Genomic DNA, 56,052 nt, shown 5'->3' on the forward strand with positions numbered 1-56,052 from the left:
GCGGCACGCCCTTCAGGGCGAGCAGCGGATAACCCGCGTCGAGCAGCACGCAGGGGATGGCGCTTGACACGTTCATGACCAGCGGCCGGCCGATGATCTCGGGAATGAGCCTTTCGACCGTCTTGGCGATCTCGCAATGAATGCCGGCGACGCCGAGTTCGCGGGCGATCGCCAGCAGCCGCTCGGCACGCGGGTCATGCCCCTTGTGGAGAGGATGGCCGTAGCCGGGCACGGGTTTCTTCTGTTCCTTGAAGCCGCGCAGCAGCTTTTCGGCGGCCGCCTCGACTGAGCTGCCGCTCACCTCCGCTTCTTCGCGGATATCGCGAAAGAAGGCACCTGACGTCTCGGAGGCTCCGAGAATGACCGAACCGCAGCCGAGAAGCCCGGCCGCGACAGCGCCCTGAACCGCTTCCGGGGAGGCGGCGAGCGTCATCCGCGCCGCCTGCACGCTCGGCACCAGTCCATGTTCGGCAATCGCCACCAGCGTCGCGTCGAGCATGCGGCGCTGTTTTTCGTTCGGGAGAGATCCGGCGACCAGCAGCCAAGTATATTCGGTGAAGGAAATCGAGCCGATGAGATTGTCCACGAGGTCGTGGCCCCGCACGATGATCGTCTCCGGATTCGAGGTGCAGATCGCCTGGTAGGGTGCGGATTGCTTGCCGATTTTCATGCTGATGTCCTTGGAGAATGGTTAGGCTGCAGCGTTCGCCTTGTCGGCGAAGCGGCTGGCCCATCGATCGAACTGATCCATGAACTGCTGCAGGAAGAGACGGGTTTCTTCATTGGTCACTTCGCCTTCCGGGGTGATAAGGCCGGGCGGGACATGGATGAAGGCTTCCGGCAGCCCCATCACGGCAACGTCGAGGCAGCCGAGAATGGTGCGCAGGTGCTGCTGCGCCGCCGCCGTGCCGATACGGCCATAAGAAGCGCCGGTAATCGCTGCCGGCTTGCCGGCCCAGACGCTGCTGTCCCTCGGCCTCGATCCCCAATCGATGGCATTCTTCAGCATGGCCGAGATTGAGCGGTTGTGCTCCGGCGTCACGAAAAGCAGCGCATCGGCGCGTCCGATCTCGGCTTTCAGCCGGTCGACCTGCGGGGGAGTGCCTGCATCCAGAATTTCCTGGTCGAATATCGGCAGATCACGGATCGCCACCCATTCGAATTCCATGTCGGCCTTCGCGAGCTTCGTCAGAGCAAGGGCCAGCAGCCTGTTCAGCGACGCCTGCCGTGCGCTGCCGACGATGACGGCGACTTTCAATCGCGCCATGAAATACCTCCCATGCCAGTCTCAAAATTATTCGCTTGGCGAATTTATATTCGTATAATGAATTTCGATGACGCGAAGTGTCAAGCCCTGTCGCGGAGCCTTGCGAAAATTTAGGAAGGCGACGTGGATCAGCGGGTGGCGGGGTTCGCCGGCGCCAGTGAATGTACGAGGGCGGGGAAACGGCTGAACAGCTGCGAGAGCCGGTTGGCCGCAAGCCGCAGTTCCGGAAGGCGCTGCTCGACCAGTTCCTGAGGCGTCAGCCGTGGCGTGTAGCCGGAGCTGTTGATCGCACAGACGACCCGTCCGGTATTGTCCTTGACCGGGACGGCAAGTGCCGTAATGCCGTAATCGAGCTGGTCGACGGTGATCGAATAGCCCTTGGCGCGGGTCTCGACCAGGATTTCGCGGAGTTCCGATTCGTCGGTCACCGTGTAATCGGTCAGCTTTACGGGCGTATAGGCCTGGAAAAACCGATCCATCTCCTCTTCCGCAAGAGCCGCCATCAGCACCCGACCCATCGACGTCGCGTAGGCGGGATAGGTGACGCCGAGGCTTGCATTGCGCCGCACGCCGCGGCTTTCCGAAAGATGCGCGATGTAGAGTACGTTGGTCCCGTCGAGCACGGCCATGTTGGCGGCGTCGCCGAACAGCGAGGTGATCCGGTGCAATTCCGGAGTGACCGCTTCTTCGACATTGAAGGCGTTCAGGTAGGCGGACCCCAGCGTGAGGATGCGGGGCGCGAGGAGAAAATGCTTGTTGTGCCGGCGGATGAAGCCGAGCGCCTCGAGCGTCAGGATATTGCGCCGCACGGTGGCGATCGACATGCCGACCTTGCGGGAAAGCTCGGCAAGCGTCATTTCCGGGTCCTTGGCGTCAAAGGCCTCCAGAACCGACAATCCCCGTGCCAGCGCCTCGACGAATTCGGGCGAATTGCTGTCAATCATCGGAATTTCTCCTGCTGCTCGGCATTTCGTTCGCACACGGGATTGACAAGCGCAAGACCTGCCGCCTATCGTTATGCGAATATTTATTCGTCTAGCGAATTTTCTTGGGAGGGAAAAGCTATGAAGACAAGGCGTCAGTTTCACAAGCTCGTGGCCGCCACGGCTGCGGGTCTTGCCGCTCCTGCAATCCTGGGGAGCAAGGTTTTTGCGCAGGACAAGCCGATCCGGGTCGGCGCCAGCGTATCGCTCACCGGCCCGCTTGCCAGCACCAAGAACGGCCTGATCGGTTACGAACTCTGGCGCGACGATGTGAACGCGGCAGGCGGTCTTCTCGGCCGCAAGGTCGAACTGGTCATGTACGATGACCAGAGCAGTGCCGCCAACGTGCCGGCGATCTATTCGAAGCTCGTTGACGTCGACGCCTGCGACGTCCTGTTTTCACCCTACGGCGCCAATCTTTCGGCGCCCGTCATGCCCTTCATCAAGCAGCGAGACCTGTTCATGATCGGCATGTTCGGCCTTGCCGGCAACGATGTCGCCAAGCACGACAAGTTCTTCCACAGCGGCCCCTGGGGGCCGAATTCCGGCCGCGACTGGGCCCGCGGTTTCTTCGACCTCGCCAAGGCGCAAGGGGTCAAGAAGATCGCCATCATCAACGCGGACCTGGAATTCTCCAAGAACGCAGCGAAGGGCGGTGCGGAAGTCGCCAAGGAATACGGCATGGAGATCGTGTTCAACCAGAGCTACCCGCCGAACACCTCCGACTTCTCCTCGATGATCCGCAACATCAATGCCGGCGATCCGGAAGCGATCTTCATCGCCTCCTACCCGGCCGACAGCACCGCGATCATCCGCGGCGTCAAGGAAATCGGCATTTCCGACAAGGTGAAGATTTTTGGCGGCGCCATGATCGGCCCGCAATACGGCGCACTTTTGAGCTCGCTCGGCCCGGAACTCAACGGCCTCGTCAACTCGCATACCTTCGTTCCCGAGCCTTCCATGCAGACCCCGGCGATCAAGGGCTTCTTCGACCGCTATACGCCGATCGCCGTCAAGCAGGGCGTCGATCCGCTCGGTTATTACATTCCGCCCTTCTATTATGTCGCCGGCCAGCTGGCGGCGGCTGCGATCATCGGTTCGAAATCGGTCGATCCGGCCAAGATGGCGGCCTTCCTGCATGCCAACAGCGTCGATACGATCGCCGGCAAGATCGCCTTCAACGAGATCGGCGACTGGAAGGAACGCCGGGTCCTGATGGTGCAGTTGCGCGGCATCAAAGGCAACGATCTCGAACAGTTCCGCAATCCGGGCCACCAGGTCATCCTCGACCCGCCATCCCTGAAGACAGGCGATCTCGCCGGACCCTATAACAAGGCGCGCGCCAGCTAATCCCTCAACCGATCCAGAGAGCCGGCGAGATGCCGGCTCAAGGACCCTGTACATGCTATCGATCGACATTCTGCTGAACGCCATCGTGACGGGCATTCTGCTGGGCAGCGTCTATGCATCGCTCGCCCTCGGGCTCGGGATCACCTTCGGCATTCTCCATATCCCCAATATCGCCCACCCGACGCTCGTCGTCGCCGGCGCCTTCTTCGTCTACACGCTTGCCCAATGGGGCTTCGACCCGATCATCGCGGCGGTGATCGGCCTCGTCCCCTTCTATCTTCTCGGGGTCGCGCTCTACGCCTTCTACTCGACCGTCTTCGAGCGCAAGGGCGGTGCCAATGTGCTGCAGAGCCTGACGTTGTTCTTCGGCCTGTCGCTGGTAATCGAGATCCTGTTGTCGCTCGGCTTTGGCTCCGAGCTCAAGTCCGTCAGCGTTTCCTATATCGGCTCGAGCCTCAAGCTCGGTGTTCTCACCGTTCCCTACCGGCTGCTGATCCCGGCACTTCTCGCCCCCGTGACGATCGCTGCCGTGTGGCTCTACTTGAGCCGTACCAATTCCGGCACCGCGATCCGTGCGGTCGCGCACGAGGAGCGGGCGCTGTCGATCGCCGGCCTCAACCCGGCCTCCGTCAAGCGTCACGCTTTCGGCATCGCCACCGCGACCGCCGTCATCGCCGGAGCCGCCCTGATCATGGTCGGCCCAATCGAACCTTTTGCCGGGCGCTACCAGATCGGCCGCGTCTTCGCGATCGTGGTTCTCGCCGGCATGGGGTCCATTCCCGGCAGCCTGGTGATCGCTATCATCATCGGCATCGCCGAGGCGCTCGTCTCCAGCTACCTCAATCCCTCCTGGTCTCCCGGTGTCGCCTTCGCAATCCTGCTGCTGGGCCTAGCATTGCGCCCGCAGGGCCTGTTCGGAGCTGCGCGATGAAAAAGAGTTCCCTTCTCTTCCTGGCGGGCGTCATCATCGTCCTTGCGCTCGGCTTCCTGATGCCGTGGCTGCTCAGGAATCCGTTCTATTTCTTCGCCGGCTATGTGGTCCTTCAATATGTGACGATCGCCACCGGCTGGAACATCCTCGGCGGTTATGCCGGCTATATCAATTTCGGCGCGGCCGGCTTTTTCGGCGCCGGCGTCTATCTATCGGCATTCCTGTTCACCACATTCGGCCTGCCGCTGCCGCTCTGTATCCTCGCCTCGGGGGTCTTTGGCGCCATTCTCGGCGTGCTGATGGGATATCTGACATTGCGCATCCAGGGCGTCTATTTCGCCATCGCGACGCTCGGTCTGGTCGTCGTTCTCGAAACCATCGTGCACAATATCTCCGGGCTCGGCGGAGCGAGCGGCATGGCTGTCTACGGTCCTCGGCCTCCCGCTTGGAGTCCGGGGCCATCGCAATTCAATTTCACCGTCATGCTGGTGATCGCGGTCGCCAGCGTTGCGCTCGCCCGCTGGGTGGAAATCTCCTGGATCGGCCGTGGCCTAAGGGCCGTGCGGGCAAGCGAGGACGCCGCTGAATGTTCCGGCGTGCCGACGCTTCGGCTCAAGCTGGTCGCGTGCGCCCTGAGCGGCGCGGTGCTTGCCGCAGCCGGCGCGCCCTATCCGTTCTATACGTCCTTCGTCGAACCGGTCACGGCCTTCAGCCTGGTCATCGGTCTGAACGCAATCGCCATGCCGCTGATCGGCGGCACCCGAACCTGGGTCGGGCCGGTAATCGGCGCTCTTCTGCTCGCTTCGGTGCAGCAGATCGCCACCGTCACCATATCCTCCGAGCTCAACATTCTCTTCGTCGGCGCGGTGCTGATCGCCTTCGTGGCCTTTGCTCCGGGCGGGATTTCCGATCTCTTCGGCCGCAATAAAGGGAGGGCCAGATCGTGACGGAACCGGTTCTCTCCCTCAAGGGCGTCGAAAAACTGTTCGGATCGTTCCGCGCGCTCGGTCCCGTCGATCTTGCTGTCGGCGCCGGCGAACGGCTCGGCATCATCGGTCCGAACGGTTCCGGCAAGACGACGCTGATCAACTGCATCACCGGCGTCTACCAGCCGGATAAGGGATCGGTCCATTTCGAGGGCCGGGACATTTCGCATCTTCAAGCCCACAAGCGCGCCCGGATGGGCATTGCGCGCAGTTTCCAGATCCCGCGGCCATTCACCGGCATGACCGTGCTCGAGAACCTCCTCGTTCCACTGGATTATTGCGCCGTCGAGGGAAGCAAGGACGAGCGGGCGAGGTCGGTGCTTGCGAGCGTAGGGCTGTCGGCCCGCATCTCCGATCCGTCCGAAAAGCTGACCCAGCTCGAATTGCGCAAGCTGGAGCTGGCGCGCGCTCTCGTCGGAAATCCTAAGGTCCTGATCGCGGACGAGGCGATGGCGGGCTTGTCAGAAGAGGAGATCGACGAGGTCCTGGCGATCCTTTTCGCGCTCAACCGGTCAGGCGTCGCGGTGATCATGATCGAACACATCATGCATGCGGTGATGCGCTTCTCGGAACGGGTTGTCTGCTTCGAGACCGGCCGGCTGATCGCATCCGGCTCGTCGTCCGAGATCGCCGAAAATCCGCTCGTTCAGAAGGTGTATTTCGGTGAATAGGCTGATTATTGAAAACCTGTCGGCCGGTTACGGCGCCGTCTCGGTCCTGCGAAAGGTCTCGCTGGAACTGAACGAAAGCGAGATGGTCGCGCTGCTCGGCATGAACGGCAACGGCAAGAGCACGCTGCTCAACTGCATCCTTGGTTTCGTGCGGGCAAGCGCGGGTCGGATCGTGCTCGAATGGAACGGCAAGAACACCGACCTCACGAAACTTCAACCGCACGAGATCGTTCGCCTCGGCCTGTCGATCGTCCCGGAAGGCCGCCGCCTCGTGCCGAACATCTCGGTCGAAGACAATCTCAAGCTCGCGGGCAGCAATCCCCTGGTCCGCGACCGAATGAAGCAGAACCTTGCCTACTGTTTCGAAACCTTTCCGCTCCTTCTGGAGCGCCGCCGCCAGATCGCTTCGACCATGAGCGGCGGCCAGCAGCAACTGCTGGCGATCGCCCGTTCGCTGATGACGGCGCCGAAGATCATCATCATCGACGAACCGTCGGTGGGCCTGGCGCCGATCGTCGTGCGCGACGTGCTGAATGCCATCACCCAACTGCGCGAGAAGAGCAACATGACGATCCTGATGGCGGAGCAGAGCTTCTTCCAGGCGATCGACGTGTCGTCGCGCGCTTATGTGCTGGCCCATGGCAGCATTCAACGGGAGTTCAAGCGTTCGGACGGCGAGATCGCTCATGACGAGATCCGCCGCGCCATGCTCGGCGCACATTAGGGGGCACGACGGAACCGCTGAGATCAGGGGTCGGAGCGGTTCAGGCGAATGCGCGCTAGGGTTTCGGTCGGACGATCGCCTTTGCGATTGCGGGGCCACCGAGCATGAAGCTTCTGACGCCGTCGCGGACGATGTCGTCCAGCGATTCCGGGGTGGGCGTCGCATATACGAACCGGCGGATCGCCAGATAGAAGATGCGGCCGTGGAGACCCCAGAACAATTCGGTCTCCCGCTCGGAAAGCGGCGCCTCGTCAAGGCCGGGCAGGCCCAGTTCGTGGCGGAGTTCCAGGCAGGCAGGCTCGACGATCTGCCGGCGGACGATGTCGAGATAACGCGTCGTGATGTCGAAGGTCTTCAGGCCGGAGAAGACGAAGATCCGGACCCAGTCGTAGTGGAAGACACGCTCCACATATCGCAAATAGAATTCCGTCAGCCGGCTTTCCAGCGATCGGCCCCGATCGACGATGAGGTCAGCCCAGCTATCGTCCCAGCGGCTGAGATAGACATGTTCGTAGACCCGCTCGATCAAGGCTTCCTTACTGGGAAAATGCCGGTAGATCGCTGAATGGGTGATGCCGATGCGCTTGGCGAGTTCGCGGGTCTGGCCCTCGAAGCCGTGCTCGGCGAAGAAGCGGACGGCTTCTTGCAGGATGAACTGTTCGCGCTCGTTCGCCCGCATGTATTGCTTGGGACGCCGCGGTTTTTCTCCGCCACCTTCGCGCTCAAGGCTCTTCTGCTGATCCGTCATGCCTGCCCTGATCTGTCATGCCTGTCACCGAGTCACCGGCAACCCATTTCGCATAGCGATACCGCGACCGGCGTTTGAGACCAAGTGGTAATTTTATTTGAGACCAGTTGGTTATTTTCCTTGACCATCGGATTAAGCTGCGAAATATTGTAACCAAGTGGTCACAAAACCGGAGGGCCACGTTGGGAGGAGCCGGTGAAGGCGAGAGCTTTCGATTACATGCGCCCAAAATGCGTGCAGGAAGCATTGGAAGCTTTCGTGAGCGCGGATGGTGATGCGAGCTATATTGCGGGAGGGCAGAGCCTCGTCCCGGCGCTCGCGCTTCGGCTGCAAGCCCCCGGCCTTCTCATCGATATCGCTCGGCTGGACGAACTGCGCGGCCTTTCCATCGCCGACGGTCATCTGCGCATCGGCGCAACCACCCGCCACTGCGAAATTCTCGGCTCAGATCTCGTGCGGGAACATGCGCCGTTGCTTGCGAAGGCGGCTCCCTTCGTGGCGCACCCGGCGATCCGCAACAAGGGCACATTCGGCGGCAGTCTGGCACTTGCCGATCCCGCATCGGAATTTCCCGCCATGACGCTTGCGCTTGATGCGATCATTGAAATTGCCTCCGTTGAAGGCAGCCGCCGCGTCGGCGCCGGGGATTTCTTCATCGATCTCTATGAAACGGCGCTTCAACCCGGCGAGCTCATCACCGCGGTATACGTATCCCTGGCTACCGCGAAGACCCGGACAGCCTTCGACGAATTGGCCCGCAGGCGCGGCGATTATGCGATCGTCGGCGCAGGCATCGATGCGGAGATGCAGGGCGATTTTGTCGAACGCATGCGGATCGCGTTCCTTTCGGTTGGCTCGACGCCGGTCAGGGTGGGTGCGGTCGAAGCCGCGCTGACCGGGCGGCAGTTGACGCCCCAGGCGATCCGGCAGGCACAGGATGTACTCGGCACGGAGCTTGATCCGGTCGGTGACGAGCACACGCCTCCAGAGATGCGCAGGCATCTTGCAAGGGTGCTGCTCGGAAGGCTGCTCGGTCGACTGGAGGCGAACGTATGAGCGGCAAGGTGGCGATTTCGCTGGCCGTGAACGGCGAGACAATCGAGGCGCTGGTTGCACCGCGCACCACGCTCGCCGATTTCCTGCGGCAGGATATCCAGCTCACCGGCACTCATACGGGTTGCGAAATGGGTGTCTGCGGCGCCTGCCTGGTCTTGCTGGACGACCGGCCGGTGCATGCCTGCCTGATGTTTGCGGTGCAGGCCGATGGCTGCGCCGTCGAGACGGTCGAAGGCCTGACTCATCGCCGAGCGATCGACGACCTTCAGAAGGCGTTTCATGAGCGCAATGCATTGCAATGTGGTTTCTGCACTCCGGGCATGCTGGTGAGCGCCTACGGGATTCTGGCTTCTGGGGATGAGCCCGATCGCGACGGCATCCGTGACGCGCTCTCCGGAAACTACTGTCGCTGTACCGGTTACGAATCGATTGTCGATGCAATCGAAACGACGGCGAGACAGCGCCGGCAGCAGATGGCGGAGGACAAGGCATGAACGCGTTCGCCGGCTCCATCGACAGGCCTAGCTCCTATATCGGCCGCTCGGTATCGCGACCGAATGCAAAGCGTCTACTCGAAGGCAGGGGGCGGTACGTGACCGATCTCGTGCTGCCGCGCATGCTGCATGCGGCTTTCGTCCGCAGCCCTTATGCGCATGGAAAAATTGTTTCGATCGATATCGAGGAGGCAAAGGCCCTCTCCGGTGTTTGCGCGGTCTTCACGGGTGAGGACCTGGCATCGATCTGCGCGCCGTGGACCGGAACACTCGGACATTTCAGCAATATGAAGTCTCTGCCGCAAGTGCCGCTACCTCTTGGGAAGGTGATGTGGTCAGGGCAGCCGGTCGTTCTCATCGTCGCCGACAGCAGGGCAATCGCCGAGGATGCCGCCGAGCTGGTGATCGTCGATATCGAGGAGCTTCCGGCGCTGGCGGACCCGGTCCAGGCCATGTCTGCCGCGGCGATGTCGCAAGAACTCGGCGACAATATCTGCTTTGCCACGAAACTCGACAGCGGCGGCGTCGAGGAGGCGCTCGATGCAGCGGACACGACGGTCGAGCAGAGCTTCGTTTTCGGCCGGCACACGGCAGTGACACTCGAACCGCGCGCGATCGTTGCCGACTACGATCCGAGCGAGAACCGGCTGACTGCCCACCACGCGACCCAGACACCCTATCAGTTCCAGGATATCTATTCCCGCCACTACGACATTCCGGAAGCCAATGTCCGCGTCATCGCGCCGGATATCGGCGGTTCGTTCGGAATGAAGCTGCATGTCTATCATGAGGAGATGGCGGTCGTCGGCGCGTCGATCCTGCTCGGTCGCCCCATCAAATACGTCGCCGACCGGATGGAATCCTTCGTTTCGGATATTCATGCCCGCGACCACCGGGTAACCGGGCGTCTTGCCCTCGACCGGGACGGCCGCATCACCGCTATGGACGTGGACGACGTAACCGCGATCGGCGCCTTTTCGAGCTACCCGCGCACCAGCGCGGTCGAGGGAAACCAGGTCATCCGCCTGATGGGCGCCCCTTATGACTTCTCTTCCTATCGCGCCAATCTTTCGGTCGTGTTCCAGAACAAGGTGCAGACCAGCCAGTATCGCGCCGTCGGGCACCCGATTGCCTGCGCGGTGACGGAATGCCTGGTCGATGCCGCGGCGCGCGAGCTCAGCCTCGATCCGTTTGAAATCCGCGAACGCAATCTCATTCCGGACAGCAGCTATCCCCGCACATCGCCGACCGGGTACCAGTTCGAAAAGCTCTCCCACCAGGTCTGTCTCGCGCGGCTGAAGTCGATTATGAATTATGACGCTCTTCGTGCGGAGCAGGCAGGTCTGCGGCAGAAAGGTATCCTGCGCGGCATCGGTATCGCCCTTTTCGTGGAGATCACCAACCCGAGCCCGGCTTTTTATGGTGTGGGCGGCGCGCGGATTTCCGCGCAGGACGGAGCCATCCTCAAGCTCACGCCGTCCGGTGAGGTGCATTGCTCGATTTCCGTGACCGAACAGGGGCAGGGGACGGAGACCATCATCGGTCAGATCGTCGCGGACCAGCTCGGCATCGATCGTGAAAAAGTGCGGGTGATGACCGGCGACACGGATACGACACCCCACGGCGGCGCCACCTGGGCCTGCCGTGGGGCGGGCATCGGCGGCGAAACGGCGCTGCAGGCGGCACGCAAGCTGAAGGCAAATCTGCTCGCCGTTGCAGGCCTCATCCTGCAGGCGCAACCGGGCGAGCTTGATATCCGCGCGGATTGGATCGTCGAGACGGTTACGGGCCAGCAGCGCATCAGCTTGGCGGAGGTCGCGCGCATTGCCTTCTTCCGATCGGACACGCTGCCGCCCGAAACTCAGGCGCAGCTTTCCGTCGTGCATCACTATGCGCCGCAGGGTTATCCGTTCGCGTTCACGAACGGGGCCCAGGGTTGCCTGGTGGAAGTGGATGCGGAGACCGGTTTCGTGAAGATCCTCAAGCATTGGGTGGTCGAGGATTGCGGCCGCATCATCAATCCGCTGCTGGTGGACGAACAGGTGCGAGGCGGCGTGGTGCAGGGACTGGGCGCGGCCTTTTTCGAGGAATGCCTCTACAACGAGGAAGGCCAGCTTACCAACGGTTCGCTAGCCGACTACCTCGTGCCGATGGCCTGCGAGATGCCCGATATAGAGATTTCCCACGTCGAAACGCCGACCCGGGACACCGAACTCGGTGCAAAGGGCTGCGGCGAAGCAGGGACGGCGGCGGCTTCCGCTGCCGCGATGAATGCCGTCAACGATGCGCTTGCGGGTCACGGCGCGGTGCTGACGCAGATACCGATGACGCCGACGCGCATATTGAAGGCGCTCGGCACGATCTGAACGCAGGAACGATCCGATGTCAGGAGGAGGACAGGATGACAAACGGAATTGAGACGCTGGCTTCAAGGCCGATCGGCCGCCGTGCAGCCCTTATCGGGTTGGCCGGTGTGGCCGGAACACTTTCGATGCCATGGATAGCGCGGGCGCAGGCGGAAACCATCCGCATCGGCTTTCCGACGCCTTTGACCGGCCCGTTCGCAGCCGAGGCCAACGACCAGGTGCGGAGCGCCCAGCTTGCCGTAAAGCTCGCCAACGACAAGGGCGGGATCGCCGGCCGCAAGGTCGAGCTCCTGGTGCGCGATGACAAGCTGAATGCCGGCGAAGCCGCCACCCGCACGCTCGAACTGATCGAAAAGGACAAGGTCCATGCCGTGGTCGGCGCACTTTCGAGCGCCGTGCAGCTTGCGGTCAACGAGGTGACCCGTGCCCGCAGCATGCTGTATATCTCGATCAGCCAGTCGGACACCATCAACGAGATCAAGGATTTCAGCCCCTACACGTTCCATGAGGCGCTGAATCCGACGATGACGACCGCGGTTGTCGCCAGGCACAGTTTCAAGAAGGGTTCGAAGGTCGCCTATCTTGTCGCCGACTATGCCTACGGTCACGAGATGCTGCGCGGTTTCAAGCGGGCGGCCAAGGAAATCGGTGCGCAAACAGTCAGCGAAATCCTGCACCCGTTCGGCGCGGCGGACTATTCGACCTTCATCCCGACCATCCTGTCGTCGGGCGCTGACATTCTCTGCATCTGCAATTTCGGCCGCGACCAGGCCAATTCCATCAAGCAGGCGGTGGATTTCGGCGTGAAGGACCAGATGAAGATCGTCGTGCCGGTGCTGCTGCACAACCAGCGGCTTGCGGTCGATCCCGAAGTCTTCGAAGGTGTCACCGGCGGCGCGAACTATTACTGGGGCCTGGAAGAAACGATGCCTTCCGCAAAGGCGTTCAACGACGCCTTCAGAGCCATGTACAAGGGCACGATCCCGACCGACTATGGAGCCTACGGCTATACCGGCGTCGCTTCCCTGTTGATAGCCATCGAAAAGGCGGGCGGGACGGAGCCACAGAAGGTCATCGCGGCTCTGGAAGCGCTGAAATATGATATCGCCAAGGGAGAGCAGTCCTACCGCAAGTGCGACCACCAGTCGATGCAGTCGGTACTCGTCCTGGAATCAAAGGCGAAAAAGGCGATGAAATCGGATGCCGATCTCTTCAAGATCGTCGCCGCGGAACCTGCGTCGGAGAGCGTGTTGCGAACCTGCTCCGAACTCGGCTTCAAGAGCTGATACCTGGGACGGATGAGGTCATGACTGTCCAATTGATTGCAATGCAGCTGTTTTCGGGTCTTGCGCTCGGCGCGGTCCTGATCATGGTTGCGCTCGGCCTGTCGATCATCTTCGGCATGCTCGGCATCGTGAACTTTGCGCATGGTGCGTTGTTCATGGTGGGAGCCTATGCGGGGCTCTACGTGGCCGGCCTGACGGGGAGCTTCTGGTGGGCTCTCCTGATCGCGCCGGTCATGATCGGCCTGTTCGGCATGCTGATCGAGCGTTTCCTCATCCGTCCACTCTATGGCCGCTCGCCGGATGATCCGCTGCTTCTGACCTTCGGCCTCGGTTACGTGCTGGTCGAGGCGGTGCGCATCCTTTTCGGCACCGACGGCATTCCGTTCTCGACGCCGGCAGCCCTTCGCGGCGTGGTGAACCTCGGTATCGGCTTTTTTCCGCTCTACCGGCTTTTCGTCATCGGCGTGGTTGTCGCCGTCCTGCTGCTGCTGTGGATCGGCCTCGAAAAGACGAAATTCGGCCTGATCGTCAGGGCAGGTTCCGCCGATCCGCTGATCATGCGCGTGCTGGGTGTCGATATCAGCAGATTGTGGCTGGTCGTGTTCGGTATCGGGGTCGGCATCACGGCACTCGGCGGTGTGCTTGCTGCGCCGATGCGCAATGTCAGCCCGGAAATGGGCACGCTCGTGTTGGCCGAAGCCTTCGTGGTGACGGTCATCGGTGGCATGGGCTCGCTTCCCGGGGCCGTCATCGCCGGCCTCATCGTCGGCGTCTCGGTCAGCATGACATCGCTCTTCGCACCGGAAATGGCGACGATCGTCATGTTCGCGCTGATGGCGCTCATTCTACTGGTGCGTCCGAACGGCCTTTATGGCCGCGCCGCACCTGGACTCTAGGGAGACCGCCATGTCCGTCATCAGAAATGCGGAACTTGTCCCGGCGCCCGCCCGCCGTAGCTTCGCGGCACTGTTTTCCAATGTCAGCCGCTGGCGGGTGCCGCTTTCAATCCTGGCGCTCTGCATCCTGCCCTGGGTGCTGCCCTCGCAGGCGCTGGCCGTCAACGTCTTGATCTACGGCCTCGTCGCGGTGGGCTACAACCTGCTCTTCGGTTACACCGGCCTGCTTTCCTTCGGTCATGCGGCCTTCTTCGGGGCCGGAGCCTATGCGACGGGTATCGCGATCGGTGCTTTCGGCGTCCACTGGTTCATCGCGATGCTGATCGGCGTGCTGGTTTCGGGCCTGCTTGCGACGGTCATGGGGATGCTCGCCATCCGCACACGTGGCATCTACTTCTCGATGGTGACGCTCGCGCTGGCACAGCTCGTCTACTATGCGGCGCTGCAAGCCTCCTCCTGGACCGGCGGCGAAAACGGTCTGCGCGGCTTTACGGTCAGTACGCTGCACCTTCCCGGCTTCTCGGTAAATTTCCTCGATCCCCTCGTGAAATATTACGCGATCATGATCGTGGTCGCGGGGGCGCTCTGGTTCGTGTCGAGGGTACTGAATTCGCCTTTCGGCGCAGTGATCGAAGCGATCCGCGAAAACGAGACGCGGGCGCGCGCCTGCGGCTATGATGTCGAGCGAACCAAACTGTTGTCCTTCATCCTTTCAGGCATTCTCTGCGGGCTCGCAGGCACGTTGTCGGCGATGCATCTTTCGATCGTGCCCCTGGATTCGCTCCATTACCATACGTCTGGTCTGATCGTGATGATGACGCTGCTCGGCGGCGCCGGCAGCTTCTTCGGTCCCTTTATCGGCGCCTTGGCGTTTCTTTCGATGGAAGACATCTTCTCGCTCTGGACATCCAACTGGCAGCTCATTGTCGGCGTGATCTTCATCCTCTTTGTCCTCTATCTGCCGAAGGGCATCTGGGGCACCTTGATATCCTGGGGCAAAAGCCGATGAGCGCACCCATCATGAGCGTCACCAATATCGGCAAGCAGTTCGGCGGACTGGTCGCACTCAAGGACGTGACGGCCGATTTCCGGGAAGGCCAGATCACCGCCATCATTGGGCCGAACGGTGCCGGCAAGAGCACGTTCTTCAACATCCTGTCCGGCGCCCTGAAGCCCTCGAGCGGGACACTTAGGTTTCGCGGCGCGGATATGGCGGGCGTGCCACAGCACGACTATGTGCACCGTGGCATCGCCCGCTCCTACCAGATCACCAACATCTTCCCCAACCTTTCCGTCCTTGAGAACGTCCGGGTCGCGGCACAGGCTTTCCGGTCCCGCATGAACATCTGGGCAGATCGCAGTGCCGACAGGGATAGCGAGGACCGGGCCTCGGCAATGCTCGCATCGGTCGGGTTGTCGGCGCGGGCGGCGACACCGGCTAAATTCCTGGCACACGGCCAGCAGCGTGCGCTGGAAATCGCTATCGCCCTCGTGGCTGATCCGGCGCTTCTTCTGCTCGATGAGCCGACTGCCGGGATGGGGCCGGAAGAGACGCGCGAGATGGTCGCTCTGATAGAGAAGCTGGCGGCCCAACGCACGATCCTGCTCGTCGAGCACAAGATGAAGATGATCCTCGGCCTCAGCGACCGCGTGCTCGTACTTCACCATGGCCAGATGCTCGCCGACGGGACACCAAAGGAAATCCAGGCGAACTCTGAAGTCCGCCGCGTCTACCTGGGACAAAATGATGGCTATGCTTGAAATCGAAGGCCTGAACGGCTGGTATGGCGCGAGCCATGTGCTTCACGGAGTATCGTTCGCGGTGGAACCGGGCGAGATCGTCGCGCTCGTCGGCCGCAACGGCGCGGGCAAGACGAGCATCATCCGTTCGATCATGGGGCTCATGCCGCGCACCACCGGCGCCATCCGGTTCGACGGCGAAGACATATCCCGGCTAAAGGCTCACGACCGCTATGTCCGCGGCCTCGCCTATGTTCCGGAAGAACGTCGTATCGTGCGTGGGCTGACGGTGCTGGAAAACCTGCAGCTGGGGCTCGTCGCCGACCGCAAGCGGATCGACGAGGCGGCTGCGATCGACGAGATCGCCCGCAGCTTCCCGCGCTTGAAGGAGCGGTTGCATCAGGAAGGTGTGACGATGTCGGGCGGCGAGCAGCAGATGTTGGCGATAGCCCGCGCCATGATCGCCCGGCCGAAGATGATCCTGCTCGACGAGCCGTCGGAAGGCATCATGCCCGTGCTGGTCGAGGAGATGGGCGCACTGTTCAGGCGGCTGCGGGAGGAGGGCACGACGCTGCTCCTCGTCGAGCAGAATGTCGAATGGGCGCTGAAGCTTGCGGACCGGGCGGTCATCGTCGACCAGGGCGAGATCGTCTATCGCAGCGACGCGGCAACACTTCTGGCGGACAAGGACATTCAGGAGCGATACTGCGCGGTCTGAACCCGCTGTCCGTTGATCCAACATCATCATCATCATCGAACACAGGGCTCGTTGCTCACACGGCGAAGAGCGATATCCTTATGGAAATCACTGGAGAGTACCGGCTGGAAGAGCCACGTGACGACGTGTGGGCGAGGCTCTTCGATCCCGATGTCCTGCGCCGTTGCATTCCGGGGTGCAAGGAACTGACGCAGACGGCCGAGAACAGTTTCGACGCGAAGGTCGTGCTCAAGATAGGCCCGATTTCCGCAACCTTTGCGGCTACTGTCGAGATCTGCGATATCGCGGCCCCGGAGAGTTGCCGCATCATCGGCAAGGGAAACGGCGGCATCGCCGGTTTCGCCAAAGGAGACTGCGTTGTCAGGCTTGCGCAGGATGGTGATGCCACCCTCCTGACCTATAGCGCCGATGCGGACATCGGCGGAAAGATCGCAGCACTGGGCAGCAGATTGGTACAGGCGACATCGAAAAAGCTGGCCGACCAGTTCTTTCTTTCATTCTCGTCGCGCGAAGATTAACGCGGGCTGATGCGGCTTGAAACGGAGATCCCCCTCACTTGAAGTGGGGGTTATCCTCCCGTTCCAGCGCTGCCCTCACGGCCGCCCGCTCGAGCATCTGGTTCTGATGCCTTGTGAAACTCTTCAAGCTGTCCATGGGCAGTCCGTTGCTCCTTCCCCAGCCGTAGAAGACGAGGGCGTAGGGATCCACCACCGTGTACCGGTCGCCCATGATCCACTCGTTGCCGGCGATCAGTCCGTCTATCTCCTGCATGCTCTCCCAATAGGAAGACGCCGCCTTGCTGCGAACGTCGTCATAAGTTTCTTTTCTTTCGACGAATCTGTAAGGCCTGAACTTCGCTCTCTGGAAGATATGAGGTGTATTCGAGAACCAGGCCATCTGGGAGATGCAGAGCGTCTGGCCGAGGGTGTCGGCCGGGAACAGGCCGGCGTCCGGGTTGGTCAAGGCGACGAACGTCAATATGGCGGTGTTCTCGGTGATCACCCTGCCATCCGGCGCGATGAGTGCCGGCACTCTGCCACGAGGATTGATTGCGAGGTATTCCGGAGTGAGGTGCTGGTTTTCCGAGAGCAGCGTCTTCACCGGCCTAAACGGCTTGCCGGTTTCCTCCAGGGCGATGTGCGATGCCAGCGCACAGGATCCGGGACTGTAAAACAATGTCAATTCGCCTGTCGGGTTCGATACTCCGCCAGGAGCTACAGATTGATCCGTCATTCTCAACTATCCTTCTCATTCGGCGCGAGCAGAAGCTCTCCCGGAAGCGCGATCCAAAAGTCGATGCCCCATCCGAACTCGGCCGTGCCTGCCGTCTCGTCATGCCATCAGGGCCTTCATGATCCGATCGCGGGTCATCGGCATATCGTGGATGCGCGTACCCAGCGCATGGGCGACCGCATTGCCGATGGCGGCGGCCGTTGGACCACCTGCGCATTCACCGACGCCGAGCGGCGGGTATTCGCCGGCCTCGACAAGCTCGACGCGAATCTCTGGTATTTCCGAAAAGCGGATGACCGGATAGCTTTCCCAGTCGAGTGTCGCGATACCCTGCGGGCCGAAGCGGACCTCCTCGATCAGCGTCCAGCTGATGGCCTGGACGATATTGCCTTCGATCTGGTTGAGAATTCCGTCGGGATTGATGGCGAGCCCGGCATCGACGGCGCACCAGACATCCGTGACCCGCACTGCCTCGTCCACCTCGACGGCAGCGACGACCGCCGCATAGGCCGAAGAATTCTTGTACCGGGCCAGGCCGATACCCAGCCCGCTTCCGGCGCCTCCGGCCTCACGGGATGACCAGTTCGCCATCGCCGCCGCTTTCTCGAGGACGCGCCGGGCGCGAGGGTCGGAAAGGATGGCCAGCCGGTATGCAACCGGATCTTCGCCGATGCGCCCGGCCAGATCATCGAGAAGGCCTTCGATGGCGAAGACGTTCAATGTCGCGCCCAGGCCACGCAGTGACGAGGTCCGTACCGGCACGTCGTGGATCAGATGCAACTCGATCCGCTTCGGGCCAATGTCGTAAAGGGGAATGCCGTTGCGGGCAGCTCCGCCGCCGCGTTCAAGCGGAATGTCGAAGGGCTTGCGGTCAGGTGGCGGCGTCTTCATGGCGTGGGCGGCAAGCAGGCTGGCGCCGCCGACACCGGGCCGCTGGCCATGGGTGGCACTCCAGATTTCCGTGGTCCAGTCGATGGGCCGGCCGGCCCCGTCCAGTCCCGCATGGACGGTGACGGCCATGGCCGAGGAGAGGGGCTCGTAACCGAATTCCTCTTCGCGCCGCCACATGAGGCGGATCGGCTGGTCGGGCAATGCGAGTGCCACGAGGGCAGCGTCCAGGGCGGCGTCGTCGGCACCGTTGTGGCCATAACAGCCGGCTCCCTGGACATGATGGCAGGCAACCGCGTCGAGAGAAAGTCCGACCGTCCTTGCGATATTCTCCCGCAGCGGGTGCATGCCTTGTGCATGGGACCAGACGGTAAGGACACCGTCGCGGTAGAGCGCGATCGCGCAGGAGGGCGCAATGGAGCCGTGCGAAAGGAACGGGCGAGTGAAGCGCGCGCAGATACGATCCGTCGCCAACTCCGGCGGAGGATCGCCCATGAGACGATCGTCCGAGGGCTGGGAAGCGATCCAGTCTGGCGTCGCCTGTTCGGGTGAGAGACTGAGGGCATTATCCCAGACGGCGCATTCTGTTGCAGCGACGGCGGCAGCGCGGACCGCGGTCTCGTCGGTACCGACGAATGCCACGAAATTGTTGAGGCGAACGATGCGAACACCGCCTCCCGCTCTGCGCTGGATGATCTTCTCATCCAGTTGTAGAAGCGCCGCGCCCGGCCCGGGCTGGCGCAAAGTCCGCGCGTGGAGCATTCGCGGAAGCACCATGTCCTGAATGAAGCCGGCCCCGGTGAGTTTTGTGGGCAAGTCGAGCCGTGGGACAGATCTGCCGACGAGGCGGTGAGCGCTTTGGGGTTTTGGCGCAGCCGCGCCCGTAGCCTCGGCGGAAAGGTCGAGTTCTCCAGCAATGCTCCAATAGTCGATGCCGCTCGGCGAACCGTTTTTCAAGAAAGCGCCATCCGCGACGGTCAACTCGTCGGGTGCGGCGTTCAAACGCAGCGCTGCCCGCGCCAAGGCAAGTGCACGGACTTCCGCCGCCACGAGCCGGATCGCGGCACCGGAATGCTCGATGGACCAGCTAGAAGCGGTATAACCTTCGCCTGGGCCCTCGACGCTGTTGCCGGACATCATCCGCACCTGGTCAATCCGAAGATCCAGTTCCTCCGCCGCGATCTGTGCAAGTGCCGTCAGCACGCCCTGGCCGAGTTCCACCTTGCCGGTGCCGATCCGCACCGTGTGGTCGTCCTGAAAGCGGAGCCAGCGGTCGAGCCGCGGATTGTCCTTGAGACTGAAGGTAAGCGCGGTCATCAGGCCATCTTCCCACGCATGTCGGCCGCCGCCTTGAGCACAGCGCGCAAAATGCGGGGGTGCGAACCGCAGCGGCAGAGATTTGCGTCGAGTGCTGCGGCGATTTCGGCCCGTGTCGGGTCGGGATTGCGATCGAGGAAAGCCTTGGCCACGATGAGAATGCCCGACAGGCAATAACCGCATTGTCCCGCCTGCTCGTCGAGGAATGCCTGCTGCAGCGGATGCAATGCCTCCGCGGACCGCAAGCCTTCAACCGTCGTGATGGTGCGGCCGGAAAGCGTGCCGATCTCCCGGCTGCAGGAATAGGCGGCAACGCCGTCGATCAGGACCATGCAGGCGCCGCATTGCTCCAAGCCACAGCCGTACCGGCTGCCTTTCAGCCCCAGGTGATTGCGCAGCACGTCCAGCAGCGGCGCTGTCGAAGGCACGTCCAGCTCATGCACATGCCCATTGACAGTCAGAGTGTGGCATTCGTTCATCCAGTTCAATCCATCCTTGTAGCAGTATCTCCAAGTCCCACCGAACGCTTGGAAGATGTCATCCCTTCATCCACCAGTCTCGCTGCGATCCAACTCGTCGGGGCGGTGATCCGCCGGTCGACTCTTATGCCCCGCCAAACGGGCTCCAAAGGGCGTCGCGGCCAAGTGATTGCGGCCGCGGCCCCCATAAGACCTATTGAACCTGCGACCGAGCAGCTCAGGTCGGCTCGACAAGCCCAGCCTTGACCAGCGGCTCGATCGAGCGGATCTCGCGTTCGATCGAGCCAGCCATTTCGTCGGGCGAGTTGACGACGGGTGTCAGTCCGAGCGATGCAAATTTCTTCTGTGCTGCCGGCGTATCGCTCCACTCCTTGATGGCGGTATGAATCTTGGCGACGATCTCCTTGGGCATCCCCTTCGGGCCGACAGCACCGAACCAGAGGGTTTGCTCGTAGCCGTTGAGACCCTGTTCTGCGACGGTCTGCACCTCGGGCAGTTCCGGAATTCGCTTGGCCGAGGTCACCGCAAGCCCGCGGATTTTTCCCTCGCGGATATGGGGAAGATAGTTGGACGGCGCGTCGAGCGCGAAGTGGATGTGTCCGCCCAGCAGGTCGGCCAGCAGCGGCGGCGAGCCCTTGTAGGGGATATGGTTGATTTGTACGCCGGCCATCTGGCCTATGATGGCAGCGGCGATGTGCCCCTTGGTCCCCGCGCCGGGATTTCCGATATTCACCTTCCCAGGGTTTGCCCTTGCATAGGCTATAAGTTCCTGGACCGATTTCGCGGGGGCCGAAGCGCTCGCGCTGAGCAGCGCCGGGCTTTCAGCGACAATCGAGATCGGCGTGAAGTCCACCTGCGGATCGTATGCAAGGTTCTTTTGCACCACCTTGTTGGCCGCAATTGGCGCACTGCCGCTGATCATGATCGTGTAGCCGTCGGGCGCTGCGCGCGCGAGCCTGCCGCCGGCCAAGGCCCCAGCTGCGCCAGCGTGGTTTTCGATGACGAATTGCTGGCCGTATTTGGCCGTCAAGGCGTCGGCGACCAGCCGGGCAATAATGTCACTGGTGCCACCCGGGGGATAGGCCGAGATCACCACGACCGGTTTGCTCGGCCAACTGTCGGCTAGCGCAATTCCCCTGGACGCCAGCATGGCGGCTGTCCCGCCCAATACGATAAATTCCCGCCTGTTCATTATACGTCTCCTCCCACCCGTTGAATCGGGTTCCATAGGCGCAACACTATCGTGCCGCATTGTGTCCGCGAACCTCTGACTGAGACCATTCCGCTGCTTGGAATGGTCCGTTCAATCGCAAGGCCGGCCATCAGTCCTTGCCGGCAAGCCAGCGCTCCTCGCCTTCGTGAAAAGCGCTGAGTTGGTCCGGCTGGTCGTCGCCCAGCAGATCGGATCTTACCGCCACCCCGCGCGTGTGCTGGATATAAGCCAGGAACTTGTAGGAAGGCCGCATCGTCGACAGGACGGTCCAGTCGATAGGAAGTGCCTCCGACGGGTTGACGGGCTTGACGATGTCCCTCTCGAACAGGACCTCGAAGGTGAGGAGCTTCCAGGCGCCGCCCTCCCGCACGGCGCGGGAGAAGAACCGGCAGAAGACGTGAAGGTCGATTTCGACGCCGTCAGGCCTCGCACGGTTGAAGATCATCGCCGGGCTTTCCACCGTTGCCCGGTCCCTCGTCACTTGTGCGAAGGCGGGAAAGACCCAGTGTTTGCTGTTGCCGGTCGCCTTCATCCACTCGCGCGTAGCGTCCACATAGGCCTGACCGCCGCGTCCCTCGTACCAGCTTGTTCGGACATAGGCTTCGCGGTGGAAGCATGCGCTCATCACGTCAAAACGGCGCTGGTCACGTGCAAAGCGTTCGCGGCGCACGAGATCGAAGAGTTCTTCGCGGTCTAGAAGGGCCTTTAGGCGCGTGCCGTCGTCCAGTTGCATAAGGATTTCCTCAAAGTGGTGCATATATGGATCCGTGCCTGGTTCCGCCGGCAGGATGTGGGCGTCCGACGCGGTGCCGATCAGTCGACTTCCTGCAGCCCTTCCTCGCGCACTTTGCGAAAGCGCGGCGACACGATCGAGAGGAGTAGCAGGGCGGCGACCACCAGTGTTCCAAGACTAAGGGGGCTGGTGAAGAAGACGCTTGCATCTCCGTGGGAGATCAGCAGCGTCCGGCGCAGATATTCTTCCGCCATGGGACCAAGGATCATGGCCAGGATGAGCGGCGCAGGCTCTGCTCCCATCCGCTTGAAGAAATATCCGAGCACGCCGAACAGCGCCATCATGTACACGTCGAAAACGCTGTTGTTGATGCTGTAGACGCCGATTGCCATGAACACGCAGATCATCGGGAACAGGAAATGGTACGGCACCGAAATCAGCTTGGCCCACATGCCCACGAGCGGCAGGTTCAGGAAGAGCAACATCAGGTTGCCAATCCACATCGAGACGACCAGGCCCCAGAACAGGGCAGGCTGCTGGGACAGGATTTCCGGCCCGGGCTGGACACCCTGCACGACCAGCGCTCCAATCATCAGGGCCATGGTCGCGGTTCCCGGCAGGCCGAGCGTCAGCATCGGTATGAAGCAGGTTTGCGCAGCGGCGTTGTTCGCGGCCTCCGGTGCCGCTACCCCCTCGATCGCACCCTTGCCGAATTCCTCGGGGCGCTTCGATATCTTCTTCTCCAGAGCATATGCCGAGAAGGACGCGAGCAGGACGCCCGCGCCGGGCAATACGCCCAGCAGGACCCCGATGCCGGTGCCGCGCAGGATCGGCGCAGTCATCCGACGCCAGTCCTCGGCCGTCGGGAACAGGCTGCTGACAGGCGCGACCCCGACCACCCGTAGACGCTCGTTTTCGAGGTTGATAAGGACGTCACCCAGGCCGAATATGCCCGTGGCGACGACGACGAAGTCCAGACCGTCGAGCAGGTAGGGCGAGCCGAACGTATATCGCGCGGCCCCTGTATTGATGTCGGTTCCGATCATCCCGAGGATGATGCCGAACAGCGCCATGCCGAAGGCTGTCAGCAGCGATCCGCTGGTCAGCACCATGGACGTGATGAGGCCGAGCATGATCAGCGAGAAATATTCCGCAGGCCCGAAGGTGAGGGCAAGGCTTGCCAGCAGTGGCGCCGCTATCACGATGAAAAGCGTTCCCACCGTGCCGGCGAAGAAGCTGCCGATTGCGGCCGCAGCCAGCGCGCGACCGGCCTTGCCCTGTTTTGCCATCTGGTGCCCGTCGAGCGTGGTGACGACGGATGATGCCTCTCCTGGAAGGTTCATCAGAATCGCAGTCGTTGAGCCTCCGTATTGCGATCCGTAGAAGATGCCCGCCAGCATGATCAGCGCTGTATCGACCGGCAGCCCGAACGTGAACGGCAAGAGTATGGAAATGGTCGCGATCGGTCCGAGGCCGGGCAGGACACCGACCGCGGTGCCTAGAAGCACCCCCGCAAAACAATAGGCGAAATTGGACAGCGTCGTTGCCGTCGAAAACCCCAGGAGAAGTCCGTCGAAAATGTCCATGTCAATCCTGCAAAACGGTTAGAAACCGAGAACTCGCAGCCAGCTCCCCACCATGGGGATGGGCAGGCCGAGGAGTTCGATGAAGATGACGGAGCAGAGCGCAGCAAAGGCGAGAGACCCTGCGACGGCCTTCCATCCGATGTGGAATTTGATGCTCGTCGCCGCGCTTAAGATCGTCAGCAGGAGAATGGCCAGCGGCAACCCGAGTGTCTCGACCGCCAGCCCGAAAATCACGACCGCACCGGGGATCAACAAGAGCGGCTTCCATCGAATGGCGGGCAGTATTTCCGGTTGGACCAACTGCGCGCGAAAGAGGACGAGGAGGCCCGTCAACACCAGCAAACTCGAAATGATGACGGGAAAGTATCCGGGTCCCATCCGACCTGAAGTGCCGAATGGATAACTCATCGCAATTGAAACGGACACGACACCGAAAACAACGAAAAAGAGTCCCAGTAGAACATCTTGGCTCAGCTTCATCCGAGGCTCCCATTCTCAAATTTGTTCATGCAACCTGCGATTATGCGTGCTGGTTTGTCTGTTCTACAGCCGAACCAATACCTTTCACCGCGTCGCAGTCATTCACAATACAAAGCCGGCTCACGCTGGCAATGTCACAGGCAATCTGTTTCGCCAGACGATCGGCCGGTGATGCGGAAGCAGCGAGAAGGCCGCGACCGAGGTCGCCGCCGCCTCTCAGATATCCGCGGCTTCACCGGCTAGAGATGGCGACCTTCGTCGACCGGTATGACGATCCCTGTCGAACTCGTGAGGTTGACGATGCAGGCTGTCACGGCCCGCGCGACATCGTCGGGAGCGGTGATTCTGGCGAGAGGAAGTCGTTCTGCGACTTTTTGCAGCTGATCCCGGGTACGGTGAGGAACGAAATCCGTATCCACCCCGGCGGGCGAAACGGAGAAAACCCGAACTTTGGGCGCCAGCACCTTGGCCAGCGCAATTGTGAGCGCATCCAATCCGCCCTTCGCCGCAATATAGGCCAAGCTGCTTCCCACACCGGTTCGGGCCGCAATGGAGGAGATATTGACGACGGCCGCGTTATCGCCTCGCTCCAGCATCGGGCGGAATGCACGAACCATCGCGAAGGGGCCTCTGAGATTTATTGCTACCGCGCGATCGAATATCTCGTCGGTCAGCGCGTCGAGGTCGCTTGCCGCGACTGGGGTTGTCGCACCCCCGCAGTTGACCAGGGCATCGAGACCACCGAATTTTTCACCGAATTCGACGGCTGCCTCGGTAACGGATGCCGGATCATCGATCGAGATGCGCATGGCGCAGTGGCCGCTGCCGTGAAGGCTTTTGACGACGTCATCCGCCATCTCCCGGCGGCTGTTGTAGCCGACCACGACGGTCGTGCCCATCCTGGCGAGCCGCGCCGCGACCGCGCGCCCGATACCGCTGTTCCCACCGGTGACGAGCGCAACTTTTGGAACTGCCAGTTCCGGAACTTCGATCAGTGGCATTTTTCCTCCCGAAAATCTTGCCGATAATAAATTCAGGCCGAGTATTCCTTGAGGGCGGCGGCGGCGGCCGATCGGATGAAGCCATGATCGCTCGACACCAACATCGCACTCGCGCCGAGTTCGGCCGCAAAATTGAAGTCGGCCTTGCTGGTCGGCAACATCATGAGCGGAATATCGGCCTCCCCTGCCGCCGCCGCGATCCGCCTGCTTGTTTCCGCCACCTTGGCGCCGGCCTGCGGATCGCCTCGGTATGCTGCCGTCAGATCTCCCCGACCGATGAATAAAGCGTCTATACCATCTACCCTGGCGATATCGCCCGTCCGGTCAACGGCTTCGAAATCTTCGATCATGGCGATGCAGGCGACCCGGCTGTCCTGCAGCGACATATGATCTACCGCGCCAATACTTCCCCAATTGCTGGCGCGTGTCAGTCCGGCAAAACCTCGGCTGCCTCCCGTATACCGGCAGCTGCGTGCAATGGCCTGCGCCTTTTCGACCGTGCTTACATGCGGGACCATGATCCCCATCGCGCCCGAATCGAGCGCCGACAAGATGTTTGCTTCGCTGAATTCGGCGATGCGCACGACTGGCGCGATATTCGATGCACGCGCGGCAAAGATCATCAGGTCGGTTATGTCGCGCCCGAGCGCGGCATGCTCCTGGTCGATGACCACGAAATCGTAGCCGATCGCTCCCAATATCTCGACCACCTGCGTCGTGGGAAGCTTGAGAAATGTGCCGAACATCCGTTGGCGCGTCAGCAGTCGTTCACGGAATGCGGTAAAATCGGGACGCTGTTGTGTCATCTGGCCACCTTTCGATACCGATCCCTAGCCATTTCATTGCCAGGAGCGAAGGCAATTGCGGTCTCGTTTCTCCCTGCGAAACATTCCCCACCCGGCTGGCATTTCTTCTCGCGAAACGGGCGGCGATAATGATTGTGATCCGCAGCTTCGGGTGCGAGCCAGTATCTCAGGACAGTGCGACTTCATTCGCGCGTGACGCTCAACGAGGAACACAGAAGCCTTGGCCAATCCAACCATCATAAGCTGCGCCGTCACAGGCAATATCACGACAGTCGATCAGACGCCCTATCTGCCGGTCACTCCGGAGCAGATCGCTGCTGCCTGCATCGATGCTGCACGGGCAGGCGCCGCGATCGTTCATATCCATGTGAGGCATCCGGACGGCAGGCCAAGCATGGAGTTGCAGCACTATCGCGAGGTTGTCGAGCGCCTGCGGGCAGCTGACGAGGACGTGATCATCAACCTCACGACCGGGCCGGGCGGGCGTTTCGTCCCCAGCGAAGACGAACCACGCATCGCGGCGCCCGGGACCACGCTGATGCGGCCGGAGCAGCGGGTCGAACATGTCGCTTCCTTGCGGCCCGAGATCTGCAGTCTCGATTTCAACACGATGTATTCCGGCTCTTCGGTCGTCATCAATACGCCCCGCAATCTCGCGGCCATGGCGGACATCATCCGGAATGCGGGTGTACTGCCGGAGATCGAGGTATTCGATACGGGAGACATCCAGCTCGCCAATCAGTTCCTTCAGGAGGGCAGGCTGGCGGAGCCCGCGCTGTTTCAGATCGTCCTCGGAGTGCGTTACGGGGCAATCGCCACGCCGGAAACGCTCATGTACATGAAGTCGCTTCTGCCGGCGGGCGCTCATTGGGCGGCCTTTGGCGTAGGGCGCTGGGAGTTTCCGATGCTGGCGCAGGCCTGGCTTCTTGGCGGCCACGTTCGGGTCGGCCTGGAGGACAACATCTATCTGGAAAAAGGCGTCCTTGCCACGAGCAACACCGTGCTCGTGGAGAAGGCGGTGCGCATTTTAAGAGCGCTGGGAGGCACCATCGCGACCGCCGGCGAGGCGCGGGAGATTCTGGGGCTCAGGAAGCAGCTTCCGAAGCCGCGCTAGATCCTGTCGGTGGTGCATGTCGCTCGGCCGGTTTCCCGGGAACGCGCGGCTCAGCCCTGCCTCAAGACAATCCGGTTCCCTGGCGCAAGCCAGGCGATTTCGACGACGGCCAACAATTCTGGCAGAAAAGCGGAGATGCCAATGTACGTTCAAAGTGATCCACGATCCAATCTGTCCAATGCTGCAAAACCTAACGGCACGAAGGTGCACGACAGCTATTTCGGCTCGCAGCTTGCCCTATTCTACGAAACCGTGCCCCAGATCGCCGACGCCAACGGCGACACGTGGATCAGTCGTGGACAGAACTTCGTCGTCGCATACAGCAACGCCAAAGAAGGCGGCCTCTTCTCACGGCGGTCGCAGCCCGACGAATATGCCTTGATAATTCCCGACAAGGAGACTTCGGTCGAAATCACGACCGCAGAGGGAACCGCCGTTGTTCCGGGATATTCCATCGCTTTCGTGCCGCCGGGCGATAGCTCTATCCGGGTATCGACGGGCGGCAGCATCGTGCGCCTTTTTACACCGAAGTCCGAGGACCTCGCTAGCATCGCCTCGAACGCGGATGCCTTCCTTGGGGCGCATCCCAATGTCCCCCCCTTCGAAGCCTGGCCGGAGCCGCCCGGCGGGCTGAAGTTGAAGTGGTACACGCTGGAGGTTCCGGACGATCCGTCCCGGTTCGGGCGGATCTACCGTTGCACGACATTCATGATCAACTACCTGTCGCCGCGCATCGGGCCTCGCGAGCGGGACAAGGTGTCCCCGCACCATCACGACGATTTCGAGCAATGCTCGCTGGCGTTAAGCGGTTCCTTTACGCACCATCTGCGCTGGCCCTGGACCACGAACATGAACATCTGGCGGGAGGACGAGCATCTCTACTGCGAATCGCCGTCAATCTGCGTTATCCCGCCGCCCTCGATCCACACGACAACCGCTGAATCGGCCGGCGTAAATCAACTGGTGGACATCTTCGCGCCGCCGCGGATGGATTTTTCGCAAAAGCCGGGCTGGGTCCTCAATGCAGACGATTACCCGATGCCGCAGGTCTGACGACCGATCGGCTCGCCGTCGGCCCCGGATCTCAGGTGTCGGCGGCGGTTATGGAACGGTGTGGGCAAGCGCCGGGTCGACGGCAAGGACAACTTTGCCGATCTGGCGGTTTTCGTCCAGGATGCGATGAGCCTCCCGCACTTGCCCGAACGGGACGACCTGATGGATGCGGGTGACAATGCGGCCATCCTCGAGCAGCGGCCAAACGTGATCGACCAGGTCTTTTGCAAGCCGCCCCTTGTAGGAGGGTGGCCTTGGTCTCAGCGTCGATCCGGCAATCGTCAGTCGTCGGCGAACCAGTGTGCGGATGTTCACCTGCGCCATGCTGCCTTGATGGCTGGCGATGAAGACCAGCCGGCCGTCGTCCTTCAGGAGGTCTATCTGGCGCTGCGTCTGATCTCCGGCTTGCCCGTCCAGGATGACATCGACCCCTTCGCCGCCGGTCAGGTCGCGGATGTGTTCATCCCAGGCATCGCGATAGTCGACCGCGGCTTGCGCGCCAACGATCCTGCAGACCGCTCGCTTCTTGGCGGTGCCGGCGGTCGCAAAGACGGTTGCGCCTCGAAGCCGCGTGGCGATCTGGATGCCGGCCATTCCGACCCCGCTGGTGCCGCCCTGGATCAACAGGGTCTCCCCATATTCCAGCCGCGCCAGCCAGATCAGGTTGTTCCAGGCCGTGAAGAAGACTTCCGGAAGCGAAGCAGCCTCGATAAAGCTCAGGCCTTTCGGGATCGGCATGCATTGCACGGCCGGCGCCACGCAGAACTCAGCGTAACCGCCGCCGTTGACGAGGGCGCAGACCAGGTCTCCTGCCCGAAGCCCCTCAACGCCTTCACCGGCGTCATCGATGACCCCGGCAACGTCGAGACCTGGAATTTCGGATGCGCCTGGCGGCGGTGGATAGAGACCGCGCCGCTGCTGGACATCCGGCCGATTGACCCCGGCTGCGACGACACGGATCAGCACTTCTCCGGCCTGCGGCCGCGGCCGCGGGCGTTCAACGATCCGCAGAACTTCAGGCCCGCCCGGACGTTCGATCTCGATGACTTGCATGTGGCTGGGTCAGCGGAATGGAGTGGTCATGTCGGCAATCCCACCAGCTTGGCTGGATTGTCTGCAACCATGGTCCGCACCTCCGTTTCGTTGAAACCCAGTGCCAGGCAGAGCTTGATGGCCTGGCGCATGCCTTCCACCGGTGTGGGATTGTCGACCTGCCCGAGATCCGAGCCGATCGAGGAATGCGCGACGCCTGCGGCAAGGATGTGTTCCTTGAATTCCTCCGGCGTATAGGTGTTGAAGCGGGAATCGACATACAGGCCGGCGGACTGTTCGATGAGGGCGCCCAACTGAGCCAGTTCGCGAACGTCGTCGGGGGTGAAATGGAGGCCGTACATCGGATGGTTGACGAGCAGGCGCTTGACACCCCGGGCACGCGCTTCATCGAAGAGCTTCCAGATTTCCCAGACATGCAGATGTCCTGAGGACAGGATGGCATCGAATTCCGCGATCATATCGAGAATCTGCTTCACCTCGTCCAAAATGTTCCCATAGGCATCGAGAGGTGTCAGCGCCGGCGAATGTCTAAGCTGGACATTTGAAGCAAGCCGCGTCTTGCGGTGTGCGCTGCGGATGTGATTGGCTGCCTGTGCGGTTGGCATCCAGATCAGCTTTGCGCCCATTTTCAGCTGGGCGTCGACGACGAACGGGTTCAATCCGCCAGTCGAATTGTTGAGCACGAGGCCGCTGAACATCGACAGGCCGCGGTCTCCGAACAGCCTCTCCATCATCGGGATCACTGGCGCGACCGAATAATGATGGTCCTTGAACAGAAGCCCGCGCATGCCCGCCGCCGCCGCCTCTTCGGCGGCCTCCATGTGGTCGAGCTGCCGGGGCATCGTCGAAGGACCGGAGTGAACGTGAAGATCAACCGCGCCACGCAGCAAAGTGCTGGCCAGCTCATCGTCAATACCGGCGATAAGCCTTCTGACTTCCTGTCTATTGCGGTTCACATCGTCTGCCGAAGCCATGGCAATCTCCTACTTACGTCTTGAACCTCCCTAAAGCTTGACTCCAGATCGCGACAACTTATCATCCCCGGCATTTCGCTAGTCGAAACAGCCATCTAGATTCTACGGGAGGAGGATCCATGGGCATTCGAGCAATCGAACGCGCGATGAATGTTCTGCAAGAGCTGAACCTTCACCCAATCAATACAATTGCCCAACTGCATGCCCGGACAAAGCTTCCGAAACCTACTCTCGTGCGCATCCTCCGCACGCTGGAGGAAGCCGGATATGTGGAAAACGATACACGCCAAGGCGGCTATCAGGTCAGCGGACTGGTGACGTCCTTGAGTTCAGGCTTTCACAAGGGGCCGCTGGTCGTGGAAGCAGGGCGCGCCTGGGCCATCGCAATGACCCGCAAACACAAATGGCCGATAGCGATTGCCCTGCCGGACTACGACGGGATGGTGGTGCGCTTCAGCACGGTGCCGGACAGCTTTATTTCGCCGTTTCACAGCACGGTCAACAAGCGTCTCAGTCTGCTGACGCGCGGACTGGGCTTGGCTTACCTGGCCTTCCTCGACAAGGATGAATTCGACCTGATCATCGACGTGCTGAAGAGATCGGATGATCCGGAGAACGCGCTCAGTCATCATCCGGCCGAACTGAAGCGGGTTGTCAACAAGGTCCATCGAGACGGCTATGCCACCCGGTCGTCTCTCGTGGAGCCAAAGAACTCCAATACCATCGGCGTTCCCATCATCGGCCAGGGCGGGCGGGTCCTTGCGAGCATAGGGCTCACCTACTTCACCTCGGCCTTCAGTTCGGAGCGGGAGGCTTGCGAACGCTACGCACCGATCCTGCAGTCGGCAGCGGCTGCGATCTCGGAAGATCTGGACCGCCTATCCAACAGTTTTGCCATCTGATCCGTCACGGTCGTCTGCCGGCCCCAGATCATCGATTGTTGGGCCTCGGGGAAGTCGTCTCGTCTCGGCCGAACGCCTCACCAGGATCTGATGCCGATTTGCGGCCAAATCACCGGATACGGCCACTTTTCAAGACGTGTTCGGTGCCGTTGCGGACATGCCGCGTCAGTATGTCCCGCGCCCCTGCGACATCCCGTTTCATGGCAAGCTCGAATAGTCGCCGGTGGTCGTCCACCACCGGCTTGCCGCGAAAACTTTCGGCCAGCAGATGGTAGCGCAGGAAGCGGTCGAAGACGGATGAGAGCGTCGCCATCAGCGTCTCGGAATTGCAAGCCGACACGAGAGCCTGATGAAATTCCCAATCGTAACGTACCCAGTCGACCGTGCGTGAGGCATCGCCTTCGAGAAGCTGACGCTCGATCGCCGAAAGCTTGTGATGCGCCGCGACGATCCGCGCTTCCCAATCGAGATCTCCTGCTGCGAAGGAGAGATCGATCGCATGGCTTTCGAGCAAGATACGAAGATCCGCCAGTTCCAGGAGTTCCTGCCGGGACGCCGGGCTCACCTCGAATCCACGCTGCCCTTCGGCGATAACGAGGTTCTCTGTGGTGAGCCGGCTCAATATTTCCCTGAGCGTCGAGACGCTGACGGAATAACGCTCCTTGGTCTGCTCGAGCCTGATTTTGGAACCAGGGGGCAGTGCGCCGGAAATGATATCCTGGCGTATCCGCCGAAACACGGTCTCGCCGATCGTCTCTGCTGCCTCTTTTTCTGATTTCAGCATGTTCCCCCCTTTGGGATTCTCGTATATAGCTGATGGAATAGAAAATACAGGGTAGAATTCCGGTAACATGATGTTTTTGGTCTTCTGTATGAAAGCGGGAGAAGTCAGACAAAGACAGAATTGACTTATACGAACTATTTCGTACAATACAAAGATAGGGCATTCTCGGGAGGAATGCCGCACAAGGGAGGCTTCGTCGCAGGTAGGCGGCGCGCCGTGAGGAGGAGGAACCAGCCCATGACATTCGATTTGACTCGCCGACACTTTCTCGGCGCCACATTGGCAACTGCCGCCCTGTCCGTGCCTGCGCTGGCACAGGACAAGCCGGTCCTGAAATTTTCCGCGGTATTTTCCGAGCAGGATATCCGCGCCCAGATGACCAAGATGTTCGCCGAGGCTATCGCCGGCTCGTACAAGCTGGAGCCTTATTACGGCGGCAACCTCTTCAAACAGGGCACCGAACTCGTCGCCATCCAGCGCGGCAATCTGCAGATGGGCAATATCGCTCCGCAGGATATTTCCAACCAGATCCCGGAATGGTCGGTGCTCACTTCGGCCTATCTGTTCCGCGATGCGCAGCATGTGACCAAGTTCTTCCAGAGCGAGGTCGGCGCCGAATTCAAGAAGATGGCCGACGAAAAACTCGGCGTTCATATTCTCGGTCCCACCTATTTCGGCGCCCGGCAGATCGGTTTGAAGCCGAACAAGAAGATCACCACGCCCGCAGACATGGCCGGCATCAAGCTGCGCATGCCGGGTGGCGACGCATGGCAGTTCCTCGGCGCTTCGTTGGGAGCCAATCCCACGCCGATGGCCTATGCGGAAGTCTATACCGGACTGCAGACCGGCGCGATCGACGGCCAGGACAATCCGCTGCCGAACGTCAAGAACATGAAGTTCTATGAAGTCATGTCGCAGATCGTCATGACCTCGCACCTCATCGGCTACGACCTGCTCACCATTTCCAGCAAGATCTGGAAGGGCATGAGCGCCGATCAGCAGAAGGCGTTCCAGGCCGCTGCCGACAAGGCCATGAAGTGGAGCGAGGACCAGCATCTCGCGCAGGAGAAAACGCTGGTCGACGAATTCAAGAAAGCCGGCCTCAATATTTACGAGCCGGACATCGCCGCCTTCCGCAAATTTGCGCAGGAGAAGTACCTGGCGTCCGATCTTGCCAAGTCCTGGCCAAAGGGCGTCCTCGAAAAGGTCGCAGCCATCTGAAATGACCCGCCTATACGGGCGGGCTCCTTGCAAATGCGGCGGCAGGCCGGAGCGGTGAAACGCCCGGCCTGGTGGCTGAGCCTCCGGGGGAGGGGTATATGAATTCGAAACTTATCGCTGCCGGCGGCTGGCTGCGGCGCCGCGCCGAAAATCTCCTGGCGCTGATGCTGCTCGGGATGTTTGTCGCCTTCGTCCTGCAGATCGTCTTCCGCTACCTCCTGAACCTGTCGGTCGGCTGGACCAACGAGATCAGCGTCGTGCTGTGGATCTGGATCGTGCTCTTCGGCGCCGCCTTCGTGGTGCGGGAGGTGGAAGAAATCCGCTTCGACTTCTTCTGGGCCGGCGCCGGCGACAAGGCGCGGCGGGTGATGCAGACCATCTGCGCCATCGCGCTCGTCGTCCTGTTCGGCATCTCCCTGCCGGCGGTGATCGACTATGTGACCTTCATGAAGGTGGAAAGTACCGCCTATCTGAAAATCCGCTTCGACTACCTCTATTCCATCTACATCGTCTTCGCGGTCGCGATGATCGTGCGTTATATCTGGCTCGGCGTGCTCGCGGTTCGCGGCAGGGCGCCTGAAGCCTTTGATCCCACCAAGGCGGGCTCGGGCGTATGAACCTCACAAGTCCGTTTTCGATCGCGCTCGTCATCATCACGGCGCTCGCCTTCCTCGGCCTGCCGATCGGCCTTTCCATGATGTGCGGCTCGATCCTCTACCTGCTCCTCGCCGGGGCGGACATGGGCACGGTGGCCGAGCAGTTCCTGAACGGCATGTATTCGAACTACCTCATCCTTTCGGTGCCGCTGTTCGTGCTGGCCGCGGAATTCATGAATATTGGTTCGATGACCGAACGGCTGCTGGCGTTCTGCAACGTGCTGGTCGGCCGCTTCCGTGGCGGACTGGCGCAGGTCAACGTGGTGCAAAGCATCATCTTTGCCGGCATGTCCGGCTCGGCGATCGCCGATGCCGCCGGCAGCGGCCGGATGATGCAGAACATGATGACGCGGGACGGGCGCTATACGCCAAGCTATGCCGCGGCGTTGACGGCCGTCACGTCCGTCATCGGCCCGATCATCCCGCCCTCGATCCCGATGGTCATCTATGCGCTCGTGTCGGATGCCTCGATCGGCTACCTCTTCCTCGCAGGTATGGTGCCTGGCCTGCTGATGGCCGGCCTGCAGATGATGCAGGTGGCGATCACCGCGCGGCGCAAGAATTTCCCCGTCGAAGATCCGGTGCCGCTGCGGGATATTCCCCGCATCACCTGGCGGGCCTTCCCGGCTTTGATGATGCCGGTCGTGCTGCTCGGCTGCATCTATTCGGGCATTACGACCCCGACCGAAGCCGCCGCGCTCGCCGCCGCCTATGCGCTGGTCATCTCGCTGGTCATCTACCGGAGCATCAGCTTCGGAGCCTTCTACGATTCGCTGTTGCTCAGCGCCAAGTCGACGGCGTCGATCGGCATGTTGATCGCCGGTTCTCTGGTCTTCAACTATGTCGTGACGATCGAAAATATCCCGGACACGCTCCGGGTGCTGTTGACCGGCTGGGACCTGACGCCGACCGGTTTTCTCATCCTCGTCAACGTCCTGCTGCTTCTGCTCGGCTGCGTACTGGAAGGCACGGCGATCCTCCTGATCATCGTGCCGGTCTTCATTCCGACCGCCCAGGCGCTCGGCATCGACATGGTGCATTTCGGGGTCGTGGTGGTCGTCAACATCATGCTCGGTCTCGTCACGCCGCCTTACGGGCTGCTGCTCTTCATCATGACGAACATTTCCGGCGTGCCGGTGAAGGACATCATCAAGGACGCGGCGCCCTTCATTTTCTGGATGGTGGTTAGCCTGGTCATCATCACTTTCGTGCCGGACGTCGTCCTGTGGCTTCCGCGCCTAATGGGTTATCAGGGGTGAACCGATGAAACCGATCTATATTCTCAACGGCCCGAACCTCAATCGGCTCGGCAAGCGGGAGCCGGAAATCTACGGTACCACGACGCTCGCGGAAGTGGAGGCGTGGTGCCGTGAGGCGGCGGGCGAACGTCCGGTCGAGTTCCGCCAGACCAACAGCGAGGAAAAGCTGATCGACTGGGTGCATGAGGCGATCGACGAGGGTGCCGGGATCATCATCAACCCTGCCGCCTTCACCTTCACGTCACTGGCGCTTCTTGATGCGTTGAAGATGTTCAAGGGGCCGATCATCGAGTTTCACATCAGCAACATCCATCGCCGTGAACCGATCTATCACAACTCCTATGTCTCCATGACGGCGACAACGGTAATGGCCGGCCTTGGAGCTACAGGTTATCCGCTGGCGGTGAAGGCCCTGGAACGCCTGATCGAAGAGCAGAGACGATAACCAGGCCGAGCGGCTCGCGTTCGGGTAAATAACGCTTTCGGCCCAAAGGCTAATATTGACAGGCAATGTATACAGATTTATTGCTTGTTTAACGGCGTTGAGGGGGAGCAACAGGCCGGCGGTTTTCCTGACTGAGCAGGGCAGGCCTTTTCTATCCCGGTTTTTCTTGCGGTTTCGATACCTGGGCCGAAGTTAGCGGTATCCGGGAGTGGTTTTTGACAAAACGCGACGCAAGAGGTGGGCCTGTATACACGGATTTGCGAAATCCAGGCCGAGCTCTCGGGAAACGTCTGGCCACGTTCAGCGGTTAACGAAGGCGGGAAAATAGTCGGACGCCAAACTGCCGCGCCCGTTGACTGTTGATCGCGATGTCCCCGATATATCCCGACAGGGCGTGATGGGCCGGACGCCGCAAGGAGGACGCGGTCTGTCACCAGGAGCTTTGAGAACAGTTCGTCTTAGAGGAGGAAAGAGAATGATTAGCAGAAGAACATTGATGGCTGCGGCAGGGTTCGCCATGGGCGGCCTCGTTGCCATTCCGGCGTCCGCGCAGGAAACGGTCAAGATCGGCCTTATCCTGCCGATGACCGGCCCATTCGCGTCCACCGGCCGTCAGGTCGAGGCGGGTGTCAAGGCCTATATGGCGCTGAACGGCGACACCGTCGCCGGCAAGAAGATCGAAGTCGTGCTGCGCGACGACGGCGGTGTCGCCGACCAGACACGCCGCATCGCCCAGGAACTCGTCGTCAATGACGGCGCCAAGATGCTGATGGGCTTCGGCTTGACGCCGCTTGCCATGTCGGTTGCGCCGGTTCTCAACCAGGCGAAGATCCCGGCGATCATCACCTCGGCAACGACCTCGGCGATCATGCCGCAGTCGCAGTATTACGTCCGCACCTCGATGGGCGGCCCGCAGTCCGCCGTTCCGGTGGCTACCTGGGCGGTGCAGAACAACCTGAAAAAGGTCGTGACGCTGGTTTCCGATTACGGTCCGGGGATCGACATCGAGCAGGGTTTCACCAACCAGTTCAAGAAAGACGGCGGTACGATCGTCGAGGCGATCCGCGTTCCGTTGGCCAACCCGGATTTCGCTCCCTTCCTGCAGCGCGTCCGTGACGCCAAGCCTGACGCGGTCTTCGCCTTCGTGCCGGCCGGCATCGGTGCGCAGTTCATGAAGCAGTATGTCGACCGTGGCCTGGCCGACGCCGGCATCAAGCTGATTGCAACCGGCGACGTCACCGACGACGACCTGCTGAACGGCATGGGCCCGGTCGCCAAGGGCGTCATTACCGGCCATTTCTATTCGGCCCTGCACGACAGCCCGGAAAACAAGGCTTTCGTCGCCCAGGTGAAAAAGGCTGCCAACAACATGCGCCCGAACTTCATGTCGGTCGGCGGCTATGACGCCATGACACTCGCCTACATGGCGCTGAAGAAGACCAATGGCGATACCGATGGCACCAAGCTCATCGAAGCCATGAAGGGTGCCACTTGGGTGAGCCCGCGCGGCCCGATCACCATCGATCCGACCACCCGCGATATCGTCCAGGACATCTACATGCGCGAAGTCAAGGAAGTGAACGGCGAACTCTACAACGTCGAATTCGCGACCTTCCCGAAGATCAAGGACCCGAACGCCAAGTAAGGCGGGATGGAACTTTCGACATGTGAATGGCGGACCTCGGTCCGCCATTTATTGTTTCGGGTCTGTTTGTGGCCCGATACCGGCATGGCTCGTCTGGCGGAGATTAATCGTTGATGCCGAGGAGATTGGCGGTTCCTCCGTTGTTGTCGTATGCATGGGTCCGAAAAACGGGCGAGCCAGGCGCTCCATGCACCGCAAGGGCGTTCGCACCAGACGGAGTTTAAGATTGAGCGTTGCCTTCACCAAGGAAGAGAGTTCCGAAACCGCTGCGGAAACCCTGCTGCCTGATCGTCCGATTTCGCCTCATCCGAACCTGGTGACGGAAGCGGGATTGATGGCTTTGGAATTGCAGCTCCGACAGGCGCGCGCCGCCTATGAGGCCGCAAGTGCGATCGAGGATGTCAATGAAAGGCGGCGGCAGCAGGCAAGTCCCATGCGCGATGCGCGCTATTTTGCAGCAAGGGTTCACACCGCCCAGCTCGTTCCCGACCCGACGTCGTTCGAGAATGTCGCTTTCGGCAGCACGGTGACCTTCAGCCGCGACGATGGGCGCGTCCAGACCTATCGGATCGTCGGAGAAGATGAAGCGGATCCCAAGGCCGGATCGATTTCCTTTGCCTCGCCCGTCGCAAGGCTGCTGATGGGCAAGGCTGTCGGGGATGTGGTGAACGTCGGGGAGCAGGAGCTGGAGATTCTCGCAATCTCCTGAAGTGTTCGCTTGACGGTCGAATACGCGTCCAAATCACAGAATGACGGGTTGAGCCGGCGTCCGGCAATGGCTATCAGGTGCTGACTGCAAACCGACCTTCCGCGAACCACAAGGCGCATTCCGGCATGACCCCAGATTTTCTCGTCACCCATTCGGGTGGCTTCCATGCCGACGAACTGTTGTCGAGCGTCGTGCTGACCCGGCTCTTCCCGAGGGCTCGGATCGTTCGCAGCCGGGCGCCGGAATGGATCACGCCCGGTACTGATCGCATCATATATGACGTCGGCGGCGGCTATGACGCTGCGGCGCAGGTCTTCGATCACCACCAGCGCGGTGCGCCGCTGCGCGACGATGGCCAGCCCTATAGTTCGTTCGGATTGGTCTGGAAGCACTATGGCCGTGATTACCTTGCCGCCCTGGGCCTTCCTGAGGCTCATGTCGGGACTTTGCATGCCTCTTTCGATTCAAGCTTCGTGCTTCCGGTCGATCTGATGGACAATGGCGTGCTCAGCCCTTCGATCGCGGGACCGCTGGCCGGCCTCACTCTGCCAGCTCTCCTGGAAACCCTGAAACCGGTGTTCGACGAAAAAGACCCGGAAGCGGAAAACCGCGGCTTCCACGCGGCACTTGCCATTGCTCGCAGTTTCGTCGAGGCGAGGATCGCTCAGAGCGCCGCAAAACTGCGGGCCGAGGCGCTTGTGCACCAGGCGATCGTGGATGCGGGCGAAGGGCGCATTCTGGAACTTCCTGTGGGGATGCCGTTCCGCCCGGCGATCATCAAGGCAGGCGCCGACCATCTGTTGTTCGTCGTTCATCCGCGTGACAAGGACTGGTGCCTAACCACCATCCGCCGCGCGGATGAAGGTTTTGAAGTGCGCGCCGATCTGCCGGCGGCCTGGGCTGGTCTGACCGACCGTGATCTCGAGGCGGCCTGCGGCGTCGAGGGCGCCAGCTTCTGCCATAATGGCCGGTTCGTCGCCGCCGCCAGGACCCGCGACGCCGCTTTCGCCATGGCGGAGCTTGCGGTTAGGGAAGCCATCGCCAACGGGACCAGGTAAGGGCGGCGGCCGAGGAGGCGTGGTCGAGGGCCGGGCTTCGGCTTTCGGTGTAAAACAGATGTGCTAGAAGATCCCATCATGAGTTCTTCGCAGCCCGCATCGGTATCCACGATCCTGCATCACAGCCTCAGGCACCTGAGGGCGTTCCTCGCGGTCGTCGATACCGGCTCGGTGACCAAGGCGGCCGAGCTCTGCTTCGTCTCCCAGCCGGCGGTCACTCAGGCGCTTTCGAAGATCGAAAAGACCGCGGGCCTGCCGCTGTTCTCCCGCACGCCGCAGCGGATCTTTGCCAATGGCGCCGGCGAGATCCTGGCGCTGCGCATCAAGCGGGCCTTCGGATACCTTGATCCCGCCTTGTCGGAATTGTCGCCGCGACTGCGGGTAACGGCGACGACCGCACAGCTCAAATCGCTGATCGCTGTTCGCGAAACCGAGAATTTCACGCTGGCGGCAGGCCGCCTGGGCCTTAGCCAGCCGGCGGTCTACCGCGCCGTCGGCCAGCTCGAAGAGGAGGCGGCGCGACCGCTGTTCGAGCGGACTTCCTACGGTATTGTCGCGACCCGCGCGGCCCATGCGCTCGCTCAGGCGGCAAGGCTCGCCTTCATCGAGTTGGAACAGGCGGACGCGGATCTTGCGGAACTGACGGCCGCCGAGATCGGCCAGATCGTCATCGGTGCCACCCCGCTTGCCAAATCCTACGTGCTGCCGAAGGCGATCACCAGTTTCCGCAAGATTCGCCCGAACCTGCCGATCCAGATCCAGGAGGGTCCTTATCCCGATCTGCTGGGTGCGCTTCGCCGCGGCGAGGTGGATTTCATGCTCGGCGCGCTTCGTGTGCCGGCGCCGATCGGCGATGTGGAGCAGAAAGTACTGTTCCACGACACGGTGGTCATGGTTTCGGGGCAGGCGCATCCGCTGGCCGGTCGTGAGGAGCTGACTGTCGAGGACCTCGCTGCGTTCCCCTGGGTCGTCAACCAGAGCGGCACGCCGATGCGCCGGTATTTCGACAGCGTCTTTACCGGTTCGGCAAGCGGCCCGCCGAGGAGCATCGTCGAGACCGGCTCGCTGATCCTGATGCGAGAACTCCTGGATTCCAGCGATCACCTCGGCTGCACTTCCCGTCTCCAGGCGGAAGCGGAGATCGCCAGGGGCCTGATGCGGGCGCTGCCCTTCGACCTCAGCCACACGTCGCGGCCGATCGGGGTGACGACGAGACATGACTGGCTGCCGACAGCCGCACAACAGGCGTTCCTGGAGCTTCTGCCCACCTGGTCCGAGCGCCCGGCCGATCGGCCACTATAACCATAACTTATGAGTCCGGCAGATGAACTGATTGAGCGTGGAGACGCGGCCGGGCTAAGGTGCGAATGTGCCGGGCAAGTGGAGAGATTGGCGCTGGGGCGGGGTTCGCGGTGTCGCGATCCATGGAGGTTAACGAAAAGTTGAAAATGGTGGGACGTCGAAGCATCTCGACCCGTTGACTGACGTATCGGCAGTCAACGATATAGGCTACCGGTCGTGACAGGCCCGGGCTGAAGTCCGGATCCAGTCCGGCAAGGCCCCTATAAGAAAATTCCGCACTCGGAGGAGGAAATACATGCTGAACAGAAGAATGCTCATTGCAGCGGCAGGCGTGGCGCTCGGCTGCCTTGCTGCCATACCCGCAGCCGCCCAGGAAACCATCAGGATCGGCCTCATCCTGCCGATGACCGGTCCGTTCGCGTCGACCGGCCGCCAGGTATCGGCCGGCGCCAAGACCTTCATGGCGATGAAGGGCGACACTGTCGCCGGCAAGAAGATCGAGCTCGTCATCCGCGATGACGCCGGCACTGCCGACCAGACCCGCCGCATTGCCCAGGAACTGGTCGTCAACGACGGCGCCAAGGTGCTGGCCGGCTTCGGCCTGACGCCGCTCGCCATGGCGGTCGCCCCGGTCGCGACCCAGGCGAAGATCCCGTCGGTGGTCATGGCTGCCGGCACGGCTTCGATCACCAAGGCGTCGGAATACATCACCCGCACTTCGGGCACCCTGCCGCAGTATTCGCTGCCGGTCGGCACCTGGGCCGCCGCCAACAAGATCAAGAAGGTCGTGACGCTGGTTTCCGACTACGGTCCGGGCATTGATGCCGAGAAGTGGTTCACCAAGGAATTCAAGGCCAAGGGCGGCGAGATTGTCGAAGCCGTCCGCGTGCCGCTCGCAAACCCCGACTTCGCACCCTTCCTGCAGCGCGTCCGTGACGCCAAGCCCGATGCGGTTTTCGTCTTCCTGCCGTCGGGCGCCGGTTCGCTGTTCATGAAGCAGTTCGCCGACCGTGGCCTCGCCGACGCCGGCATCAAGCTGATCGCGACGGGCGACGTGACCGACGACGATATCCTGAACTCGATGGGCAAGCCGGCCATCGGCACCATCACCGGGCATTTTTATGCGACCGCGCATGACAGCCCGGAAAACAAGGCCTATGTCACGGCCTTCAAGAAGGCCAATGCCGACATGCGCCCGAACTTCATGTCGGTCGGCGGTTACGACGGTATGGCGCTGATCTACGCGGCGCTTGAGAAGACCAAGGGCGACGTTACTGGCCCGGCCTTCATGGCAGCCGTCAAGGGCCTCTCCTGGACGAGCCCGCGCGGTCCCGTCTCGATCGATCCGGAGACCCGCGACATCATCCAGAACATCTACATGCGCGAGGTCAAGGACGTGAACGGCGAGCTGCAGAACGTCGAGTTCCAGACGTTCAAGGATCTCAAGGATCCGGAAAAGGCCGACGCCAAGTAAGGCCCGCTTTACAAGCAGGCGGCGGGAGGCTGCTTCCGCCGCATCGTGCGAAAAATATCCTGGCATCCCTGTGCTTGACCGCGGTCTCCCGAGTGGGAATGTTAGGATCTGTTGATCGGTAAACGAGCGCGCGGCCGCGGGCGGAAAATCGCCGGCGGTCGCTCTCAAAGAAGAGCCAAATGCTGACAATCCTGTTCGACGGCATCGCCTATGGCATGCTGCTTTTCATTCTGGCCTGCGGGCTGACGGTAACGCTTGGTCTGATGAACTTCATCAACCTGGCGCATGGCGCCTTTGCCATGGCCGGCGGTTACGTGACCGTGGTGATGATGAACCGCTACGGCATCTCTTTCTACTGGTGTCTGCCGGCGGCCTTCATCGTTTCGGCGCTGATCGGCCTCGTGCTGGAGCGGACGCTCTACCAATGGCTCTACCAGGCGAGCCACCTGGACCAGGTGCTTTTCTCGATCGGCATCGTCTTCATGGCGATCGCCGCCACCGACTATTTCATGGGCGGCCAGCAGCAGCTGATCAACCTGCCGCCGGAACTGTCCGGCCGCATGGACGTATTCGGCGTGGGTATCGGCCGCTACCGGCTCTTCACCATCATCATCTGTGCGGTGCTCGCGGTCGCGCTGCAGCTCATCCTGTCGAAGACGCGTTTCGGCAGCCGGCTGCGGGCAGCGGTCGATGATCGGCGTGTCGCCATGGGGCTCGGCATCAACGTGCCGCTCGTTTTTGCGTTGACCTTCGCCTTCGGTTCGGGCCTTGCCGGCCTCGGCGGGGCGATGGGTGCGGAAATCCTCGGGCTCGATCCGAACTTCCCGTTGAAATTCATGATCTACTTCCTCATCGTCGTTTCCGTCGGCGGCACGTCAACCGTCTCCGGCCCCTTCCTCGCCGCCCTGCTGCTCGGCATTGCCGACGTAGCCGGCAAATATTACGTGCCGGCGATCGGTCCCTTCGTCATCTACGCGCTGATGATCGTCATGCTCATCGTGCGGCCGAACGGCCTGTTCTCAAGGGGTGGCCGATGAGCGTTCTTCCGCAGGAAACAACCGTGTCCGCAAGTTCCTCCACCGCCGCAGCGGAAACCCGTGCTGCGAAGCTGATGAAACGCCGGAGCCGCATCCGTTTCTACGAGATCATCGTCTGGATCGCCGCGATAGCTGCTTACTTCCTGCTGCCGTCGAAGATGCTGATCCTCACCGAGATCGCCATCCTGGCGCTTTTTGCCGTGTCCCTCGATCTGGTGCTCGGATTTGCCGGCATCGTCTCGCTCGGCCATACCGCTTTCTTCGGCCTCGGCGCCTATGTGGCGGGCCTGATGGCGCTGCATTTCATCGCCGAGCCGGTGACGGGTCTGATTGTCGCGGGCATCACCTCCGGCGTGCTCGGGCTGCTCACCAGCTTCCTCATCCTGCGCGGCTCCGACCTTACCCGGCTGATGACCACGCTCGGCATCGGCCTGATGATGGCCGAAGTCGCCAACCAGATGGCCTGGCTGACCGGCGGTGCCGACGGCCTTTCCGGCTTCTCGCCCGGCCCGATCCTCGGCATGTTCGAATTCGACCTGTTCGGCAAGGTCGGTTATCTCTATTGCGTCGGCGTGCTCTTCATCGGCACGATGATCATGCGCCGCATCGCCTTTTCGCCCTTCGGTCTGTCTCTGAAGGCGATCAAGGGCAACCCGATGCGCTCGGCCATGGTCGCCGTGCCTGGCCGCAAGCGCATCGTCACCGCATATACGATCGCGGCGGTCTTTGCCGGCATGGCGGGGGCGCTGCTCACCCAGACGACGGCCTTCGTTTCCCCCGACGTCCTCGCCTTCCACCGTTCGGCCGATGTTCTGCTGGTGCTCGTCATCGGTGGTACCGGTTATCTCTACGGCGGCATCTTCGGCGCCATCCTGTTCACCCTGGTGAAGGATTGGCTGTCGGTGATCACGCCGCAATACTGGATGTTCTATATCGGCCTGCTGCTCGTCATCCTGGTGCTGATCGGCCGTGATCGGCTGTCGCGCTGGGTCGAATACCTGCCTGAGCGCTTCTCGAAGAAGGAGGACCGCTGATGAGCGAGATCGTTCTCGAAACCCGTAACCTGGTCCGCCGCTTCGGTGCCTTCCTCGCCACCAACGACGTCAGCCTGAAGGTGGAGCGCGGCGCCCGCCACGCCCTGATCGGCCCGAACGGGGCCGGCAAGACGACGCTGATCAACCTGCTCACCGGTGTGCTGCCGCCGTCGGAAGGCCAGGTCTTCCTGGAAGGCGAGGACATCACCTCGATGGCCTCGTTCCGGCGCGTCAAGCGCGGGCTCACCCGCACCTTCCAGATCAACCAGCTGTTCAACGAGTTCACGCCGCTCGAAACCGTAGCGCTGGCGATCGCCGAGCGTGAAGGGGTCGGCCATAATCTGTGGCGATCGATCGCCGGTTACGGCAAGGTGATCGACGAGGCGGCAGCCCTTCTGGCGCGCTTCGGCCTCTCCTCCGTGATGGGTGAGCGCACCGTGATCCTGCCTTATGGCAAGCAGCGCCTGCTCGAAATCGCGCTCGCTTTCGCCTCCAAGCCACGAGTTCTGCTGCTCGACGAACCGGCCGCCGGCGTGCCGGAGGACGAGCGGCACGAGGTGCTGCAGATCGTCGCCGACCTTCCGGCCGACGTCACCGTGCTTTTGATCGAGCACGACATGGATCTGGTCTTCTCGTTTGCCAACCGGATCTCGGTTCTGGTGGCGGGCGCCGTCTTCGTCGAAGGAACGGTTGCGGAAATCTCCACCGATCCGCGCGTCAAGGCCGTCTATCTCGGAGAAAATGCATGAGCGCCCCGGTTCTGGTCACCGAAAAGCTGGTCGCGGGTTATGGCGAGGCAAGCGTTCTCGCCGGCATCAGCCTGAAGATCGAGGAAGGCCGTACGCTGGCGCTGCTCGGCCGCAACGGCACGGGCAAGACGACCTTCGTCAACACGCTCGCCGGTGTCACCACGTATCATTCGGGCTCGATCCTCCTGATGGGACGCGACGTGACGAAGCTTCGCGCCGACCGCCGCGCCGCGGCCGGTATCGGCTGGGTGCCGCAGGAGCGCAATATCTTCAAGTCGCTGACCGTCGAAGAGAACATGACCGCGATCGCGCGTCCCGGTGTCTGGACGCTGGAACGGGTCTATGCGATGTTCCCACGCCTCAAAGAGCGCCGCAAGAACCTCGGCAACCAGCTCTCCGGCGGCGAACAGCAGATGCTGGCGGTCGGTCGGGCGCTGATGGTCAATCCGAAACTGCTTCTCCTCGATGAGCCCACCGAGGGGCTCGCGCCGATCATCGTCGATGAACTGCTCGCGGCGATCCAGCGGATCACGCAAGGAGAGGGCATGTCGGCCATCATCATCGAGCAGAAGGCCCGCAAGGTCCTGCCGCTCTCCGACGACGCCGTCATTCTCGATCGCGGCGCGATCGTCTACCAGGGCACCAGCGCCGATCTGCTCGCCAACGACGATATCCTCGGCAAGCACCTGACCGTGGAAAAGGGTACACCGCACTAGTCATTTCAACGGCAGGAACAGCTCCGCGACCGTCTCATGCTCCGATACCTCGGGGAAGAACGCGAGGCGTTGGCAGTAAAGAGGGAAATCCCTCGGCTCTTCGCCGCTGGCCGGCAGCCACTCGCGATAGAGGTAGAGAGCAGCTGGCTCCAGATTGTCGGTATTGCCGACGACGCGCAGAACCGCGCAGCGCCCGCCGGGGATAAGACCCGCCGCTACCCCTTCGTCATTCGGTCCTATCGAGAAATCGACGCCCGCACACAGGTCCATCCGATATTCGGCCGGCGATGCGGGCCGCCGCTCCGAACGGAAGACGTTGAAGATCGGGCTGGTCTTTGGGGATGATAGGCCCCTGGCCTTTCGCCAGGCGATGAACCGCTGGATGGTATCACCAATCGTCGCGGGGTCGCCCCGGTGCTCCATGATCGCCACCGGCGTCGAGGGCACATCGCGGATCGTCACATCGTCATGGCTATAAGTCTTCTGCATGAGCTTGCTCCTAGCGTTGTCAAGAGGCCCGAAGGCTGCAAGCCACGGCTCCCATTCGGGAGATTTTCGGAACGACGAAGGCGATTGTCCGAACCGTTGCCGAAAGGCGCGGGCGAAAGCATCCGGTGCGTCGTAACCGGCATCCATCGCTATGTCCGTGACACTTTCGGCGTCTCTGTAGGCCAACCGATATGAAGCGCGCTTCATGCGGGAGAGCTGGACATAGCGATGCACGGACAATCCGAAGGTCGCCGTGAACTGCCGATGGAAATGGTATTTCGAGAACGCCGCAACGCCACTCAACGCTTCCAGGTCCAGATTGCTGTCAAGGTGCCGGTCTATGTGGTCCAGCACCCGCTGCATTCGGGCATGGTAGTTTTCAAGTGCCGCCTTCATCGTCTCTTCTCCGTGGCGACACCAGCTAGGCCCTTTCGAATATGTCGCGCTCGACCGATCTTGCGATTTTGGCATGGATCGGCAGGTGCCTGCCAGCGACGGCTTTCAGGCAAGCCCGAGAGATTCAGCGATTCCTAGTGTGCCGTCCCGTCGACGATCACGTGGTCGTGGTCCATAGAACATTTCTCGATGCGCGCGTGGATCTTATAGACGTCCCGCAGCATCTCGACCGTCACGACCTCGCGCGCGTTGCCGCAGGCGCGCATGCGGCCGTTAACGATCACCAGGACCTTGTCGGCGAAGCGCAGTGCCTGGTTGAGGTCGTGGATGGCGATCATCACGATCATGCCTTTCGAACGCGCCCGCCGCCGCATGAAATCCAGCACTTCCACCTGGCGGTGAAGATCGAGCGCGCTGGTCGGTTCGTCCATCAGCATGATTTCCGGTTCGCGCACGAGCGCCTGGGCGATCGACACTAACTGGCGCTGGCCGCCGGAGAGCGCACCGAGATCGCGAAACGCGATGGAGGTGATGTTGAGCGCCCTCATGATTTCGTCGATGAACGAGAGGTCGTGATCGCTGACGCTCCAGGACTGGCCCTGCTTGCGAGCGAGAAGAATGGATTCGTAGACGGTCAGCACCGCATTGGCGGACGTGTCCTGCGGCATGTAGGTGATGGAGTTCTTCGTCTTCGCGCCGTCGATGACGATATTGCCGGGGCCTTTGAGCAGGCCGGTGATCCGCTTGAACAGCGTCGACTTGCCGGCGGCGTTGGGGCCGATCACGGCGATCAGTTCGCCTGCGTGCATGACCGGTGTCGTCACGTTTTCCACGAAAAGTTTACGGCCGTGATAGGCACCGACCGATTGCAGTTGCAGCGCTACCATGACCGGCTCCGGTTCGAGAGGATGAGCGAGAAGAAGAACGGCACGCCGACCAGTGCGGTGATGATGCCGATCGGAAAGACCACGCCCGGGATGATCGACTTCGAGACGATCGAGGTGACCGACAGGAGAAGCGCTCCCGACAGGATCGAGCCCGGCAGGAAGAAGCGCTGGTCCTCCCCGAGGATCATGCGGGCGATATGTGGGCCGACCAGGCCGACGAAACCGATCGTGCCGACGAAGCTGACCGGGACTGCGGCCAGAAGCGAAACGATCAGCATGGTTTCGAGCCGGATGCGCCGGACATTGACGCCGAAACTCGCGGCTTTGTCCTCGCCGAGCCGGATCGCGGTCAGCGCCCATGCGTTGCGGGCAAACAGCGGCAGCGCGATCAGCAGGACGGCAAGCGTGATGCCGATCTTCGGCCAGGTCGCCTTGGTGAGGCTGCCCATGGTCCAGAAGACGACGGCGGAAAGTGCCTGCTCAGAGGCGAGATACTGCAGAAGGGCGAGCAGCGCATTGAAGGTGAAGACCAGCGCGATGCCGAGCAGGACGACCGTCTGCACCGAGACGCCACGCATCTGCGAGATGAAATGGATGAACAGGGTGGCGATCAGCGCCATGATGAACGCATTGGCCGGCACGAGCAGGGTGGCCGCGACCGGCAGAATGGAGACGCTCGTGACGATCGCCAGCGCCGCACCGAAACTGGCGGCAGCCGAGATGCCGAGTGTGAACGGGCTTGCGAGCGGATTGGCAAGGATCGTCTGCATCTGCGCCCCGGCGACCGACAATGCGGCCCCGACCACGATCGCCATGACGGCGACCGGCATGCGGATATCCCAGACGACCGCGCGGATCTGAGCCGAGACGGAGGAGGGGTCGACCAGTGCGGCGATGACCTCGCCGAGGCCATAACGCGCCGGCCCCCAGGCGAGATCGACGGCAAATGACAGGCACAGCGCCGCCGTCATGGCGGCGAGGATCGCAAGCTTGCGGCGGGCCAGGGCGCGATAGCGCTCCCGCCCGGCTTCAGCTTCGATCGGCAATGCGGCGATCTCGGCCATATCGGTTTACTTCGCCGCCTTGGCGTCGAGCCAGTAACCCGGCTGATAAGGGACCGGCAGGAATTTCTCATGGAACTCCTTGAAGGTCGCGTCCGGATCGAGATCGGCGAACAGGTCCGGATGGAACCATTTGGCCATCTGCTGCACGGCGACGAACTGGTAGGGGCTCGTGTAGAACTGGTGCCAGATGGCATGGACATTGCCGCCCGCGACCGCCTTGGAGCCGGTGAAGGCGGCGTTCTGCATCAGAGCATTCAATGCCTTGCGGCTGTTCTCGGCGGTAGCGGCAGCCGTCGGGCCGACATTCACAAAGTCCTTGGCGTCCTTTGTCTGGCTCCAGTTCGAACCGGTTGCGACGACGACATCCGGATTGGAGGCGACGACCTGCTCGGCATTGATCGAGCCGGTATAGCCCGGCAGGAAGTCCGAACCGAGGTTGTGGCCGCCGGCCCAATCCACCATCAGGCCGAAATTGTCCGGGCCGAAGGTGCCGCAGCACTCGACCAGACCGGCCGCACGATACATGAAGACGTTCGGTTTCTTCGGGTTGGCGGCCTTGAGCTTGTCGGTCACGCGGGCCATCTGCTGCTTCCAATAGGCTGCGACGGCTGCGGCGCGATCCTCATGACCGAAGATCTGGCCGAGAACCTTGAGGCTCGGTTCGGTATTGTCGAGAATATGTTCGCGGAAGTCGATATAGACGATCTTCACGCCGATCTTGTTCAGCATCTCCTCGAGCTTCACCTCGTCGGCCGCCTTCTTGTTGCCGATTGGCAGCAGCATGACATCCGGATGCAGCTTGACGACGGTCTCGGTCTGCAGCGTGCCGTCGGTCAGGTTGCCGAGGAAAGGCAGTTCCTTGCCGTTTGGAAATTTCGCGAGATAGGTGTCGTAACCGTCCTTGTCCGTGGTCAACAGGTCGTTGCGCCAGCCGACGATCTTGGCGAAGGGATCTTCCTTTTCGATCGGAGCAACCGAATAAAGCATCCGGCCTTCACCGAGAATGACGCGCTCGACCGGCTTGTCGAACTTCACCTCACGGCCGGCGACGTCCTTGACGGTGAAGGACTGCGCCAGCACGGAAAAGGGTAGAAGGCTTGCAAGCACAGCCGTTGATGTTGCAAGCGCTTTCGCGAAACTCATCTGGAAACTCCCCCGATGTCTGATAATGTCCGCATGCATATGAAATAGGACTTTTGGAATCAAGTTTTATGTTTTAGAGCTTTTCCAAAGTAGTCTGACTGTCGGGGCGCCTATAATGAATTCAATGAACTCCAACTATTCCATCCGTGATGAAATCCGCGACTTCTGGTCGGAGAGGGCGGCGACGTTCGATGAGAGCGTGGGCCATGAGATCTTCTCGGAGGAAGAGCGCAAGGGTTGGCAACGGCTGATCCGCAAGCATCTGGGCGATGGCACCGGCCGTGCCGCGCTGGATCTCGCCTGCGGCACGGCGGTCATCTCGCATCTGATGAACGATGTCGGTTTCAAGGTCACCGGTCTCGACTGGTCGGATGCGATGCTGGGCCAGGCGCGCGCCAAGGCCAAGAAGCGCGGCGCCGATATCCGTTTCGTCTCCGGCGATGCGGAAAATACCATGGAGCCGAAGAACAGCTACGACGTCATCACCAACCGGCATCTGGTCTGGACGCTGGTCGATCCGCCGGCCGCTTTCGCGGAATGGTTCTCCGTCCTGAAGCCGGGCGGCAAGGTGCTGATCCTCGACGGCAACATGGGCAAGGAGACCTGGGTCAAAGGCCTGCAGAAGCTTTGGTCGAGGGTCACCGGCAAGCCGGCCGCAAGCCACATGACCCCAGCCATGGCAGCGCGTCACCAGAACATTCGCTCGCGCGTCTATTTTTCGGACGCGATGCCGGCGGAGGCGGTGGTCGATCTGCTGACCAAGGCGGGTTTCGTCAACATCGTCGTCGATCGAAAATTGTCCGACATCCATTGGGCCCAGGCACGCAAAATGCCGTTCCTGCGTGGCCTGGAGCGCATGGTGCAGGAGCGCTTCGCCATCTGCGCGACGAAGCCGGAATAATCTCCCGGCGTGGGGTGGCCCCTGGTGGCCACCTTTCGACCCATTGCAATATGCACAGCATTTACGGCCGCCTGACATGATTGTGACCGGGCTGTGACCGCGGGCGTCAACCTTTCACGGCTTTCCCCGAAACGTTGGGGCGGCGCAGAGTAACGCGGATCACGATCCGGCGGCATTCGGCCCCGTAGAGCGCCTCGTTTAGGGGCGCCGGCCCGATGCAATTAACCTCGTGATAACCGATCGATTTTTGAATGGGCTATCTTCCGCACGCGGCCAACGCTGCCGCGGCTCCCCTGCCATTGCCGACATGGAGACAAGATTGTCCATCAAGTTTTTCGCCCTCGCCACGCTTGCTCTTTCCTCAACCGCAGCGTCTGCACTTGCCCAGCCTACACCGAGTATGGTGAAGAAGTTCGACGCCTGGGGCCTCTATTCCTACAAGGGCGATGGCGGCACGACCTGCTACGTGCTAACCACCCCCACCCGGATGCAGCCCGCCACTGTCGATCACGGCGACAACTTCTTCCTCGTTGCGCCGAAGCCTTCCGGATCCGGCTTCTATCCGCAGGCGATCATGGGTTACGACCTCAAGGGCGGATCGCAAATGACGGTTACGGTCGACGGCCGAACCTTCGCCTTGGAGCCGAAGGGCAATTCCGGCTGGACGAAACAGGAGAGCACCGATGCCGCCCTCATCGCCGCGATGAAATCGGGAAGCAGCATGACGCTCGAGGCGGTCTCCCAGCGCGGTACGCAGACAAGCTACACATTCTCGCTTTCCGGCGTGAGCGCGGCGTTGGCCCAGGCAGGGCGTTGCAGTTGATCGGGTCTCGCTCGCTTTGTCATGACGGATGTGATATCTGTCATGACAAAGATCGGAGCGACGACCATGAACCTGCAGATACGGGATCCCCTTGCGCATGAACTAGCCCGCGAACTGGCAGAGAAACGAAAGATTACATTGACCGAAGCGGTGATAGTTGCCCTGAAAGCGGAACTGGAAAAGGAAAACTCCGCCCAGGAGAAGAGAGGGTCGCTCGTCGAACGACACGCCTTCCTGGCCGAAAAGCTGAAGGCCCTTGGTGCCGGCGAAGGCCGTGAGATGACCAAGGACGAGATTGATGAGATGTGGGGCCACTAGTGTTCATCGATACCTCGGTGATCGTGGCAATTCTTGCTCAGGAAGATGATGGCCCCGCCTGGTCGAAACGGATGGAGGGTGCCGAGCGTCTCCTGACGAGCCCGCTTGTTGTTCTCGAGGCGACGATGGTCCTGTCGACCAGGCGGACTGCCGATCCACTTGTGACCCAGATGGTGGTTTCGGACTTTCTCCGAAGCAGCGGCGTCGAGATCGTCCCCATCGATGAAACCGATGGCGAATTGGCGATCCAGGCTTTCCGGGACTACGGGAAGGGACGGGGACACCCGGCGCAGCTCAATCTGGCCGATTGCTTCTCCTATGCCTGCGCTAAAAACCGCGGCCTGTCGCTGCTCTACAAGGGCGACGATTTTGCCCGTACGGACCTTGTTTGAAACCCTCCGAACTGCGTCGAAAATAGCCGTAGGCGCCCATGGCTTTTTCGCAGTAATGCCCTAATTGACGATCGTCAAAAAGGCTGTCCCAGGTGATCGTTGTCATGTAAGACGGCAGCACAGCGCCTATCGCCGCCGAAAGCCCGATGATGAATCAATCGACTGCCGAGACAGCCTTTCTTTCCGATAACGGCGAAATGGCCCGTCTTATTGCGGCGTTCGATTGGGCGGGCACCTCGCTCGGTCCGATCGCCACCTGGCCGCAGAGCCTCAAGACGACGATTTCCCTGATGCTTCGTTCGCCGGTTCCGATCGTCACGCTGTGGAACGAGGACGGCGTGATGATCTACAACGACGCCTATTCCGATTTTGCCGGACGGCGCCATCCGGGCATCCTCGGCTCAAAGGTGCGCGACGGCTGGCCTGAAGTCGCCGACTTCAACGACAACGTCATGAAGGTCTGTTTCGCTGGCGGCACGCTTGCCTATTCCGACCAGGAGATGTTGCTCGACCGCTCCGGCGTGCCGGCCTCGGCATTTATGAATCTCTATTATTCCCCGGTCTATGACGAGGCCGGAAAGCCGTTCGGGGTGGTGGCGATCGTCGTTGAGAACACGGCCAAGGTGCGGGCCGAGCGGCGGCTTCAGGGCGAGGGCGAGCGTCTGAGGCTGATGTTCGATCAGGCGCCGGGCTTCATGGCCATGGTGAGCGGACCGGACCATGTTTTCGAAATGGCCAACGGCGCCTATATGCGCCTCGTCGGCGGCCGGGAGCTGCTCGGACGACCTATCCGCGAAGCCCTGCCGGAAGTGGCGGAGCAAGGTTTTTCCGATCTGCTGGATGAGGTTCGCAGAAGCGGCCGTCCACATCTCGGACAGGGGGTGAGCGTGCTGTTGGCGCGCCAGCCCGGCCAGCCGGCGGAAGAGCGTTTCGTGGATTTCGTCTATCAGCCGATTGTCGACGACGCCGGCCAGCCGACCGGTATCTTCATCCAGGGCAGCGACGTCACCGACCAGAAGAAGGCGGAGATCGCGCTTCTCAAGGAGACCCGGCATCTCGAGGTGCTGAACCGGCTCGGCGCAGAACTTTCCGCCGAACTCGACCTCGAAAAGGTGGTGCAGATGACCACCGACGCCGGCGTCGAACTGACTGGCGCGCAATTCGGAGCCTTCTTCTACAACGTCATCAACGACCGCGGCGAAAGCTACATGCTCTATGCGCTGTCCGGCGTCCCCCGGTCGGCATTCGAGAATTTTCCGATGCCGCGCAACACGGCCGTTTTCGCGCCGACATTCAGCGGCGAGAGCGTTATCCGCTCCGACGATATCATGGCGGACCCACGCTACGGCCGGAACGATCCGTATTTCGGCATGCCGAAGGGCCATCTGCCGGTGCGCAGCTATCTTACGGTTCCGGTGATCTCGCGCTCCGGCGAGGTGCTCGGCGGCCTTTTCTTCGGCCATGCCCAGCCCGGCCAATTCCGCGAGGAGCATGAGCGGCTGGTGGTGGGAGCTGCCGGCCAGGTAGCGATCGCCATCGACAATGCGCGGCTCTTCCGCGCCGCGGAGCGCGATCTTGCCGAACGCCAGCGCGCCGAGGAGGCGCTGCAGGCGTTGAACGCCAGCCTCGAACAGAAGATCGCGTCCGAGATTTCAGAGCGCCTGAAGGCGGAAGAGGCGCTGCGCCAGAGCCAGAAGATGGAGGCGCTCGGCCAGCTGACAGGCGGTGTCGCCCACGATTTTAACAACCTGCTGCAGGTGATTTCCGGCAATCTTCAGCTCCTCGCCAAGGACGTCGCCAGCAACCAGCGCGCCGGTCGCCGGGTGGAGAATGCACTTGCCGGCGTGCGGCGCGGTTCCAAGCTTGCAAGCCAATTGCTCGCCTTCGGCCGCCGCCAGCCGCTGGAGCCCAAGGTCGTCAATATCGGCCGGTTCCTCACCGGCATGGAAGAACTGCTGCGCCGAACGCTCGGCGAGGATATCGAGGTCGAGACGATCCGTTCCGGCGGCCTTTGGAACGTGCTGGTCGACCCCACCCAGATCGAGAACGCGCTGCTGAACCTCGCGATCAATGCCCGCGACGCCATGGAAAACGGGGGCAAGCTGACGATCGAGGCGGGCAACGCTTTCCTTGACGACAATTACGTGCGCCAGCACGGGGACGTGCCGGCCGGCCAATATGTGATGCTGGCGGTGACCGACACGGGCACCGGCATGACACCGCAGGTGATGGAACAGGTGTTCGAACCGTTCTTCTCGACCAAACCCGTCGGAAAGGGCACCGGCCTCGGCCTTTCCATGGTCTACGGCTTCGTCAAGCAGTCGGGCGGGCATATCAAGATCTATAGCGAGCTTGGCCAGGGTACGACCGTCAAGATCTATTTCCCGCGCGTCCAACGCAGCGAGGATCTCGTGACGGACGCTGATTTCGGTCCGGTGACCGGCGGCAGCGAAACCATTCTGGTGGCGGAGGATGACGAGCAGGTGCGTGCCACTGTCGTCGAGCTGCTCGGCGATCTCGGTTATGCCGTGCTGAAGGCGAAGGACGCCGCTGGTGCACTGAGTGTTATCGAAAGCGGTGTGCCAGTCGATCTTCTCTTTACCGACGTGGTGATGCCGGGACCGCTGAACAGCACCGAGCTTGCCAGGCATGCCCGCGAGCGGATGCCGGATATCGCCGTGCTGTTCACCTCCGGTTATACGGAAAACTCGATCGTGCACGGTGGCCGGCTCGATCCCGGAGTCGAACTACTCTCCAAACCCTATACCCGCGAGGCCTTGGCGCGAAAGATCCGCCACGTGCTGAACGGCCAGCAACATCGTAACCGGGTAAGGGCGTCGTTCGCAGCCAATCCGCCCGCCCCGCCGATCGGGCAACGGCCAGTTCTGCCGCGTTATTCGGTGCTGCTGGTCGAGGACGATTTCCTGATCCGCATGAGCACGGCCGATCTTCTGGTCGAACTGGGGCATGAGGTTTCCGAGGCCTCGACGGCAGAGGAGGCAATGACCATGATTGAGGCGCGCAGCTTTGACGTTGTGGTCACCGATCTCGGCCTGCCGGGTCTTTCCGGCGGAGAGTTTGCGCAGCAGGCGCGCAAGCTATCTCCCGATGTCGGCATCGTGTTCGCGACCGGCAACGACCGCATTCCCGACGAGGCGGCAGTAGAAGGCGCAGTGCTTCTGAAGAAGCCCTACGGCAGCCAGGAAATCGCAATCGTCTTCGAGAAGATTGCAGCGCAGAAGGGCTGAGAACTGGTCGTCACCTGACGATCATGTTCTCATCTTCAACTGCGAGAAAGCCGCCGGCAGCGCGCTTTTCGACGGCTCAGCATCAAGAGCTTTGCGCCCCGACGTGATCGGAGCCCTCCACCTTGAGAAGCGCCTCACCACCACTCGTAAAAATGCGATACCGGTCCGTGGCCGGTGCCGACGGCGAGGGCGCCAGCGGCGGCGATCGCGCCGGCGAGATAGGTCTTGGCGATCGCGACCGCTTCAGCCGGCGAAGCGCCCTTGGCGAGTTCCGCCGCAATCGCGCTCGAGAGCGTGCAGCCGGTGCCGTGGGTGTTGCTGGTCGCGGTGCGCTTGCCTTCGAACCAGTGGATGCCGGCGGCATCGGCCAGCACATCCGGGCTATCCTCGCCCTCCAGATGCCCGCCCTTCACCAATACCGCCTTGGGGCCGATCTTCAGCAGCCGCTCGGCCTGGTCTGCCATCTGTTCGCGGGTGACGGCGATCGTCTCGCCGAGCAGCGCTGCGGCTTCCGGCAGGTTGGGGGTGACGACGGAGCTAAGCGGCATCAGGCGGTAGGTGACGGCATCCACCGCATCGAGTGCCAGAAGCGGCGATCCGCCTTTGGCGATCATCACCGGATCGAGCACGATCGGCACGCTGTCCCGGTAGGGGCGCAATACGTCGGCGACGATCTCGGCGATCTCGGCATTGGCGATCATGCCTATCTTCACCGCATCGACGCGCACGTCGAGGAAGATCGTGCGGATCTGGTTTGCGACAAAGGCGGCAGGCACCGCGTGCACGCCCGTGACCCCCTGGGTATTCTGGGCCGTGAGCGCGGTCAATGCCGCCATCCCGTAGGTGCCGCGAGCCGCGAAGGTCTTCAGGTCCGCCTGGATGCCAGCGCCGCCGGAGGGATCCGAACCGGCGATAGACAGGACGTTTTTGATGGTCATGCGCGAGCCCTTTCGATTTCCGCGGCGATCCTGCGGGCCGCCGCTTGCGGATCGGGCTGGCCGCAGATGGCGGAAACCACGGCGATGCCCTTTGCACCGGCGGCAAGTGCCGGGCCGGCATGTTCCGCCTTGACGCCGCCGATCGCGACCGCCGGGACCGGCGCCATGGCGACGATGCGCGCCAGCCCGTCGAACCCGATCGGCTGCTTGTGGTCCGGCTTGGTGTCGGTCGCAAATACCGGGCCGATGCCGACATAATCGACGATCGACGGATCCACCCGCCGCGCAAGGTCCTCGGTTTCGACCGAAAGGCCGA

Annotated in this window: 57 protein-coding genes (2 of these 57 running past the window's edge); 35 read left to right on the top strand and 22 right to left on the bottom strand. The window is 61.7% G+C overall.

Features of this window, described 5'->3' with window-relative positions:
* The 3 genes from J2857_RS19785 to J2857_RS19795 form a co-directional block, all read right to left on the bottom strand.
* Positions 1–670 carry the 5' portion of a citryl-CoA lyase gene (locus tag J2857_RS19785; protein WP_210011825.1) on the bottom strand. 143 nt of this gene lie to the left of the window's left edge, so only the first 670 of its 813 coding nucleotides appear in the window; its start codon is at positions 668–670; its stop codon lies beyond the left edge, outside the window.
* Between the two features lie 21 nt (positions 671–691).
* Positions 692–1,267, bottom strand: a complete 576-nt coding sequence (locus J2857_RS19790; RefSeq protein ID WP_210011826.1) for an NADPH-dependent FMN reductase — start codon at positions 1,265–1,267, stop codon at positions 692–694.
* Positions 1,268–1,395: 128 nt separating this feature from the next.
* On the bottom strand, positions 1,396–2,211 hold the full coding sequence (locus J2857_RS19795; protein WP_210011827.1) for an IclR family transcriptional regulator domain-containing protein: 816 nt from the start codon (positions 2,209–2,211) through the stop codon (positions 1,396–1,398).
* 120 nt (positions 2,212–2,331) lie between these two features.
* Here J2857_RS19795 and J2857_RS19800 point away from each other — a divergent pair, with 120 nt between their 5' ends.
* The 5 genes from J2857_RS19800 to J2857_RS19820 are packed head-to-tail and all read left to right on the top strand — an operon-like array spanning position 2,332 to position 6,912.
* A complete protein-coding gene (locus tag J2857_RS19800) occupies positions 2,332–3,600 on the top strand; it encodes an amino acid ABC transporter substrate-binding protein (RefSeq protein ID WP_210011828.1) in 1,269 nt (422 codons plus the stop codon).
* A gap of 52 nt (positions 3,601–3,652) precedes the next feature.
* Complete coding sequence (locus J2857_RS19805) at positions 3,653–4,531, top strand: branched-chain amino acid ABC transporter permease (RefSeq protein ID WP_210011829.1); 879 nt, start codon at positions 3,653–3,655, stop codon at positions 4,529–4,531.
* Positions 4,528–5,478, top strand: coding sequence for a branched-chain amino acid ABC transporter permease (locus tag J2857_RS19810; RefSeq protein WP_210011830.1), 951 nt, complete (start codon positions 4,528–4,530; stop codon positions 5,476–5,478). The genes J2857_RS19805 and J2857_RS19810 overlap by 4 nt, the downstream gene beginning before the upstream one ends.
* Positions 5,475–6,188, top strand: a complete 714-nt coding sequence (locus J2857_RS19815) for an ABC transporter ATP-binding protein (RefSeq protein ID WP_210011831.1) — start codon at positions 5,475–5,477, stop codon at positions 6,186–6,188. Before J2857_RS19810 ends, J2857_RS19815 begins: the two co-directional genes overlap by 4 nt.
* On the top strand, positions 6,181–6,912 hold the full coding sequence (locus J2857_RS19820) for an ABC transporter ATP-binding protein (RefSeq protein ID WP_051903803.1): 732 nt from the start codon (positions 6,181–6,183) through the stop codon (positions 6,910–6,912). The genes J2857_RS19815 and J2857_RS19820 overlap by 8 nt, the downstream gene beginning before the upstream one ends.
* Before the next feature lie 55 nt (positions 6,913–6,967).
* Here J2857_RS19820 and J2857_RS19825 read toward each other — a convergent pair whose 3' ends face one another.
* Positions 6,968–7,591, bottom strand: coding sequence for a TetR/AcrR family transcriptional regulator (locus tag J2857_RS19825; protein ID WP_210012428.1), 624 nt, complete (start codon positions 7,589–7,591; stop codon positions 6,968–6,970).
* 264 nt (positions 7,592–7,855) lie between these two features.
* Between J2857_RS19825 and J2857_RS19830 the strand changes: the two genes are divergently transcribed.
* The 9 genes from J2857_RS19830 (at position 7,856) to J2857_RS19870 (ending at position 16,734) form a co-directional block, all read left to right on the top strand.
* Positions 7,856–8,716: an FAD binding domain-containing protein gene (locus J2857_RS19830; protein WP_210011832.1), complete on the top strand. Its 861-nt coding sequence runs from the start codon at positions 7,856–7,858 to the stop codon at positions 8,714–8,716.
* Positions 8,713–9,210 (top strand): (2Fe-2S)-binding protein, encoded by a 498-nt coding sequence (locus J2857_RS19835; protein ID WP_210011833.1) that lies wholly within the window; start codon positions 8,713–8,715, stop codon positions 9,208–9,210. The genes J2857_RS19830 and J2857_RS19835 overlap by 4 nt, the downstream gene beginning before the upstream one ends.
* Positions 9,207–11,576 (top strand): xanthine dehydrogenase family protein molybdopterin-binding subunit, encoded by a 2,370-nt coding sequence (locus tag J2857_RS19840; protein ID WP_210011834.1) that lies wholly within the window; start codon positions 9,207–9,209, stop codon positions 11,574–11,576. Before J2857_RS19835 ends, J2857_RS19840 begins: the two co-directional genes overlap by 4 nt.
* 35 nt (positions 11,577–11,611) lie before the next feature.
* Positions 11,612–12,862 (top strand): ABC transporter substrate-binding protein, encoded by a 1,251-nt coding sequence (locus tag J2857_RS19845; RefSeq protein ID WP_210011835.1) that lies wholly within the window; start codon positions 11,612–11,614, stop codon positions 12,860–12,862.
* A 20-nt stretch (positions 12,863–12,882) separates the two neighbouring features.
* Positions 12,883–13,758 (top strand): branched-chain amino acid ABC transporter permease, encoded by an 876-nt coding sequence (locus tag J2857_RS19850; RefSeq protein ID WP_210011836.1) that lies wholly within the window; start codon positions 12,883–12,885, stop codon positions 13,756–13,758.
* Positions 13,759–13,768: 10 nt separating this feature from the next.
* Positions 13,769–14,767 (top strand): branched-chain amino acid ABC transporter permease, encoded by a 999-nt coding sequence (locus tag J2857_RS19855; protein ID WP_210011837.1) that lies wholly within the window; start codon positions 13,769–13,771, stop codon positions 14,765–14,767.
* Positions 14,764–15,519 carry an ABC transporter ATP-binding protein gene (locus tag J2857_RS19860; RefSeq protein WP_210011838.1) on the top strand — a complete coding sequence of 252 codons (756 nt, stop codon included), beginning with the start codon at positions 14,764–14,766 and terminating at the stop codon, positions 15,517–15,519. Before J2857_RS19855 ends, J2857_RS19860 begins: the two co-directional genes overlap by 4 nt.
* Positions 15,512–16,216: an ABC transporter ATP-binding protein gene (locus J2857_RS19865; RefSeq protein ID WP_210012429.1), complete on the top strand. Its 705-nt coding sequence runs from the start codon at positions 15,512–15,514 to the stop codon at positions 16,214–16,216. Before J2857_RS19860 ends, J2857_RS19865 begins: the two co-directional genes overlap by 8 nt.
* Before the next feature lie 80 nt (positions 16,217–16,296).
* Entirely contained in the window at positions 16,297–16,734 is a 438-nt protein-coding gene (locus J2857_RS19870; RefSeq protein ID WP_210011839.1) for a CoxG family protein, read from the top strand.
* A 34-nt stretch (positions 16,735–16,768) separates the two neighbouring features.
* Here J2857_RS19870 and J2857_RS19875 read toward each other — a convergent pair whose 3' ends face one another.
* The 9 genes from J2857_RS19875 to J2857_RS19915 all read right to left on the bottom strand — a co-directional run bounded on the left by J2857_RS19875 (position 16,769) and on the right by J2857_RS19915 (position 25,952).
* Positions 16,769–17,449, bottom strand: coding sequence for a glutathione S-transferase family protein (locus tag J2857_RS19875; protein ID WP_210011840.1), 681 nt, complete (start codon positions 17,447–17,449; stop codon positions 16,769–16,771).
* A 99-nt stretch (positions 17,450–17,548) separates the two neighbouring features.
* Positions 17,549–19,654, bottom strand: a complete 2,106-nt coding sequence (locus J2857_RS19880) for a molybdopterin cofactor-binding domain-containing protein (RefSeq protein WP_210011841.1) — start codon at positions 19,652–19,654, stop codon at positions 17,549–17,551.
* Positions 19,654–20,133, bottom strand: coding sequence for a (2Fe-2S)-binding protein (locus J2857_RS19885; protein ID WP_210011842.1), 480 nt, complete (start codon positions 20,131–20,133; stop codon positions 19,654–19,656). The genes J2857_RS19880 and J2857_RS19885 overlap by 1 nt, the downstream gene beginning before the upstream one ends.
* 217 nt (positions 20,134–20,350) lie before the next feature.
* The gene (locus J2857_RS19890) at positions 20,351–21,325 is read right to left on the bottom strand and encodes a Bug family tripartite tricarboxylate transporter substrate binding protein (protein ID WP_210011843.1); all 975 of its coding nucleotides are present in this window, start codon (positions 21,323–21,325) and stop codon (positions 20,351–20,353) included.
* Positions 21,326–21,455: 130 nt separating this feature from the next.
* Positions 21,456–22,079 (bottom strand): nuclear transport factor 2 family protein, encoded by a 624-nt coding sequence (locus J2857_RS19895; protein ID WP_210011844.1) that lies wholly within the window; start codon positions 22,077–22,079, stop codon positions 21,456–21,458.
* A gap of 80 nt (positions 22,080–22,159) precedes the next feature.
* On the bottom strand, positions 22,160–23,665 hold the full coding sequence (locus J2857_RS19900) for a tripartite tricarboxylate transporter permease (protein WP_210011845.1): 1,506 nt from the start codon (positions 23,663–23,665) through the stop codon (positions 22,160–22,162).
* A gap of 18 nt (positions 23,666–23,683) precedes the next feature.
* Complete coding sequence (locus J2857_RS19905) at positions 23,684–24,145, bottom strand: tripartite tricarboxylate transporter TctB family protein (protein WP_210011846.1); 462 nt, start codon at positions 24,143–24,145, stop codon at positions 23,684–23,686.
* 239 nt (positions 24,146–24,384) lie between these two features.
* On the bottom strand, positions 24,385–25,146 hold the full coding sequence (locus tag J2857_RS19910; RefSeq protein ID WP_210011847.1) for an SDR family NAD(P)-dependent oxidoreductase: 762 nt from the start codon (positions 25,144–25,146) through the stop codon (positions 24,385–24,387).
* Positions 25,147–25,178: 32 nt separating this feature from the next.
* Positions 25,179–25,952: an HpcH/HpaI aldolase family protein gene (locus J2857_RS19915; RefSeq protein ID WP_210011848.1), complete on the bottom strand. Its 774-nt coding sequence runs from the start codon at positions 25,950–25,952 to the stop codon at positions 25,179–25,181.
* A 220-nt stretch (positions 25,953–26,172) separates the two neighbouring features.
* Here J2857_RS19915 and J2857_RS19920 point away from each other — a divergent pair, with 220 nt between their 5' ends.
* The gene (locus J2857_RS19920; RefSeq protein ID WP_210011849.1) at positions 26,173–27,066 is read left to right on the top strand and encodes a 3-keto-5-aminohexanoate cleavage protein; all 894 of its coding nucleotides are present in this window, start codon (positions 26,173–26,175) and stop codon (positions 27,064–27,066) included.
* A 9-nt stretch (positions 27,067–27,075) separates the two neighbouring features.
* Entirely contained in the window at positions 27,076–28,119 is a 1,044-nt protein-coding gene (locus tag J2857_RS19925; RefSeq protein ID WP_348635697.1) for a hypothetical protein, read from the top strand.
* A gap of 48 nt (positions 28,120–28,167) precedes the next feature.
* Here J2857_RS19925 and J2857_RS19930 read toward each other — a convergent pair whose 3' ends face one another.
* Entirely contained in the window at positions 28,168–29,172 is a 1,005-nt protein-coding gene (locus J2857_RS19930; RefSeq protein ID WP_210011850.1) for an NAD(P)H-quinone oxidoreductase, read from the bottom strand.
* Between the two features lie 26 nt (positions 29,173–29,198).
* Positions 29,199–30,146, bottom strand: coding sequence for a DUF6282 family protein (locus J2857_RS19935; protein ID WP_210011851.1), 948 nt, complete (start codon positions 30,144–30,146; stop codon positions 29,199–29,201).
* A gap of 119 nt (positions 30,147–30,265) precedes the next feature.
* Here J2857_RS19935 and J2857_RS19940 point away from each other — a divergent pair, with 119 nt between their 5' ends.
* A complete protein-coding gene (locus J2857_RS19940; protein ID WP_210011852.1) occupies positions 30,266–31,048 on the top strand; it encodes a helix-turn-helix domain-containing protein in 783 nt (260 codons plus the stop codon).
* A gap of 109 nt (positions 31,049–31,157) precedes the next feature.
* On the opposite strand, the gene J2857_RS19945 is transcribed toward J2857_RS19940, so the two are convergent.
* Positions 31,158–31,832 carry a GntR family transcriptional regulator gene (locus J2857_RS19945; protein WP_210011853.1) on the bottom strand — a complete coding sequence of 225 codons (675 nt, stop codon included), beginning with the start codon at positions 31,830–31,832 and terminating at the stop codon, positions 31,158–31,160.
* A 237-nt stretch (positions 31,833–32,069) separates the two neighbouring features.
* Here J2857_RS19945 and dctP point away from each other — a divergent pair, with 237 nt between their 5' ends.
* From dctP to J2857_RS20010, 13 genes are all read left to right on the top strand, one after another.
* Positions 32,070–33,053 (top strand): TRAP transporter substrate-binding protein DctP, encoded by a 984-nt coding sequence (dctP, locus tag J2857_RS19950; protein WP_210011854.1) that lies wholly within the window; start codon positions 32,070–32,072, stop codon positions 33,051–33,053.
* Positions 33,054–33,151: 98 nt separating this feature from the next.
* Positions 33,152–33,670, top strand: coding sequence for a TRAP transporter small permease (locus J2857_RS19955; RefSeq protein ID WP_210011855.1), 519 nt, complete (start codon positions 33,152–33,154; stop codon positions 33,668–33,670).
* On the top strand, positions 33,667–34,968 hold the full coding sequence (locus J2857_RS19960; protein WP_210011856.1) for a TRAP transporter large permease: 1,302 nt from the start codon (positions 33,667–33,669) through the stop codon (positions 34,966–34,968). The genes J2857_RS19955 and J2857_RS19960 overlap by 4 nt, the downstream gene beginning before the upstream one ends.
* A 4-nt stretch (positions 34,969–34,972) precedes the next feature.
* Positions 34,973–35,413: a type II 3-dehydroquinate dehydratase gene (locus J2857_RS19965; RefSeq protein ID WP_210011857.1), complete on the top strand. Its 441-nt coding sequence runs from the start codon at positions 34,973–34,975 to the stop codon at positions 35,411–35,413.
* Positions 35,414–35,888: 475 nt separating this feature from the next.
* Positions 35,889–37,058, top strand: coding sequence for an ABC transporter substrate-binding protein (locus J2857_RS19970; protein ID WP_210011858.1), 1,170 nt, complete (start codon positions 35,889–35,891; stop codon positions 37,056–37,058).
* 226 nt (positions 37,059–37,284) lie between these two features.
* Complete coding sequence (gene greA, locus J2857_RS19975; protein WP_210011859.1) at positions 37,285–37,767, top strand: transcription elongation factor GreA; 483 nt, start codon at positions 37,285–37,287, stop codon at positions 37,765–37,767.
* 125 nt (positions 37,768–37,892) lie between these two features.
* Positions 37,893–38,825, top strand: coding sequence for an MYG1 family protein (locus J2857_RS19980; RefSeq protein WP_210011860.1), 933 nt, complete (start codon positions 37,893–37,895; stop codon positions 38,823–38,825).
* A gap of 78 nt (positions 38,826–38,903) precedes the next feature.
* A complete protein-coding gene (locus tag J2857_RS19985) occupies positions 38,904–40,127 on the top strand; it encodes a LysR family transcriptional regulator (protein ID WP_210011861.1) in 1,224 nt (407 codons plus the stop codon).
* A 295-nt stretch (positions 40,128–40,422) separates the two neighbouring features.
* The gene (locus J2857_RS19990; RefSeq protein WP_210011862.1) at positions 40,423–41,601 is read left to right on the top strand and encodes an ABC transporter substrate-binding protein; all 1,179 of its coding nucleotides are present in this window, start codon (positions 40,423–40,425) and stop codon (positions 41,599–41,601) included.
* A gap of 179 nt (positions 41,602–41,780) precedes the next feature.
* Positions 41,781–42,638 carry a branched-chain amino acid ABC transporter permease gene (locus J2857_RS19995; RefSeq protein ID WP_210011863.1) on the top strand — a complete coding sequence of 286 codons (858 nt, stop codon included), beginning with the start codon at positions 41,781–41,783 and terminating at the stop codon, positions 42,636–42,638.
* Positions 42,635–43,672 carry a branched-chain amino acid ABC transporter permease gene (locus tag J2857_RS20000; RefSeq protein ID WP_210011864.1) on the top strand — a complete coding sequence of 346 codons (1,038 nt, stop codon included), beginning with the start codon at positions 42,635–42,637 and terminating at the stop codon, positions 43,670–43,672. Before J2857_RS19995 ends, J2857_RS20000 begins: the two co-directional genes overlap by 4 nt.
* A complete protein-coding gene (locus J2857_RS20005; protein WP_210011865.1) occupies positions 43,672–44,421 on the top strand; it encodes an ABC transporter ATP-binding protein in 750 nt (249 codons plus the stop codon). The genes J2857_RS20000 and J2857_RS20005 overlap by 1 nt, the downstream gene beginning before the upstream one ends.
* Positions 44,418–45,137 carry an ABC transporter ATP-binding protein gene (locus tag J2857_RS20010; RefSeq protein WP_210011866.1) on the top strand — a complete coding sequence of 240 codons (720 nt, stop codon included), beginning with the start codon at positions 44,418–44,420 and terminating at the stop codon, positions 45,135–45,137. Before J2857_RS20005 ends, J2857_RS20010 begins: the two co-directional genes overlap by 4 nt.
* Here the strand turns inward: J2857_RS20010 and J2857_RS20015 are convergent, their stop codons facing one another.
* From J2857_RS20015 to J2857_RS20030, 4 genes are all read right to left on the bottom strand, one after another.
* Complete coding sequence (locus J2857_RS20015) at positions 45,138–46,022, bottom strand: AraC family transcriptional regulator (RefSeq protein ID WP_210011867.1); 885 nt, start codon at positions 46,020–46,022, stop codon at positions 45,138–45,140.
* A gap of 134 nt (positions 46,023–46,156) precedes the next feature.
* Positions 46,157–46,909 carry an ABC transporter ATP-binding protein gene (locus tag J2857_RS20020; RefSeq protein ID WP_210011868.1) on the bottom strand — a complete coding sequence of 251 codons (753 nt, stop codon included), beginning with the start codon at positions 46,907–46,909 and terminating at the stop codon, positions 46,157–46,159.
* Complete coding sequence (locus J2857_RS20025) at positions 46,903–47,973, bottom strand: FecCD family ABC transporter permease (RefSeq protein WP_210011869.1); 1,071 nt, start codon at positions 47,971–47,973, stop codon at positions 46,903–46,905. Before J2857_RS20025 ends, J2857_RS20020 begins: the two co-directional genes overlap by 7 nt.
* 6 nt (positions 47,974–47,979) lie before the next feature.
* Positions 47,980–49,116, bottom strand: coding sequence for an ABC transporter substrate-binding protein (locus J2857_RS20030; protein WP_210011870.1), 1,137 nt, complete (start codon positions 49,114–49,116; stop codon positions 47,980–47,982).
* A gap of 115 nt (positions 49,117–49,231) precedes the next feature.
* Between J2857_RS20030 and J2857_RS20035 the strand changes: the two genes are divergently transcribed.
* From J2857_RS20035 to J2857_RS20055, 5 genes are all read left to right on the top strand, one after another.
* Positions 49,232–50,017: a class I SAM-dependent methyltransferase gene (locus J2857_RS20035; protein ID WP_041363904.1), complete on the top strand. Its 786-nt coding sequence runs from the start codon at positions 49,232–49,234 to the stop codon at positions 50,015–50,017.
* A gap of 319 nt (positions 50,018–50,336) precedes the next feature.
* Entirely contained in the window at positions 50,337–50,840 is a 504-nt protein-coding gene (locus J2857_RS20040; RefSeq protein ID WP_245363610.1) for an invasion associated locus B family protein, read from the top strand.
* A gap of 66 nt (positions 50,841–50,906) precedes the next feature.
* The gene (locus J2857_RS20045) at positions 50,907–51,158 is read left to right on the top strand and encodes a type II toxin-antitoxin system VapB family antitoxin (protein WP_210011872.1); all 252 of its coding nucleotides are present in this window, start codon (positions 50,907–50,909) and stop codon (positions 51,156–51,158) included.
* Complete coding sequence (locus J2857_RS20050) at positions 51,158–51,550, top strand: type II toxin-antitoxin system VapC family toxin (RefSeq protein WP_210011873.1); 393 nt, start codon at positions 51,158–51,160, stop codon at positions 51,548–51,550. Before J2857_RS20045 ends, J2857_RS20050 begins: the two co-directional genes overlap by 1 nt.
* 146 nt (positions 51,551–51,696) lie before the next feature.
* Complete coding sequence (locus J2857_RS20055) at positions 51,697–54,798, top strand: response regulator (RefSeq protein ID WP_281068631.1); 3,102 nt, start codon at positions 51,697–51,699, stop codon at positions 54,796–54,798.
* 134 nt (positions 54,799–54,932) lie between these two features.
* On the opposite strand, the gene thiD is transcribed toward J2857_RS20055, so the two are convergent.
* Together thiD and thiE are read right to left on the bottom strand one after the other, a co-directional pair.
* Entirely contained in the window at positions 54,933–55,736 is an 804-nt protein-coding gene (gene thiD / locus J2857_RS20060) for a bifunctional hydroxymethylpyrimidine kinase/phosphomethylpyrimidine kinase (protein ID WP_210011874.1), read from the bottom strand.
* A protein-coding gene (gene thiE / locus J2857_RS20065; RefSeq protein WP_210011875.1) for a thiamine phosphate synthase crosses the window boundary here: on the bottom strand, positions 55,733–56,052 show its 3' portion. The gene runs 319 nt beyond the window's last position; only the last 320 of its 639 coding nucleotides appear in the window; the start codon falls outside the window, past its right edge — the gene reads right to left on this strand; it ends in the stop codon at positions 55,733–55,735. Before thiE ends, thiD begins: the two co-directional genes overlap by 4 nt.

Source organism: Neorhizobium galegae, assembly GCF_017877055.1.
GTDB classification, from domain to species: Bacteria; Pseudomonadota; Alphaproteobacteria; order Rhizobiales; family Rhizobiaceae; genus Neorhizobium; species Neorhizobium galegae_D.

What these genes read in the sequence shown, in the direction of transcription:
- J2857_RS19790 (WP_210011826.1), bottom strand. Translation starts at nt 1,267, where the DNA reads ATGGCGCGATTGAAAGTCGCCGTCATCGTCGGCAGCGCACGGCAGGCG.
- J2857_RS19795 (WP_210011827.1), bottom strand. Translation starts at nt 2,211, where the DNA reads ATGATTGACAGCAATTCGCCCGAATTCGTCGAGGCGCTGGCACGGGGA.
- J2857_RS19800 (WP_210011828.1), top strand. Translation starts at nt 2,332, where the DNA reads ATGAAGACAAGGCGTCAGTTTCACAAGCTCGTGGCCGCCACGGCTGCG.
- J2857_RS19805 (WP_210011829.1), top strand. Translation starts at nt 3,653, where the DNA reads ATGCTATCGATCGACATTCTGCTGAACGCCATCGTGACGGGCATTCTG.
- J2857_RS19810 (WP_210011830.1), top strand. Translation starts at nt 4,528, where the DNA reads ATGAAAAAGAGTTCCCTTCTCTTCCTGGCGGGCGTCATCATCGTCCTT.
- J2857_RS19825 (WP_210012428.1), bottom strand. Translation starts at nt 7,591, where the DNA reads ATGCGGGCGAACGAGCGCGAACAGTTCATCCTGCAAGAAGCCGTCCGC.
- J2857_RS19835 (WP_210011833.1), top strand. Translation starts at nt 8,713, where the DNA reads ATGAGCGGCAAGGTGGCGATTTCGCTGGCCGTGAACGGCGAGACAATC.
- J2857_RS19840 (WP_210011834.1), top strand. Translation starts at nt 9,207, where the DNA reads ATGAACGCGTTCGCCGGCTCCATCGACAGGCCTAGCTCCTATATCGGC.
- J2857_RS19845 (WP_210011835.1), top strand. Translation starts at nt 11,612, where the DNA reads ATGACAAACGGAATTGAGACGCTGGCTTCAAGGCCGATCGGCCGCCGT.
- J2857_RS19850 (WP_210011836.1), top strand. Translation starts at nt 12,883, where the DNA reads ATGACTGTCCAATTGATTGCAATGCAGCTGTTTTCGGGTCTTGCGCTC.
- J2857_RS19855 (WP_210011837.1), top strand. Translation starts at nt 13,769, where the DNA reads ATGTCCGTCATCAGAAATGCGGAACTTGTCCCGGCGCCCGCCCGCCGT.
- J2857_RS19860 (WP_210011838.1), top strand. Translation starts at nt 14,764, where the DNA reads ATGAGCGCACCCATCATGAGCGTCACCAATATCGGCAAGCAGTTCGGC.
- J2857_RS19865 (WP_210012429.1), top strand. Translation starts at nt 15,512, where the DNA reads ATGCTTGAAATCGAAGGCCTGAACGGCTGGTATGGCGCGAGCCATGTG.
- J2857_RS19870 (WP_210011839.1), top strand. Translation starts at nt 16,297, where the DNA reads ATGGAAATCACTGGAGAGTACCGGCTGGAAGAGCCACGTGACGACGTG.
- J2857_RS19875 (WP_210011840.1), bottom strand. Translation starts at nt 17,449, where the DNA reads ATGACGGATCAATCTGTAGCTCCTGGCGGAGTATCGAACCCGACAGGC.
- J2857_RS19880 (WP_210011841.1), bottom strand. Translation starts at nt 19,654, where the DNA reads ATGACCGCGCTTACCTTCAGTCTCAAGGACAATCCGCGGCTCGACCGC.
- J2857_RS19885 (WP_210011842.1), bottom strand. Translation starts at nt 20,133, where the DNA reads ATGAACGAATGCCACACTCTGACTGTCAATGGGCATGTGCATGAGCTG.
- J2857_RS19890 (WP_210011843.1), bottom strand. Translation starts at nt 21,325, where the DNA reads ATGAACAGGCGGGAATTTATCGTATTGGGCGGGACAGCCGCCATGCTG.
- J2857_RS19895 (WP_210011844.1), bottom strand. Translation starts at nt 22,079, where the DNA reads ATGCAACTGGACGACGGCACGCGCCTAAAGGCCCTTCTAGACCGCGAA.
- J2857_RS19900 (WP_210011845.1), bottom strand. Translation starts at nt 23,665, where the DNA reads ATGGACATTTTCGACGGACTTCTCCTGGGGTTTTCGACGGCAACGACG.
- J2857_RS19905 (WP_210011846.1), bottom strand. Translation starts at nt 24,145, where the DNA reads ATGAAGCTGAGCCAAGATGTTCTACTGGGACTCTTTTTCGTTGTTTTC.
- J2857_RS19910 (WP_210011847.1), bottom strand. Translation starts at nt 25,146, where the DNA reads ATGCCACTGATCGAAGTTCCGGAACTGGCAGTTCCAAAAGTTGCGCTC.
- J2857_RS19915 (WP_210011848.1), bottom strand. Translation starts at nt 25,952, where the DNA reads ATGACACAACAGCGTCCCGATTTTACCGCATTCCGTGAACGACTGCTG.
- J2857_RS19930 (WP_210011850.1), bottom strand. Translation starts at nt 29,172, where the DNA reads ATGCAAGTCATCGAGATCGAACGTCCGGGCGGGCCTGAAGTTCTGCGG.
- J2857_RS19935 (WP_210011851.1), bottom strand. Translation starts at nt 30,146, where the DNA reads ATGGCTTCGGCAGACGATGTGAACCGCAATAGACAGGAAGTCAGAAGG.
- J2857_RS19940 (WP_210011852.1), top strand. Translation starts at nt 30,266, where the DNA reads ATGGGCATTCGAGCAATCGAACGCGCGATGAATGTTCTGCAAGAGCTG.
- J2857_RS19945 (WP_210011853.1), bottom strand. Translation starts at nt 31,832, where the DNA reads ATGCTGAAATCAGAAAAAGAGGCAGCAGAGACGATCGGCGAGACCGTG.
- dctP (WP_210011854.1), top strand. Translation starts at nt 32,070, where the DNA reads ATGACATTCGATTTGACTCGCCGACACTTTCTCGGCGCCACATTGGCA.
- J2857_RS19955 (WP_210011855.1), top strand. Translation starts at nt 33,152, where the DNA reads ATGAATTCGAAACTTATCGCTGCCGGCGGCTGGCTGCGGCGCCGCGCC.
- J2857_RS19960 (WP_210011856.1), top strand. Translation starts at nt 33,667, where the DNA reads ATGAACCTCACAAGTCCGTTTTCGATCGCGCTCGTCATCATCACGGCG.
- J2857_RS19965 (WP_210011857.1), top strand. Translation starts at nt 34,973, where the DNA reads ATGAAACCGATCTATATTCTCAACGGCCCGAACCTCAATCGGCTCGGC.
- J2857_RS19970 (WP_210011858.1), top strand. Translation starts at nt 35,889, where the DNA reads ATGATTAGCAGAAGAACATTGATGGCTGCGGCAGGGTTCGCCATGGGC.
- J2857_RS19980 (WP_210011860.1), top strand. Translation starts at nt 37,893, where the DNA reads ATGACCCCAGATTTTCTCGTCACCCATTCGGGTGGCTTCCATGCCGAC.
- J2857_RS19985 (WP_210011861.1), top strand. Translation starts at nt 38,904, where the DNA reads ATGAGTTCTTCGCAGCCCGCATCGGTATCCACGATCCTGCATCACAGC.
- J2857_RS19990 (WP_210011862.1), top strand. Translation starts at nt 40,423, where the DNA reads ATGCTGAACAGAAGAATGCTCATTGCAGCGGCAGGCGTGGCGCTCGGC.
- J2857_RS19995 (WP_210011863.1), top strand. Translation starts at nt 41,781, where the DNA reads ATGCTGACAATCCTGTTCGACGGCATCGCCTATGGCATGCTGCTTTTC.
- J2857_RS20000 (WP_210011864.1), top strand. Translation starts at nt 42,635, where the DNA reads ATGAGCGTTCTTCCGCAGGAAACAACCGTGTCCGCAAGTTCCTCCACC.
- J2857_RS20005 (WP_210011865.1), top strand. Translation starts at nt 43,672, where the DNA reads ATGAGCGAGATCGTTCTCGAAACCCGTAACCTGGTCCGCCGCTTCGGT.
- J2857_RS20010 (WP_210011866.1), top strand. Translation starts at nt 44,418, where the DNA reads ATGAGCGCCCCGGTTCTGGTCACCGAAAAGCTGGTCGCGGGTTATGGC.
- J2857_RS20015 (WP_210011867.1), bottom strand. Translation starts at nt 46,022, where the DNA reads ATGAAGGCGGCACTTGAAAACTACCATGCCCGAATGCAGCGGGTGCTG.
- J2857_RS20020 (WP_210011868.1), bottom strand. Translation starts at nt 46,909, where the DNA reads ATGGTAGCGCTGCAACTGCAATCGGTCGGTGCCTATCACGGCCGTAAA.
- J2857_RS20025 (WP_210011869.1), bottom strand. Translation starts at nt 47,973, where the DNA reads ATGGCCGAGATCGCCGCATTGCCGATCGAAGCTGAAGCCGGGCGGGAG.
- J2857_RS20030 (WP_210011870.1), bottom strand. Translation starts at nt 49,116, where the DNA reads ATGAGTTTCGCGAAAGCGCTTGCAACATCAACGGCTGTGCTTGCAAGC.
- J2857_RS20035 (WP_041363904.1), top strand. Translation starts at nt 49,232, where the DNA reads ATGAATTCAATGAACTCCAACTATTCCATCCGTGATGAAATCCGCGAC.
- J2857_RS20045 (WP_210011872.1), top strand. Translation starts at nt 50,907, where the DNA reads ATGAACCTGCAGATACGGGATCCCCTTGCGCATGAACTAGCCCGCGAA.
- J2857_RS20055 (WP_281068631.1), top strand. Translation starts at nt 51,697, where the DNA reads ATGATGAATCAATCGACTGCCGAGACAGCCTTTCTTTCCGATAACGGC.
- thiD (WP_210011874.1), bottom strand. Translation starts at nt 55,736, where the DNA reads ATGACCATCAAAAACGTCCTGTCTATCGCCGGTTCGGATCCCTCCGGC.